Genomic DNA, 57,203 nt, shown 5'->3' on the forward strand with positions numbered 1-57,203 from the left:
CCCGTGCACCTGCCGGATCGCATCCCCCACCGGATCCGCCAGCACCCGCCGCTGCACCGCCCGCGGACCCTCGAACGCCGACCCCACCTCCGCCGCCACCCGCGCCGTGAAGGCCGCCGCATCCTCAGCCGACAGCAGACGGCCGCCGGTCGCCGAGCACGCAGCGCAGTGGACTCGGGGCAGGCCGTCGTCGGAGTCCGCCGATCCGCCGGGAGCGGCGGAGCCGCCCGGGGTGTTCTCGGACGGGACGGTCGGTGCAGTCAGATGCGGTGTCTCCCACGTCCCATGGGCCGGCGCGACGCCGGGCCACTGACGGAGGTCCGGCGCTTCCCACGGCGTCGAACCGCCGGTGATCGAGAGGGGGATCAGCGTGTGGTTCCCGCCGTCGACGTGGACGGTGCTGGGCTGGTACTCGGGACGTCCCGGCACGCCCCGTTCCCGCGAGAAGGTGGCCTCCGTCGGCGGACGGATCGCGATGCTCAACCGAGCGGCAGCGGCTCTCAGCCATCCCTCCCGCTCGAAGCTCGGAGTATCGGCGGCGAGGAACCGGTCCGTCGCGTACCGGTTGGCGCGCAGCATCCACGGGTCGACGGCGATCGAGGGGAACTCCTCCGTCGTGAACTCCGGCGCCGCCCCCGACGGACCCGGTGAGGTCAGCGCTTCCCGCGCCGCCGTCAGCCCGAGCGGGCCTCCCTGCGTGAACAGCTCAGCGAGGGCGACCTCGACGATGGCGGTCGCGTCGGCGGCGCCGGCGACCGGCCACTCCCGCCAGGCCGCGGTCGGAACGTCGACGGAGCGCATCGCCGGAGTCCCCCCGCCGAGATCGGCGATGGCGTGCATCAGCTCGTGCTGCACCGACTCCACGGGCCTCACGATCCTCGCCGCTCCCGTCTCGGGGTCGAACCACGCGTAGTCGCCGGCGTCCGTGTCGGACCAGGTCCCCCTGCCCAGGACGATCATGCTCCCCGAGCCGGCCGGCCCCTCCGCCACGGCCTGCTCACCGTTCGCGCCTGCAGCCGTGTCGGCTCCCTCGGCGAACACGATCTGCACCGCGGACGTGCGCCCCTGGGCTCCGTTCGGACGCGGCACCGTCCAGACGCCCTTCGCCGACGGTCCGAGGAGATTCGGGATCGCCTTCAGCGCCGCGTTCCCCGTGGGGGTCGTACGGATCAGGTCGATGACGTCCGAGACGCGATTCACGAGCAGCTGGAACCGGTCATCGCTCAGGAGCGTCCCGTCGGACGCGAACAGTGTCCCGCTCGTAGGGGACAACCGGTTCGTCACCCCGATGCCGGGGGACACCTCGACGACCGTGTAGGGCTGGGCGGAGTACGGGTGCCGCAGGGTCAGGCCCGCAGCACCGGGGTTCCGGACGTCCACGCGGTGCGGTTGCGCGGCGGCCGCGGGATCCCGCGCCGGTGTCGCCTCCGCCAGGGGTGCGACGAGGGAGGCGAGGAGCGTCAGAGCGACGAGGAGTGCCGAGCACGCTCGCGACGGTCGACGGTCGGATGCGGGTCGCGTCCAGATGCTCATCCGAAGGACGGTAGTGACCTCTCCGGACTCGCAGCACGCGTGCGCGGGAGGCTGGCGCGTGAGCACCCCTCCGCGCCGCATCAGCTCGACATCCCGGCGTCAGCACGCCGATCGGGAGTGTCGGGGCGATCACCGCCGCCAGGCCCGCCCGTGCGCGCCGAAGACCGATCCGGGCCCCGTGTCGTTCTTCGCGACCGTGAGGCCGGTGATCCCCGGCGGGCCGCCGCAGGAGAGCGCGGAGCCGTGGCGGGGGAGCGCGGTGCGGGGCCGCTACCCCCTGACGGGTGTGATCGCAAGCAGTGCCCCGGTCCGCGTTCCAGTGACACTCTGTGCAGATGCATGCAGACAGCGACGACGCGAGCGCGGAGCGGGTCCGCCCTGCCCTGGCCGAGACGGCCGCGCGCCTGCTCCGGGCCGTCGCGACCGGTGACCGTGCCGCGTTCGCCGAGCTGTTCGACCGCTTCGGCGGACTCTTCTCCGCCTCGATCGCCACGGTGCACGCCGATGCCTCCACGCGCGACCGGCTCTGCACCGAGGCCTTCGCCGCGGTCTGGCGCCGTGCCCGGGAGGGCGCCCGCGCCCCGGAGCCGGTGCTCTGGCTGCTCGAGGTGCTCTGCGAGACGCTCGGCTCCTCCCGGGAGGGCTCGCGCCGCCCTCTCGCCGAGGGGCTCCTCGCACTGGCCTGCCCGGATCGCGAGCTGTTGCTGCTCGCCGTGGCCGGCCGCTACTCCCAGCCCGAGATCGCCGCGCTCACGGGCGTCCGCGAGTCGCGGCTGCGCGCGGTCCTCCGCGACGCGCTCGGCTCCCTCCGCGGCGGCCTCGGCGACGGGCGCCTCACCGCCTGACCGCGGCGCCGTCTCCTCGAGAAGTCGCCGCCTCCCCCGCGGCGGCTCCGACGGGCGTAAACTTGAGTCACCCGAACTCAACTTTCGAACCGCAAGGAGGAGATGCAGATGCAGGCCGGTCGGACACCCCAGCAGGACGAGTCGTCCGCGCTCGCGCAGTACGGCGTCGACCTGACCGCGATCGCGGCGAGCGGCAAGCTCGACCCGGTCATCGGACGGGACGCCGAGATCCGCCGCGTCAGCCAGGTGCTCACGCGTCGCACCAAGAACAACCCGGTGCTCATCGGCGAGCCCGGCGTCGGCAAGACGGCGGTCGTCGAGGGGCTCGCGCAGCGGATCGTCGCGGGCGACGTCGCCGACAGCCTCAAGGGCAAGCGGCTCGTCAGCCTCGACCTCTCCGCGCTGATCGCGGGGGCGAAGTACCGCGGAGAGTTCGAGGAGCGGCTGAAGGCCGTCCTCGCCGAGATCAACGACTCCGGTGGCCGCATCATCACCTTCATCGACGAGCTGCACACCCTGATGGGCGCCGGCGGCGGCGAGGGCTCGGTGGCGGCGGCGAACATGCTCAAGCCGATGCTGGCCCGCGGCGAGCTGCGGATGATCGGCGCCACGACGCTCGACGAGTACCGGCAGTACATCGAGAAGGACGCGGCCCTGGAGCGCCGCTTCCAGCAGGTCTTCGTCGGCGAGCCGACGGTCGAGGACACGGTGGCCATCCTCCGCGGGCTGAAGGAGCGCTACGAGGCGCACCACAAGGTCGCGATCGCCGATTCCGCGCTGATCGCCGCCGCCTCGCTGTCCAACCGCTACATCACCGCGCGCCAGCTGCCGGACAAGGCCATCGACCTGATCGACGAGGCCGCGTCGCGCCTGCGGATGGAGATCGACTCCGCGCCGGTCGAGATCGACGAGCTGCGCCGCTCCGTCGACCGGCTGAAGCTCGAGGAGCTCGCGCTGAAGAAGGAGAAGGACGAGGCCTCGAAGGCGCGGCTGGAGACGCTGCGCGAGGACCTCGCCCGCCGCGGCGCGCACCTCGCCGAGCTGCAGCAGCGCTGGGAGCGCGAGCGCGCCTCCCTCAACCGCATCGGCGATCTCAAGAACCGGCTCGACGCGCTCCGGATCGCGGCCGAGCGGGCCCAGCGCGAGGGCAACCTCGAGCGCGCCTCGCGCCTGCTCTACGGCGACATCCCCGCCGCCGAGAGCGAGCTCGCGGCCGCCGAGCAGGAGGAGCAGCCGGCCGAGGGCCGCATGGTCAACGAGCAGGTCACCTCGGACGACATCGCCGCGGTCATCGCCGCCTGGACCGGCATCCCCGTCGGCCGGCTGATGCAGGGCGAGACCGAGAAGCTGCTGCACCTCGAGACCGAGCTGCACCGGCGCCTGATCGGCCAGAACGAGGCGGTCTCGGCCGTCGCCGGCGCCGTCCGCCGCACCCGCGCGGGCGTCTCCGACCCCGACCGGCCCACCGGCTCCTTCCTCTTCCTCGGACCGACCGGCGTCGGCAAGACCGAGCTGGCGAAGGCGCTCGCCGACCACCTCTTCGACGACGAGAAGGCGATGGTGCGCATCGACATGTCGGAGTACGGCGAGAAGTTCGCCGTCTCGCGGCTCGTCGGCGCCCCTCCCGGCTACATCGGCTACGAGCAGGGCGGCCAGCTGACGGAGGCGGTGCGCCGCCGGCCGTACTCGGTCGTGCTGCTCGACGAGATCGAGAAGGCGCACCCCGAGGTCTTCGACGTGCTGCTGCAGGTGCTCGACGACGGCCGGCTCACCGACGGCCAGGGGCGGACGGTCGACTTCCGCAACACGATCCTCATCCTCACCTCGAACCTCGGCTCGCAGTTCCTGGTCGACCAGTCGCTGACCCGCCCGCAGAAGGTGGAGGCGGTGCAGCAGATGGTGCGCCAGGCCTTCAAGCCCGAGTTCGTGAACCGGCTCGACGACATCGTCGTGTTCGAGGCGCTCGACCGCACCGAGCTCGGCGAGATCGTCTCGCTCTACGTCGACCGGCTCTCGCGCCGGCTGGCGGAGCGGCGTCTCGACCTCGCCGTCACGCCCGCCGCCCGCGGCTGGCTGGCCGAGCGCGGCTACGACCCGCAGTACGGCGCCCGCCCGCTGCGCCGCCTGATGCAGCAGGAGATCGACGACCGGCTGGCGACGGCCCTCCTCGACGGCTCCATCCGCGACGGCGACGTGGTGCTCGTCGACGCGGGCCCGGACGGCCTGCTGGTCTCCGCGGGCCTCACGACGCCGTAGGCCGGGCGAGGCTCCTCTCCCATTCCTCAAAAGTTGCGGTAGTCGCGCGCCACTACCGCAACTTTTGAGGACTCGCGGGAGGGATGCGCGAGGGTCGCTCCTCCACAGGGGGCGATCGCGGGCGGTCCGTCCACAGTCGTCGCCCGGGCGCCTCGCCGGGGTCGCGTCGGCGGGTAGCGTCCCGCCCATGGACGCCCCCTCTCCCGCCGCCGGCGCGCGCATGGCCGACCTCGCGCCCGAGGAGCGGCCGCGCGAGCGGCTCCGCGCCCGCGGTCCGGAGGCGCTGACCGACGCGGAGACGCTCGCCGTGCTGATCGGCAGCGGGGTCCGCGGGGCGAACGCCACGGTCGTCGCGCAGCGTCTGCTCGCGCGCTTCGGCGGCATCGACGCGGTGTCGCGCGCGGGCGTCGCCGACCTCGTCCGCCAGCGCGGCGTCGGCGAGGTCGCCGCTTGCCGCATCGTCGCGTCCTTCGAGCTGCGGCGCCGGATGAACCGCGCCGGCCGCGCCGCGCGCGTCGTCGACGCGGCCGGTCTCGCCGAGCTGGTGACGCCGCTGCTCGCCGCACGGCCGACCGAGACCGTGCTCGCCGTCGCGCTGACCGCCGCCGGAGCCGTGCGCGACGTGATCGCCCTCGCCGACGGACCGCCCACCCACGCGGAGGTGCCGGTCGCCGAGATCCTCGCCGAGGTGCTGGCGCGCGGTGCGGCCGGCGTCGGCCTCGCGCACAGCCACGCGGGCGCGGCGGACGTCCTCCCCTCCGATCTCGCCGCGACCCGGGCGCTCGCCGAGGCGTGCGCGGCCTGCGGGCTGCGGTTCGTCGCGCACGTCGTCGTCGGCGCCGACGGCTGGCGGGACGCGCCGCCGTAGCGCGCGCGGACGTTCGTGCAAGCCCCTGGCCCGGCACCTGTCGTTCCGCGCGAGCGGCGTACCGTGGACGAGCCCCCACCCCCTCTCGAGCAGGAGTCCTCATGCGAGCAACGATCATCCACGGCGAGCGCGACGTCCGACTCGAGGAGGTGCCCGACCCCGTGCTCTCGACCGGTCGCGACGCGATCGTCCGCGTCACCGCCGCGTGCGTCTGCGGCTCCGACCTCTGGCCCTACCGCGGCGTCACCCCGACGAAGGAGGCGCACCGCATCGGCCACGAGTTCGTCGGCGTCGTCGAGGAGATCGGCGACGACGTGCACGACATCGCGGTCGGCGACTTCGTGATCGCCCCCTTCTACGTCTGCGACGGCACCTGCGCGAACTGCGCCAACGGCGTCTCGACCTCCTGCCTCACCGGCGGCTGGTGGGGCGCCGAGGTCGGCGAGCAGGGCTTCGCCGACGGTGCGCAGGGCGAGAAGGTCCGCGTCCCGCTCGCCGACGGCACGCTCTTCCCGGTCGGCACCGACGTCGACCCGAAGCTGATCCCGAGCCTGCTCACCCTCGCCGACGTGATGGGCACCGGTCACCACGCCGCCGTTTCGGCCGGCGTCACCGCGGGCTCCACGGTCGCGGTCGTCGGCGACGGCGCGGTCGGCCTCTGCGCCGTGCTCGCGGCCAAGCGCCTCGGCGCGACCACGATCATCGCGATGTCGCGGCACGAGTCCCGCCAGGCGCTCGCCACCCGCTTCGGCGCGACCCACATCGTCGACACCCGCGGTGACGAGGGCGTGGCCCGCGTCCGCGAGCTCACCGACGGCATCGGCGCGGACTGCGTCCTGGAGTGCGTCGGCACCAAGGAGTCGATGCAGCAGGCGCTCGACTCGGCGCGCCCCGGCGGCATGGTCGGCTACGTCGGCGTCCCCAACGGAGGGCCGGAGCTGCCCGTGCGCCAGATGTTCGGCTCGAACGTCGGCGTCAACGGCGGCGTCGCGCCGGTCCGCGGCTACATGGCGGAGCTGCTGCCCGACGTGCTGAGCGGCGCGATCGAGCCGGGTCTCGTCTTCGACCTGGAGCTGCCGCTCGAGGAGATCGCCGAGGCGTACGCCGCGATGGACGAGCGCCGCGCGATCAAGACCCTCGTGCGGCCGTAGCGGGAGCCGGTCGTGCGCATCGAGGTCGAGACGCCCCGCGGCGTCGTCGCCGGAGTCGCGGAGGACGGCGTCGCCCGGTTCCTCGGCGTCCCCTTCGCACAGGCGCCGGTGGGCGACCGCCGGTTCCGCGCGCCCGAGCCGCGGGCGCCGTTCGACGGAGTCTTCGAGGCGGACGCGTACGGCGCGACCCCTCAGCGCGGCCGCCCCTTCGAGTTCACGACCATCCCCGAGCACTCGATCCCGGGCGAGGACACGCTGACGTTGAGCGTGTTCGCCCCGGCCGAGCCGGCCGGCCCGCTCCCGGTGCTCGTCTACCTGCACGGCGGCGGCTACGTCACCGGAGCGGCCTCGAGCGACTGGCACGACGGCTCGGCCTTCGCGCGCGACGGCGTGATCGTCGTGACGGCCGCCTATCGGCTGGGGGTCGACGGCTTCGGCGTCGTCGAGGGCGACGCGAACCGCGGCGTCCGCGACTGGCTCGCCGCCCTCGAGTGGGTCCGCGAGAGCATCCGCACATTCGGCGGCGACCCCGGGCGGGTCACGATCGCCGGCCAGTCCGCGGGCGGCGGCGCCGTGCTGACCCTGCTCGGCTGCGCCGCGGCACAGCAGCTCTTCGCGCGCGCCGTCGCGATCTCGCCGACCGACCGCAGCGTCCCGCTCGAGGAGGCGGAGGAGCAGCTCGCCGCCTTCGCGCACGGCCTCGGCGTCGAGCCCACCCGCGCCGGGCTGGCCTCGCTCGACCAGGACGGGCTCTCCGAGACCGCCGCGCTCACGATGATGCCCGGCTCGGGTCACGCGATCGTCTTCGCGCCGGTCTCGGGCGACGCGCTCCTGCCCCTGCCCGTGTCCGCGGCGACCGCGACGACCGGCCTCGACAAGCCGCTCCTGATCGGGGCGACCGCCGACGAGTTCGACAGCCCGCGCCTCCAGCGCGAGCCCGGGGCGGCGCCCCGCACGACCGACCTGCTCTTCCGCCGCGCGGTGCTGCAGGCGGCACGGAACCGTGCCGCAGGCCCGGCGCCGACCTGGCTCTACGCCTTCGACCGGCTCTCGCCCGCGACCGGCGGCGCGTCGCACTGCCTCGACCTGCCGTTCTTCTTCGACCACCTCGACGCCGAGGCGACCGCCCGCGTGCTGGGCGAGGACCCGCCCGCGGCGCTCGCCACGGTGATGCACGCCGAGCTGGTGGCCTTCGTGCGCGGCGAGGATCTGCCCTGGCCGCCGGCGCACGGCGAGGAGGGCGACGCGGTGCGCGTCTACGACGTCGAGCCGGCGGTCGTGCCCGGCCACTACGACGACGTGCTGCCGCTCGTCTCGGACCCGCGGGCATGAGCGGGTCCGCGCGCGGCGCCGCGCCGCGCTTCCACCCCGACCTCGCGCTCGGCCGCTTCGTCCCGCCGATCGTGCTCGGTCCGCGGCTGCTCCGCCTGGCCACCCGACGCACCGCCGTCGGCGGGGAGGCACCGCCGGACCTGCTCGTCGAGGACCTCGAGATCCCGGGACCGGACGGCCACCCGGTCCCGGTCCGCAGCTACCGTCCGCGCACCCTCCGCGGGGCCGCGCCCGCGCTGGTCTGGGTGCACGGCGGCGGCATGGTGCTCGGCAGCCGCTTCGACGACGAGGCGTCGAACATCGCCTTCGCCCGCACCCTCGGCGTCACCGTCCTCTCGGTCGGCTACCGGCTCGCCCCCGCCCACCCGGCACCCGCCGCCCTCGAGGACGTGCTGGCCGCGTTCCACTGGCTCGCCGCGCACGCCGACGAGCGCGGCGTCGACCCCGAGCGGATCGCGCTGGGCGGCGCGAGCGCGGGCGCCGGCCTGGCCGCGGGGGCGACCCTCCTGGCCCACGACCGCGGGGGAGCGCAGCCCGCCTTCCAGCTGCTGGTCTACCCGATGCTGGACGACCGCACCGTCACCCGTCCTGGGCCGGCGCTCCGCGGTGTCCGCGTCTGGACGCCGGGCAGCAACCGCTTCGGCTGGACGTCCTACCTCGGCGCGGAGCCCGGCGGCCCCGACGTCTCGCCGTACGCCGCGCCCGCCCGCCGGGACGACCTCTCGGGCCTCCCGCCCGCGTGGATCGGCGTCGGAACCCTCGACCTCTTCCACGACGAGGACGTCCGCTACGCGGAGCGGCTCCGCGCCGCGGGAGTGCCCTGCGAGCTCGAGATCGTCGACGGCGCGTTCCACGGCTTCGACGCGCTCTTCTCCCGCACCGGCGTGGCGAAGCGGTTCTGGGCGGCGAAGGCGGCCGCTCTCGGGAGGGCCCTGGGCGTCTGAGGGCCCGCGATCCGGGCCCGACCGGACGGCGGATCGGGCCGTGCGGGGTGCCGCTGCGCCGGATGGGAGCATGGACGCATGGACATCGACCGCCTCGCCACCCGCTACGAGATCGCCCTGCCCGCCTGGATCGAGGACGCCGTGCGCGACGTCCCCGAGTACCTGCCCGAGCGCGAGGACCGCATGGCCCTCGTGCACGCGCTCGCCGATCGCAACTTCCGCGAGGGCAACGGCGGCCCGTTCGCGGCGATCGTCGTCGAGCGCGACTCCGGTCGCGTGGTCTCGGTCGGCGTGAACGTCGTCCTGGGCAGCGGGGTCTCCTCCGGCCACGCGGAGGTCACCGCGCTCGGTCTCGCGCAGACCGCGCTCGGCTCGTGGGACCTGGGCGGCGAGGGCCTGCCGGCGCACGAGCTGGTCGTCAACTGGCGGCCCTGCGTGCAGTGCTACGGAGCGACGCTGTGGTCGGGCGTGCGCCGGCTGGTCGTCGCCGGGTCCGGCCCGGAGCTGGAGGAGATCTCCACCTTCGACGAGGGCCCGATGCGCGAGGACTGGGCCGCGCAGTTCGAGGCGCGCGGCATCGAGGTCGTCGACGGCGTGCTCCGCGACGAGGCGCTCGAGGTCTTCCGCGCCTATCGCGCGCACGTGGACGCGGGGGACGTGCTCGTCTACAACGCGCGCGCCGCGGACTGATCCCTGCGTGAACTTGTAGTCGTCCGGCCCCTGTCGGCTGAGCGCAACCGACTGAAAATCCCTAGGGCTGGCGGAGTAGCGGCTGACGGGAGTTCAAGTCTCATGAGTGCATACGAAACGGACTGCCTATCGTTTCCGATGCGGGAGGTGTTCAAGGCCAGGATGCTCAGGAACGCCGAGCACTCCCCAAGGATGCGCGTTTATAATCCCATCGGGTGCAAGAAACTCTTCTGAATAGATTGTGAAAGGCGTATTTTCTTTCCCGCGGAACACGACTTTTCGTCCAGCGGCCTTCCCTTCGCGCAAAGCCTCTAAAACGTTCTCACTATCGTCTGCTTCCAGAAGTGGGTGGTAGACCCTGACATTACGCAACCGCAATTCCTGGCCGAATAAGCTGATGCTCCAATTAGAAATCTCGAATCCTAGCGCGGCGCTCCCTGCAAGTAGACGCGCAAAGGCATCATCGAAAACTCCAGATAGCTCCACGGTAAGCGACTCGTGGCGATATAGCGACGTTGGTTTACCGTCTAGAAGATTACACATGATTCTGGCCCACACGCGATCAGAATCGTTGAAGCCACCTTCAGGAATTTCTAGATCTAGGTCGAAGTGTCGCTCGAGCTGCACAAGGTCTCCGACAAACTGCCGAAGAGGCGCGATTTCTTCTGGAGGAGCCTCGCCATGCAGAGATACCGCAACCGGGTCTTCGTTGGGCTGCTTCAGCTGAAGGGAGGTGGCGTCGGAGAGAGAATCTAGGAGTCGAATCGTGCGGCGAAGGGCAGATGCGCGCTGGCCGATAGCATCGAATACGAATTTGATCGCGCCTTCTGGCTCTCCGTCTGATCGAAACTTCCAGTGCAGCTTTAGGCCGGGGAGTACGACTGTGGCACTTATGCCACCAGAGCCCGCGTAACTACTTGTTAGGTTGCCACTTGTAGCCGCAAGCTCGATTCCTTCTGCTCCGATCGTCGCTACGCGGAGCTTTAGAGGCTCCTCTAAGCCGTTAACAGAATAAATCCGAAGTTCTGCGGTGTCAGTATATTCGTCGGCGAACCATTCAGGCCCCAACGTTCTGAAGTGTTCGACTATACGTCCAGGTAGTGACACCGCTTCTGATGCACCGAAGGTCATAATATCCGTGAATTTCTCTTTCAGCTGATCGTCCTCTTCCCCGAACCGCAGGCCGAAAGAAATCGAAAGCGGCTCCCTTTCATGAGCTTGTGGGTGCTTGGCGTATGTGGTGAAAGTTCGCGACCCGTCCGGCGCAGTTGTTAAAGCTGTGCCCCAAAAAGCACTTCGACCGTCCAGCTTCTTTTGTAGAAGTTTAACTTCGGAGTCCAGGTCATTTGGCTTTGCCAGGAAAGCGGACTGGCGATTCAGTTCCTTAAGCAGTCGAAGATCGCGATCTCGTGTGAAATAGTCGTGAATCGCGGGGTGCTTTGCTAGAAGAATGTCCAATTGAGCGGGTCCGAAGAAGTCGATCCGAAGCGTCCTTCCGTGTCGCATTGCCAGTACGGCTTTTCGCTCCCCGGCGGTGACATTTGTGGGAGTCACAAGTGTCCAAGCTGGCGGGTTTTCCTTCTCAATCGCCGTGTCGAGTGACTTCTTTATCTGTCGCCGCCGCGCTGTAAATCCGCCTGAAAAACCACCAGGGAAAAACTTGAGTTGAAAAATGCGCCTCAGTTTCCGATCTGATGCATCCCGGACGTCTACATCGATGCCCCCGTCCCCTCCGCGCCCGCTGAGCACCTCGGCAATCTTTTCACCTTGATGGTATTCGGCGATCAGGAGCGCCTCAATTAGGTCGTTAAATGTTTTTTCTTCTATTCGGTTCCAGTCGACGCGGTCCATGCTGTTATTATGACCCACGTCGAACGGTGGCGGCGCGACATGAGATCGCGGTCTGGATGGCTCCGCGACGGCGGTTGTGAGAGCCAGGAACTCGATCCGGAGAATATCGTCGTTCGCGTTCACCAGTGCTGACAGCGGACAAGGGTGCGGCCGAACCCATCCTGCTCAGAGCCTGAAGGATTCGCGGTTAACCGCTCCAGGGACAAGGTCCTACTCGCTCGCAAATCTGATGCTGACGCGACCGCAATCCTCGAGGGGTCCCAAGACGCGTGCTGAGCCGTCAGTGGTTGCCGGGCGTGTACATGGCGGAGGCGCGCCACCAGTCGTCGAACATCGACAGCGGCACCTGCCGCTTGTGCTCGGTCGCCTGGTACCGGGCCTCGATCGCCTCGGCGACCTCGGTCGCGACGTCGCCGCCCTCGAGGTACTCGTCGAGGTCGGCGTAGACCAGGCCGAGGTTCGACTCGTCGGTCTGGCCCGGGTTCTCGTCGAGCAGGTCGGCGGTCGGCGCCTTCTCGTAGAGGCGGGCCGGGGCGTCGAGGTGCACGAGCAGCGAGCGGCCCTGGCGCTTGGTCAGGCCGGTCAGCGGCAGGACGTCGGCGCCGCCGTCGCCGAACTTCGTGAAGAAGCCGGTCACCGCCTCCGCCGCGTGGTCGGTGCCGACGACGAGCATGCCCGCCTGGCCGGCGATCGCGTACTGCGCGACCATCCGGGCGCGCGCCTTGACGTTGCCCTTGACGAAGTCCGAGATCGGCTCGCCGACCGCGTCGCCGAACGCGGAGGCGATGCCGTCGACCCCGGCGTGGATGTCGAAGGTCACCTGGCGGTCGGGCCGGATGAAGGTCAGCGCGAGCTGCGCGTCCTCCTCGTCGGCCTGCACCCGGTAGGGCAGCCGCACCGCGATGAAGGAGGCGTCGCCGCCCTCCGCGCGCACCTGCTCGACCGCGAGCTGGCAGAGCCGGCCGGCCAGGCTCGAGTCCTGCCCGCCGCTGATGCCGAGCACGAGGCCCTTGGCCCCGGTGTGCCGGAGGTAGTCGGCGAGGAAGCCGCTGCGCCGCTCGACCTCGGCGGCCGGGTCGACGGAGGGGGAGACGTGGAGCTCGGAGATGATTCGCTGCTGGACATCGCGCACGCGACAACGCTACTCCCGATGCCCCCGCCCCGCCCCGCCCCGCCCCGCTTCGCAGGCGACCGCAAGCCTCGGGCGGCGCACGCCGTCCTGCGGGTCGAGCAGCCCCGCCTGCACACACGCATGCTGGTCGAGCAGCCCCGCAGGGGCGTATCGAGACCCACCCACCACATGCACGTCGGCCTCTTCCCCGCCCTGCGGTGGCGCCGGAGGCGCCCCCTCCGCTCGATACGCCCGCTGCGCGGAGAACTCGATCAGCATGCAATGGGGCCCATTGCGCGAGCTGCAGGATCCCCCAAGCAGGGAATGTCGCCGTCTCGCGACATTCTTGATATGTCGCAGAACGTAGACATAATTCCCGGTGACAACGATCATGGACACGCGCCCCCGGCGCAGCATCGTGAAGGAAGGAGCGGCACATGTCAGTGGTTCGCACCGCCGAGGACATCGGCGCGGTGATCCGAGCACGGCGTCGACAGCTCGGCTGCACCCAGCAGGACCTGGCCGACCGAGCCGGTCTCTCCCGACAGTCGATCGTCGCGATCGAGCAGGGCAAGGAACGAGCGGCTCTGGCCGCGGTCCTCCGCGTCCTCCTCGAGCTCGGACTCGAGGCGGACGTCTTCGCCCCCGAGGACGCCCACCAGCGGACGGAGGAGCCGGCCGGTCTCGACCTTCAGGCGTACCTCCGCGGATTCACGGACGGAGCATCCACGTGACGCGGCAGCTCCTCGTCTTCGTCGACGGTGTCCGTGCCGGAGTGCTCGGATGCGACGTCCGGTCGTCGACGTTCCGCTACGACCGGCCGTACCTGGCGCGCCGCACGCCCACGCCGCTGTCCCTCTCGCTGCCTGTCGGCCCGCGGGAGTACGGGCCCGAGGCCGTCGAGCCCTTCCTCTGGGGGCTCCTGCCCGACAACGCCGAGACGCTCCGGCGGTGGGCGCTCGACGCCCGGCCGCAGGCCGACGAGCACAATCCGTTCACCCTGCTCCAGCACTACGGGCTCGACTGCGCGGGAGCCGTGCAGTTCGTGCGTCCGGAGAACGAGGCGACCTTCGAGCGTCACGGCGGCCTCTCCCGGCTCAGCGATGCGCAGATCGGAGCGCAGATCCGTGCAATGAACGCGGATCCGAGCAGATGGACGTTCGACGATCGCGACGGTCGGTTCAGTCTCGGCGGCGCCCAGGCCAAGTTCGGCCTGCTGCGAGAAGACGATGCGTGGGCCCTGCCGACGGGCGCGACGCCGACGACGCACATCGTCAAGCCGGGGATCCCGGAGTTCCGGGGAAGCGCTGTGAATGAGCACGTATGCCTCACGCTCGCCGCGCGCCTGGGGCTGGTAGCCGCGCGCTCCCGCATCGATCGGTTCGACGGCGAGACCGCGGTCGTCGTCGAGCGGTACGACCGTCTGCGCCTGGCGGAAGCCCGTCCGCCGGAAGGGAGCGCGCGTGGCCTGCGCCGGATCCACCAGGAGGACTTCTGCCAGGCGCTCTCCGTCATGCCGTCCCAGAAGTACGAGGACGACGGCGGCCCCGGACTGGGACGCATGGCGGCGCTTCTCCGCAGGCAGCTGCCGAGGGACGAGGCGCAGCGCGCGATCGAGCGGCTGCTCCTCGGCGTCGCCTTCAACTGGCTGATCGCGGCGCCCGACGCCCATGCGAAGAACTACTCCGTCCTGCTGTCGGGACGGCAGATCGCCCTCGCACCGCTCTACGACATCGCCACACTGACCCCGTACGACCGGTACCGGCCGGAGCGCATGCGGTTGGCGCAGAAGGTGGCCGGCACGTACCGGCTCGCCGAGATCGGAGGACTCGAGTGGCGGACGGAAGCCGCGGCGCGTGATCTGGACCCCGACCGCTTCGGAGACCGGATCACCGAGCTCGTCGCCGCAGCACCGGACCACATCCGTGCACTCTGCTCGGACCCGGCGCTGCGGGCGATGGACCCGGAGTTCGTCGACGATCTGCGTGCGGCGCTCCTCGATCGTGTCGCTGCAGCGGCAGCCGCGCTGCGCTGAGCCCGGGTCAGCCGCGCGCGGCGACGATGCGGGCGATCCGCTCCGGGACCGTGTCGTCCTGGAGGCTCGTGACGTCGCCGAGGGCGCGGCCGTCGCGGATGTCGCCGAGGAGGCGGCGCATGATCTTGCCCGAGCGGGTCTTGGGCAGGTCGGGGACGACGACCACGTCGCGCGGCTTCGCGATCGGCCCGATCGCTGTCGCGACGTGCTCGCGCAGCACCTGCGAGAGGTCGGCCTCGAGCGCGGTCCAGTAGGCCGGATCCTCCTCCGCGCGGTCGATCGCCTCGTCGGAGGGGATCACGAACGCCGCGATGGCCTGGCCCGTCGTCGCGTCCTCGACGCCCACCACGCCGGCCTCGCCGACCGCCGGGTGCGCGACGAGCGCCGACTCGATCTCGATGGTCGAGAGCCGGTGCCCCGAGACGTTGATGACGTCGTCGACCCGGCCGAGCACCCAGATGTCGCCGTCGGCGTCGTACTTCGCGCCGTCGCCGGAGAAGAAGTAGCCGCGGTCGGCGTAGCGGGCCCAGTAGGAGTCGCGGTACCGCTCCGGGTTCCCCCAGACCGTCCGGGCGAGGGCCGGGCCGGTGCGGTCCACCACGAGGTAGCCGCCGGACCCGTTCGGCACCCGGTCGCCCGCCTCGTCGACGACGAGGGCGCCGAGGCCGGGCAGGGCGCCCAGCGAGGAGCCCGGCTTGAGCGTCGAGACGCCCGGCAGCGGGCACATCACGGCCGCGCCCGTCTCGGACTGCCACCAGGTGTCGACGATCGGGCAGCGCCCGCCGCCGATCCGCTCGTGGAACCACACCCAGGCCTCGGGATTGATCGACTCGCCGACCGTGCCGAGCAGGCGCAGACTCGAGAGGTCGTACTCGGAGGGGACGCCCTCCGGGAACCAGGTCATCAGCGTCCGGATCAGCGTCGGCGCCGTGTAGTAGACGGTGACGCCGTAGCGCTCGATGATCTCGAAGTGCCGCGCGGTGTGCGGGGTGTTCGGGGTGCCCTCGTAGATCACCTGGGTGAGCCCGTTCGAGAGCGGTCCGTAGATCTCGTAGGTGTGCGCCGTGACCCAGGCCAGGTCGGCGGTGCACCAGTGCACGTCGTCCGGCTTGGCGTCGAACACGGCCCAGTGCGTCCAGGAGGCCTGGGTGAGGTACCCGCCGCTGGTGTGCACGAGGCCCTTCGGCTTCCCGGTCGTACCCGAGGTGTAGATGATGAACAGTGGCGTCTCGGCGTCGAAGGCCTCGGCCTCGTGCACGTCGGGCTGCGCGTCGACGACGTCGTGCCACCAGATGTCGCGGCCCTCGGTCCAGGGGAGGTCCGGCGTCTCGTCGCCGGTGCGGCGGACGACGAGCACGTGCTCGATCGACGCGACGCCGGCGACCGCGTGGTCGGCGTTCGCCTTCACCGGCACGGCGACACCGCGCCGGAACTGGCCGTCGGTGGTGACGAGCAGCTTCGCGCCGGTGTCCTCGACGCGGAAGCGCACGGCCTCGGCCGAGAAGCCGCCGAAGACGAGGGAGTGGATCGCGCCGATCCGCGCGATGGCGAGGGTGATCACGACGGTCTCGGGGATCACCGGGAGGTAGACGACGACGCGGTCGCCCTTCCCGACGCCGAGTGCGGTGAGCGCGTGCGCGGCGCGGGCGACGTCGCGCTGCAGCTCGGCGTAGCTGATCGAGCGCCGGTCGCCGCGCTCGCCCTCGAAGTGCAGGGCGGTCTTGTCACCGCGGCCCGCGTCGACGTGCCGGTCGACGCAGTTGACGGCGACGTTGAGCGTGCCGCCCTCGAACCAGGTCGCGCGCGGGACCGACAGCGTGCCGTCCTCCTGCGGGACGGCCGGCTCCCAGCGGTGCGCGGTGTGCCAGGGCTCGACCCAGTCCAGGCGCCGGGCGGCCTCCTCCCAGAACGCCACCGGGTCGGCGGCGGCGCGGGCGTGCTCGCCGGGGCCGACGTTCGCCTGCGCAGCGAAGGCCTCGGGCGCCGGGAAGCGGCGGGACTCCTCGAGCAGGTTCGCGATCGTCTCGCTCATCGGCGGGCCTCCGTGGTCGTCGTGCCGGTGGTCGTGCTGGTCGCGGGACGCGCCGTGCCGGTCATCCTCACGCCCACTTCCGGATCGCGTAGCGCTGGAACACGCCCACGATCGAGTCGGTCAGCTTGCCCAGCACGGCAAGCAGGATGATCGCGAGGAAGACACGGTCGATCCGCCCGTTGCTCTGGCTGTCGGTCAGGCGGAAGCCCAGGCCCATCGACGAGGCGATCAGCTCGGCGGCGACCAGGAACAGCCACGACTGCGCGAGCGCGAGGCGCAGCCCGGCGATCACCGAGGGGATCACGGCCGGCAGCTGCACCGCGGTGAACAGCCGCACGCCGGAGAGCCCGAACGCCCGGCCCGCCTCGACGAGCTGCCGGTCGACGTGGCCGAGGGCTGTCGCGACGGTGGTGAAGACGGGGAAGAACGCGCCGATCGTGATCAGCGTGATCTTCGACTCCTCGCCGATCCCCATCCAGAGCAGCAGCAGCGGCACCCAGGCCAGCGACGGCACCGCGCGGATCGCGCCGAGCGTCGGTGCCAGCACGACCTCCCACACCCGCGAGAGCCCGAAGAGCGCGCCGACCAGCAGCCCCAGCGCGGAGCCGAGGCCGAAGCCGATCAGCACCCGCTGGGTCGAGATCGCGACGTCCTGCCCGAGGTCGCCGCGCTGCGCGAGATCGACCGCCGCCGCCCAGACCATCGCCGGCGACGGGAACATTGAGACCGACACCATCCCGGTGGTGGTGACGATCTGCCAGGCCGCGAGCAGCAGCACCGGGAGGATCGCCCCGCCGACGACCAGGAACCAGCGCCGCGAGGTGAGCGGCCGGGCGTGCGCCGCCTCGTCGTCGCGGATCCGCTTCTGCGAGGCCTCGACGCTCGGACCGACCACGGCGGTGCCGACCGCACCCGGCGCCTGCACGAGCCCGGTGCTCCGGCGCACGAGGTCGGCGTCGGTCACGGTCTCGTCGTCGCGTGTCGCCATCGTCGTCTCCTCGGTCGGTGTCGCGGTCGGTGCTGTCGCGGGTCGGTCTGTCGTGGTTCGGTGCCGTCGTGCGGGGGTGGTGCGGGCGTCAGGAGCGCCGTCAGGCGATCGCGGACGGATCGGCCGCCGTCGCGTAGCTGTCGTCGATCAGGGAGTCGAGGGCCGCGTCGACCTGCTCCTGCGAGGCGACGTCGCCGTTCGCGACGAAGATCGGGCCGATGATGGCGAGCACGTCGGTCTGGGCCGAGCCGGGCACGTTGTCGACGTCGAGGTTGCTGCGCTCGGTGATCACCGTGGTCGCCACGGCGACGTCGAGCCCGGCGACGGACGCGAGGATGCTCGCCGTCTCCTCCTGGTTCTCCAGGGCCCAGGCGCGGGCGTGCTCGTAGGCGTTCACGACGGTCTGCGCGAGGTCGGGCTTGGCCGCGAGGAAGCTCTCGGTGGCGTTGAGCAGCCCGTAGGAGTTGAAGTCGACGTTGCGGTAGAGCAGGGTCGCCCCGGCCGCCTCCGCGCCCGCCATGATCGGGTCGAGTCCGGCCCACGCGTCGACCGAGCCGTTCTGCAGCGCGGCCCAGCCGTCGGCGTGCTGCAGGTTCTGCACGGTGACGTCGTCGATGCTCAGGCCGGCGGCCTCGAGCGCCTGCACCAGGAAGAAGTAGGGGTCGGTGCCGCTGGTGGCCGCGATCTGCTTGCCGGCGAGCTGCTCGACGCTGGTGATCGCCGAGCCGGCGGGCACGACGAGGGCGGACCACTCCGGCTGCGAGAAGATGTCGATCGTCCTGATCGGCGAGCCGTTCGAGCGCGCGAGCAGCGCGGCCGACCCGGCGGTCGAGCCGACGTCGATCGCCCCGGCGCGCAGGGCCTCGTTGGCCTTGTTCGAGCCGGCCGACTGCACCCAGGTGACCGTGACGTCCTGCTCGGCGAGGGCGGCCTCGAGCCAGCCCTTCTCCTTGATGACCAGGCTCAGCGGGTTGTAGGTCGCGAAGTCGAGCGTCAGCGTGCCGCCCTGGGTCTTCGCGGTCGAGCCGTCGGAGGCGGCGGGCGCCGCGGCCGCGCCGCCGCCGCCCTCGCCCTGGACGCAGCCCGCGAGGAGCGGGACCGCGGCGGCGGTGAGCAGGCCCGCGAGCGCGGTGCGGCGGGTGAGCGGGGAGGTGCTGAACGACGGGAAGGACATGGGGGCCTCGACTTCGGTGCGGTGGGGGAGTGGGACGAGTGTGCGGGAGCGGACGGACGGGATGTCCGCGAGCGGTGGGATCCGTGGACGGAGGGCGAGATCGGCGCCTGGGGAGGAGAGGGAGGAGGGGCGGAGTGGCCTAGTGCCGCTCGATCCCGAGCCCCTCGAGCAGCTCGACCCGCCGTTCGGCGAGCTCGGCGGAACCGCGGTCGCGGGGCCGTGCACCGGGGACCGTCATGATCTGCCGGATGCGTGAGACGCCGCCCGGCTCGTCGCGGCCGAGCAGCACGATCCGGTCGGCCAGCTGCAGCGCCTCATCGACGTCGTGGGTGACGAGCAGGATCGTGGCGGGGGCGGCCGCGTGCACCTCGAGCAGCAGGTCCTGCATCCGCAGGCGGGTCAGCGCGTCGAGCGCGCCGAACGGCTCGTCCAGCAGCAGCACGCCCGGGTTGCGGGCGAGCGCGCGGGCGAGCGAGGCGCGCTGCGCCATCCCGCCGGACACCTCGCGCGGCCGGGAGCCGGCGTGCGCGGTCAGGCCGACGAGCGAGAGCAGCTCGTCGACGGCGGTGCGGCCCGCCTCGCGCGAGGTGCCGCGCGGAAGCCCGAGCGCGACGTTCGCCGCGAGGGAGCGCCAGGGCAGCAGGCGCGGCTCCTGGAAAGCGACCGCGCAGCGCGGGTCGATCCCCGAGACCGACGACCCGTCGATCAGCACCGTGCCGGCGCTCGCCGTGTCCAGGCCGGCGGCGATCCGCAGCAGCGTCGACTTGCCGCAGCCGCTCGGGCCGAGGATCGCGATGACCTCGCCGGCGCGCACGTCGAGCGAGACGTCGGCCAGGACGGGAGCGCCCGGGGCGAAGGTGCGGCCGACCCCGTCGAAGCGCACCGGGAACGCCGACTGGCCGAGCGCGGCGTCGAAGGCCAGGCTCGTGCGGGCGGGGGTTCCGGTCATGAGGGCTCCGAGGCGGGGCGTGCGGGCGGACCGTCCGATCGTACGGACGAGCGCCGATCCCTCGGCGGCCGCGACGACACGCGGAGTAACACAGGCGCACCCCTGCACGACGAAGGCCCCGCCGGCACCGCGGAGCGGCGGCCGACGGGGCCTCGGGGAGCGGACTACGCCTGGACGAGCACGAGCTCCTCGAGCGGCAGGCGCGTGCGGGGAGCGGTCTCGCGCTCGCGGAGCACGTCGTTCTCGAGCGCGTCGGGGCCGGCGAGCACGCCCACGGCGGCGATGGTCACCGGGTCGAAGCGCTCGTCGACGCCGAACGCCGTGCGGATCCCGTCCTTGTCGAAGCCGGCCATCTGGTGCACGTGCAGCCCCTCGTGGTGCGCCTGCACGCTGAGGTGGGCGACGGCCTGGCCGAGGTCGTAAACGGCCCACGGGCGCGCCTCGCCCTTCTCGTCGACCGTCTCGGCGAGCGCGACGATCAGCGCGGCGGCCGAGCCGGCCCAGGCGGCGTTGAAGCCGACGAGGGTGCCGACGATGCTGTCGAACTCCGGAGTGCCGCGGCGCGCGACGATGAAGCGCGACGGCTGCGAGTTGCCGGCCGAGGGGGACCAGCGGGCGGCCTCGAGCAGCGCGGTCAGCGTCTCGTCCGCGATCGCCGCGGAGGCGTCGTAGGAGCGGGGGCTCCAGCGCTCGGCGAGGACGTCCAGGATCGGGGCGCTGGTCGAGGCGGTGCGGGTGGCGGTGTCGGTCATGGGGTGCTTCTCTCCGGAGATCGCTGAACAGGGAGGGCCTCGTCGCCCGAGGGACCCAACCGCAGGAGCTCCGCCGGCATTCCCGCTCGTCGCGCCGACCGGCCGTTCGCCCACGGAGGAGCACGGGGTCCTGTCGGTGCGGAACGGTACCCTGGAGAGCGGCGTGCTTCCCCGCGCGCGACAACTCACCACTCTGATGGAGGATCATCCATGGCCCAGCACTTCGACGTCGTCGTCCTGGGGGCAGGCCCCGGTGGATACGTGGCCGCGATCCGTGCCGCCCAGCTCGGCAAGTCCGTCGCCATCGTCGAGAAGAAGTACTGGGGCGGTGTCTGCCTCAACGTGGGCTGCATCCCCTCCAAGGCGCTGCTGCGCAACGCGGAGCTCGCCCACATCTTCCACGCGCAGGCGAAGCAGTTCGGCATCTCGGGCGACGTCTCCTTCGACTTCGGCGTGGCCTTCGACCGCAGCCGCACCGTCGCGGACGGACGCACCAAGGGCGTCCACTTCCTGATGAAGAAGAACAAGATCACCGAGTTCGACGGCACCGGCTCCTTCACCGGCCCCCAGGGCCTCGACGTGCAGCTCACCAAGGGCGGCTCCGAGTCGCTGACCTTCGACGACGCGATCATCGCGACCGGCGCGAGCGTCCGCCTCCTCCCCGGTGTCGAGCTCTCCGAGAACGTCGTCACCTACGAGACCCAGATCATGACCCGCGAGCTGCCCGACACGATGGCCATCGTGGGCGCCGGCGCGATCGGCATGGAGTTCGCCTACGTCCTGAAGAACTACGGCGTCGACGTGACGATCATCGAGTTCATGGACCGCGCCCTCCCCAACGAGGACCCGGACGTCTCCAAGGAGATCCAGAAGCAGTACAAGAAGCTCGGCGTCGAGATCCTCACCTCCACCAAGGTCGAGTCGGTCGTCGACAAGGACGGCTACGTCACCGTCACCTACACCGGCAAGGACGGCACGCAGTCGACCCTCGAGGTCGACAAGGTCCTCATGTCGATCGGCTGGGTCCCCCGCGTCGAGGGCTTCGGCCTCGAGAAGACGGGCGTCGAGGTCACCGAGCGCGGCGCCATCGGCATCGACGAGTACATGCGCACCAACGTCCCGCACATCTACGCGATCGGCGACGTCACCGCCAAGCTGCAGCTCGCGCACGTCGCGGAGGCGCAGGGCGTCGTCGCCGCCGAGACCATCGCCGGAGCCGAGACCCAGACCCTCGGCGACTACCGGATGATGCCGCGCGCCACGTTCTGCCAGCCGCAGATCGCCTCCTTCGGCCTCACCGAGAAGCAGGCGACCGACGAGGGCCACGAGATCACCGTCTCGACCTTCCCGTTCATGGCCAACGGCAAGGCGCACGGCCTCGGCGAGCCGACCGGCTTCGTCAAGCTCATCGCGAGCAAGCAGTACGGCGAGCTCCTCGGCGCCCACATGATCGGCCCGGACGTGTCCGAGCTGCTCCCGGAGCTCACGCTCGCGCAGAAGTGGGACCTCACGGCGACCGAGCTGGCCCGCAACGTGCACACCCACCCGACGCTGTCGGAGGCGCTCCAGGAGGGCTTCCACGGCCTCAAGGGCCACATGATCAACATGTAGCTCCCCGCTCCCCCTGCACCGCGCGCTCCGGCTCGCGGCCGCACCTGCTCCGGCTCGCAGGATCCGCCTCGGCTCGCCCGATCGCGCGGATCCGGCGAGCCGGAGCTGTTTCCGCGAGCCGGAGCTGGCTTCGCGAGCCGGAGGTCCCGCCCCGAGCCGGATCGCGACCCGACGGGCCCGGCTCCGGGCCGCCGCTAGCGTGGACGGATGGAACCGCGCCTCCTCGACCGACTCGCCGCCGACGCCTGGCCGCCCCTCGAGCGCCGCGCGCTCGGTGGCTGGCAGTTGCGCGCGGCCGGCGGTGTCACGAAGCGCGCCAACTCCGTGCTCACCTCCGGTCCGGTCGAGGACGTGGACCAGGCGATCACCGCAGCGGAGGAGTTCGCGCGCGAGAGGGGGATCCCGCCGCTCTTCCAGCTCGGCCCCGCGACGCTCCCCGCCGACCTGCCCGAGCGGCTCGCCCGCCGCGGTTACGCCGGGCACGAGCGCACCCTCGTCCTCACCGGCTCCGTGACGGAGGCGCTCGCCGCGCTCGGTCCCGCCGCCCCTGAGGCCGCGGAGCCGGTCGAGACGACGGACGCGCCCGGTGAGGAGTGGCTGTCGCTCTGGTGGTCGGTCGACGGCCGCGGCGGCGACGCCGAGCGCGGGATCGCCGAGCGGATCCTCGCGGGCTGCGACTCGGCCTACGCCCTGCTGCGGGACGGGAGCGGCCCCGCCGCCTGCGGCCGGCTCGCCTGGGCGACCGCCGAGGACGGCGAGCCCTGGTGCGGCCTCTTCGCGCTGGCCACTCGCCCCGACGCCCGCCGCCGCGGCCACGCCGCCACGCTCCTCCGCGCCCTGCTCGAGCAGGCCGCCGCCCGCGGCACCGACCGCCTCTGGATCCAGGTGCTCGCCGACAACCCCGCCGCCCGCCGCCTCTACGCGTCCCTCGGCTGCCGCGAGTCCTCGCACTACGACTACTGGCGCCCCTGACCGCCCCTCTCTTCCGCGAGATGCCACTTGTGCACGCGACACGCCGTGAAACGTGTGCACAAGTGGCATCTCGCGGAAGGGATCAGCCGGCGATGACCGCGCGCGCCACGGACTCGGCGCGCGCCGCGTCGCCCGTCACGAGCACCCGCCACCACGTGTCGTCGGCCAGCACGTCGACCTCGCACGAGCCGCCGCCGCAGCCCGAGAGCGCGCGGTCGCCGAGACCGTCGAGCGGAGTCAGCGTGACGGCGAGCCCGGTCGTCAGGGAGAGGTTGCGCCAGCCGTCCTCGCCGTTCGGGAGCACGTCGACGCTCAGACCCGCGTAGCTGCTGCTGGTCGCGTCGGTCCAGGTGCACGAGGCGTAGCCGGCGCGGGCGGCGGCCGCGGCGGAGGCGGTCGACGGAGCGACGCCCTCGGTCCCGCTCCCCGGGGTCGCGTCCACGAGCCCGGCCGTCGCGGCCAGCTGCTCGCCGGTCAGCACCTCGGCGCAGACGGGTGCGGTGGCGGTCACCGGCTCGTCGAGCCGACCGCCGGCCGCCGCGGCGGTCGCCGTGGCGAGGGCCGCGAGGTCGGCGTCGGCCGGCGAGCCGGTCAGCGCGAGCGTCACCCAGGTCGAGCCCGTGAGCAGATCGACGGAGCAGATCTCGACCGAGCACGCGCTGTAAGCCTCGACGTCGGTCGCGAGTCGCGTTCCGCCGGAGAGACCGGCCGCGGCGAACGCGTCCGCGGCGTCCTCGGCGGCCGAGGCGGTGATCGACGCCGTGCCGTCCTCCTCGTACCAGGCGCAGGTCAGCAGCCCGCCGTTCTCCTGCGCCGACTCGCGGATCAGCTCGGCCGAGGAGCGCACCGTCTCGTCCCGCGTGCCCTCGAGCGAGCCGGCCGCGATCCCGAGGGCGCTCGACGCCCGCGCGACCGGCAGCAGGGCGTCGCAGTCGAGCCGGGCCGCCGAGGAGCGGCTCGGGGTCGGCGACGCGGAGGCAGGAGGAGTCGCAGAGGCGGTCGCGGACGCCGTCCCGCTCGCCTCCGGCTCGGCCGCCGTGCAGCCCGCGAGCAGGCCGGCCGCGACGAGCAGCGCCGCCCCCGCCCCGACGGCGCGCGCCCTCACGCGGCCAGCTCGCGCTCGATCGCCGCCGTGAACGCGTCGATGTCGTCCTCGCTCGTGTCGAACGAGCAGACCCAGCGCACCTCGCCGGTCGCCGGGTTCCAGTCGTAGAAGCGGTAGGCGGCGCGCAGCCGGTCCGCGACCCCCGCCGGCAGGGTCGCGAACACCGCGTTCGCCTGCGTCGGCTGGGTGAAGGCGAGCCCGGCGATCCGCCCGGCGGCCACGGCCTCGTCCAGCTGCGAGCGCAGCCGTGCCGCCATCGCGTTCGCGTGCCGGGCCGAGCGCAGCCAGAGCGGCTCCGCCTCGCCGTCCTCGCCGAGCATCGCGAGCAGCTGCGCCGAGAGGAAGCGCATCTTCGAGGATAGCTGCATGTTGGTCTTGCGGAGGAACGTCAGCCCGCTGGACGCCTCGGGGTCGAGCACGACGATCGCCTCGCCGAGCAGCATGCCGTTCTTGGTGCCGCCGAAGGACAGCACGTCGACTCCGGCGTCGCTGGTGAAGGCCCGCAGGGGCAGCCCGAGAGCCGCGCCGGCGTTCGCGATCCGCGCTCCGTCCATGTGGAGCCGCATCCCCCGTTCGTGGGCCTGGTCGGCCAGCGCGCGGACCTCCTCCGGTGTGTAGACCGTGCCGAGCTCGGTCGACTGCGTGATCGAGACGACCAGCGGCTGGGCGCGGTGCTCGTCGCCGAAGCCCCAGGCCTGCTCGTCCACGAGCGCCGGCGTGAGCTTGCCGTCGGGGCTCTCGACGGTGAGGATCTTGATCCCGCCGACCTTCTCGGGGGCCCCGCCCTCGTCCGAGTTGATGTGCGCGGTTCCGGCCGAGACGACCGCCCCCCAGCGGGGCAGCATCGACTGCAGACCGGTCACGTTCGCCCCGGTTCCGTTGAAGACGGGGAAGGCCTCGGCCTGCTCGCCGAACTCGCGGCGGAAGACGCGCTGCAGCTCCGCGGTGTAGACGTCCTCGCCGTAGGCGACCTGGTGGGCGCCGTTCGCCGCGGCGATCGCCGCGAGCACCTCCTCGTGCACGCCGGAGTAGTTGTCGGAGGCGAAGCCGCGGAGGTCGGGATCGTGCAGAGCGCTCATCCCCCCATCCTCGCAGCCCGCCGCGGATCGATCCTAGTGGCGGGCGCCGTCGCTCCCTGTGTTTCCGGCATGTGAACGGACCGTCCTCTGAAAGCCGATTGCCGTCAAGAAGTTGGTATCGCGTGGGAGGCAGGCCACTCTTGTCCTATGCGCATGGACACTTCGGGGGCGGTCCGCGACATGCCCGCCCCTCCCGGGGTGGACGAGATCGCGGCTCGCTTCGGCGATCCCGTCCTCGCGTTCGCCCCGCAGCCCCGCCTCGAGGAGTTCGCGGCGGCGCAGACCATGGCGCTCGGACGCTTCGTCGAGATCTCCCTCTCTTACTCGTTCTTCAAGAATCCGCGCAACCGGGCCGACCCGGTCAACCACGTCCCGCTCACCCCCGAGCAGAAGCGCGCGATCGAGCGCGCCGAGAACGACCACCTCCCGCCGTGGATGGTCGATCAGGTCACGCGGATGCGCTATCCCGTGCTGTGGGAGGCGGTGCGCACCTCCGTGCCGATCCCCGCCGAGCGCAGCCGCCCGCTCGAGTCGCGTCTCGCCGCGCACATGGGCGACGTGCTGAGGAACACCTTCCCGGGTCGCGTCCGCACCCGCCGCGGCGGCATGCCGGTCGTCGCCGCCGCCCTGCGCGACGAGGACGTCGTGCGCGGAGTCCCGGTCGTCGTCGACGGTGAGGCGCTGCGCGGCTACCGCGTCGACACCGACCCCGACGTGGTCGCGATCGGCGCCCGGGTCGACGGCCGCTACATGACGGTCGTGCTCGATCGGAAGATCGCCCCCGACATCCGCATGGAGTTCGTCCGTCGAATCCCGCCACGTCCGGCACCGGCCCAGCCTCGGCGCTGACGCCCGAACGGACGCGATCGGGCTCGGCAGCGGGCACGATCGGATCTCTGCGGCGCGGTTCACCCCTGCCCGGCGAGGCTGTCCCGCCAAGCGCGCGCCGAGACCTTGACGCCGTCGAGGAGGCGCAGTGCGGCGCTCATCGAACGACTCATGGGACGCAGATGCCGCGACAGGTTGCCCAGCAGCGCGAGCTGCTGATCGAGCCCGCTCGCGCCGGGGACGTCGAGAGCTCGGACCAGGCCGTCCAGAATCTCGAACAGCATGCGCTTGGACGCTTCGTCGGGCGTGCCGCTGAGGAGGAAGACCAAGCGCGATACATCGCTGTCCACGCCCTGCCACACCGCACCGAGTTCCTCCGCCGCGTGGTCGAGTCGTGCCACGGGCTGCTCCAGCTCCGCCCCGATCTCCGACAGGGCTCGCGCAGTCGCGTACGTCGGTCCGGTCCGGAGCGGAGGCCGACCGGAGAACACGGCACTGATCGAGGCGATCGCATCCTTCAGGCCGGAGGCCGCGCGCTCGATGTCTGTCCGACTCGCCTCCAGGGATTCCAGGGTCTCGAGAAGGTCGCGGTCCTCGTCGGGGTCCTCTCCACGCTGAGTGAACGTCTCCGTCCTGTCCTTGGCCACGGTCGCAACAGCGATGCGGAGCCGCTGCGTCAGCTGGTCGAGCACGGTGTCGTACTCGACACTTTCCGGTTCGAGCAGCCGGAAATCTGTGGCCGCAACCCACTGCGTCTCTTTGATCACTGACCAGACCGGGTCCTTGTCGGACATCACGCCGCTCGCCGAGGGATCCACCCAGATGAGCGGGAGGAGGACTTTCTGCCCGGGATCCGCGGTCGCTGCCCGCCGGAAGTCCAGGAACTCCTCCCGGCAGGCGGCGCTGCTGAGGTAGCGAGGGGTCACGAAACTCAACAGGAAGGTCGTCGTGCTCGCCTCTGCTCTGAGGCGCTGTCGCCAGTTCTCCCCCCAGGAGATGTCGTCGCGGTCGATGAAGAGACGGAGGGAGCCGCCCGTCAGGAACTCGTAGCGGTCGGCGAGATCTTTGGCGAAGGAGATCATTCGCCCGCGCGAGCTGGCGTCGTCTGCGTGGACGTGACTGATGAAGATCGAGGCGTCACTTCCGACGATCGGATCCGGCACAGTGACGACCTCTCTCTCTGAGATGCGAGCATCGCCGGCCCTGCCGAGCGGATGGGATCCGTCGAGGACGGCCAGGGGGAGCCCCCAGATGTTCTCTCGCAACCGGATGACCTCGGGGCCGTTGTGGAACACGAAGCCTCTGTGCAGTCCTCGTCCCTCACCGAGAGCGATGAGTCCGGCGATGTCCCGCTCGTGGACCGAGCGTGACGCCTTGATCTCGACACCGACGGTGCGATCGAGTTCGTCGATCATCACGAGATCGACCGCTCGCCCTCGTTTCTCCGCTGGACGCCAGTAGAAGGCGCGGATCTCGTGGTCGGACCAGCCGGCCGCGGTCGTCAGCTGGTTGACGACATGACTTTCGAGAAGCGCTCCGAGTGCTTCACGGTCTTGACGGAGATCGACTCCGGCTCGGGTCATCGATTCCACGGCGAAGGACGTATCGACCGGGTGGATCTTCGCGCGCGAATGGGATTGGCGTGGCGGCGCGGTGGCGAGGTTGGGGAGGTGATGAGTGAGGAAGACCCGCTCGAAGACTCCGAGATAGCGATCGATCGTTCGGCGGTCGAGATCGAGCTGCTGAGCGAGGCGACTGGCGTTGAAGATACCGCCCGGTGTGCGCATGAGACCGTCCAAGGCGGCGCGGGCGGCAAGAGTGTCCACTCCACGGCCGGCGAGTGCCTGATCTGAGAGCAGGCCTTCGATGTCCGACCGCAGGTCCAGCGAGAGGTCGCGCCGTGTCCTGATGACATCGGGGACGACGTAGGTGGGGAAGCCTCCCCTGGTGAGCCGATCGAGGAGCGTCGACTCGTCGAGATCGGTGCGCCCTCCTGCAGCGATCTCTGCATCGAAGAGGAGGTCGACGATCGAACCCTCCTGGCCTCCGATCTCCCACTCCGTCAGCGGACCCATGCTGAACCGGCGGGAGCGTCGCGTGAGGGCGTCGGCGCCGCCGAGTCCGGTCCGAGCGATGGACGCTGAGCCGGTCAGGACGACTCTCGTGCCCGCGCCGGGAATCTCGTCGACGAGCTCCTTGACCAGGAGCGGAAGCGCTTCGAGCAGTTGCGCCTCGTCGATGATCGCGGGGAAGGTGAGGCCTCGCAGCCAGCCGCCCGGGTCGGAAGTCGCTCGGCGGAGCACTGAGGGGTCGGCGAGCGAAGTGTAGGAGAAGCCCCGCTTCTGGAGAACGCTGCGCACGAGAGTGGTTTTGCCGACGGCCCTCGCTCCCTCGAGAACGACGACCTTCGCATCGGAGGAGAGAAGGGCATCTCCAAGCAGCCGGGGAATGAGAGACATGGCAAAAATGTACATTGTGTGTATACATTTTTGTACATGAGACGCCAAGCGGCGGTCCGGCTTCGCCGGTAGCGTCAGGACCGCCCCGGCACCGCGATCCCGTGCTCGTAGGCGAAGACGACGGCCTGGATGCGGTCGCGGACGCGCAGCTTCATCAGGATCTTGGACACGTGGGTCTTCACGGTGGCCTCGCCGACGTAGAGCTCGGCGGCGATCTCGGCGTTGGACGAGCCGCGGGCCAGGTGCACGAGCACCTCGCGCTCGCGGTCGGTGAGCTCCTCGATGCCGGGGTGGACCTCGGCGCGGGCCGGCGCCGTCGCGAAGCGCTCGAGCACGCGGCGCGTCACGTCGGGTGCGAGCATCGCGTCGCCGCGGGCCACGACCTGCACGGCCTCGACCAGCTCCTCCGGCGACGCGTTCTTCAGCAGGAAGCCGCTCGCTCCGGAGGACAGCGCCTCGAAGAGGTAGTCGTCGCGGTCGAAGGTGGTCAGGATGAGGACGCTGGAGCACAGGCGCGGATCCTTGACGATCTCGCGGGTCGCGGCCAGGCCGTCCATGCCGGGCATCTGCACGTCCATGCAGATGACGTCCGGGCACAGGTCGGAGGCCCGCTCGATCGCCTCGATCCCGGTGCGGGCCTCGCCGACGACGACGATCCCGGGCTCGGACTCGAGGATGGTGCGGAAGCCGGCGCGGACGAGCTCCTGGTCGTCGACCAGCAGCACCCGGACATCGGCCGTCATGCGCGCCCCCCGCTCGCTCGCTCCCGGCGCCCCCACGACACCTCGGACGACGCTACCTGCTCCCCGGACCCCGCGCGGACGCTCGTCAGAGGGACGCGCGCGCGCACCAGGTAGCCGGATCCGCTCGGGCCGGTCTCGACCGTGCCGCCGACGGCCGCGGCGCGCTCGCTCATGCCGGTGTGCCCGAGCCCGCAGGACGTCGCGGCGACGGGATGCGCGCCCTCGCCGCCGTCGTCGGCGACCTCGAGCTCGACCGCGTCGTCCAGGTAGCGCAGCCGCACCTCGGCGGTGGCCCCGCGGCCGGCGTGCTTGCGCACGTTGGTGAGCGACTCCTGCGCGATCCGGTAGAGGCTGAGGCCCACGGTCGCCGGGATGTCCCGGGGCTCGCCGACGGTGAGGAACACGGCGGGCAGACCGGAGCCGGCCGCCGCGAGGACGAGCTCCTCGAGCTGCGCGACCCCGCGGGTCGAGGCGGCGTCGGTCAGCGGGTCGAGGGCGGTGTCCTCGGCGCGGAGGGCGATCAGGATGCGGTGCAGCTCCTCGATCGCCGATCGCGCGTCGCTCTCGATGGCGCTGAGCGCCGTGGCCGCCCGCTCCGGATCGCGCGCGAGCACCCGCCGAGCAGCCCCCGCCTGCACGCCCATCACGCTGACATGGTGGGCGACGACGTCGTGCAGCTCGCGGGCGATGCGCAGCCGCTCGGACGACACCGCCTGGCGGGAGGAGCGCTCCCGCTCGTCGTCGAGCTCGGCGGTGCGCGCCTCGAGCGCCTCGAGCCGTCGCGCCGACTGCCAGGACGCGTCGCCGAAGACGTACGCGCTGCCGAAGTAGAGGAGGTTCGCGACGACGGCCAGCGCCGACTCCGCGACGTAGGGCGGGAGCAGCCCGGCCGACTCCTCCGCCGGGAGCGGGCTGCTCACGGGTGCGCCGGTGGCGAGGGTGACGATCAGCCAGCCGAGCATGCCGACGGCGATGACCGTGCGGACGACGAGCGCCAGGCGCCGGTCGCGGCTCCAGGCACCGACCGTGTAGAGGGCGAGGTAGAGGCAGATCTGGTTGAACAGCGACTCCGGCACCTGGAGGATCAGCCCGAGCGCGTAGACCGCGGTGAGAGCGACCGCCACGGTCGACGGGAAGCGCCGGCGCAGGGCGAGCGGGAGGGTCATCGCGAGCGCCCAGAGCGTGCTCACGGCGGGGTGCGCGGCGTCGGTGAAGCCCGCCGAGGCGTAGAGCGCGACGGAGACGAGGGTCGCCACCAGCAGGACGCCGGCGGCGACGGCGTCGCGGACGTAGGCGGAACGGGTCGGCGCTCGCCGAGTCCAGCCCGCATCGAAGGGGTCGGCAGCGACGGCGCCAGGAGGCATGCGCCCCACGCTAACCGACGACGGTCGGGCGGGCCGTCGCGCGAGTCGCCGCATGACGCTCCTTCCGTTCCGGTCGTGCACGTCCCCATGCTGGTCGAGTAGCCGCCGGAGGCGGCGTATCGAGACCCGGCGTGCTGGGGACGGTGGATCTCGATACGCCCGCTGCGCGGGCTACTCGATCAGCAGGGGCGGGGCCGCTGCGCGGGCTGCTCGATCGGCACGGGCGGGGCCCTCTGCGCGAATCACGCGATCTGTCAGTCGCGCCCGGTGATGCCCGCGGTCGACGCGATCACGTCGCCCATCTTCCTGCCGAGGGCCTCGTAGAACATCGACAGCGGGAACTCGTCGTCCAGCACCGCGTCGGTCAGCCCGCGCGGAGCGCCGAGGAGCACCTCGTCCGGCAGCCCGCGCGCCCAGGCGGAGGCGGGGTGCGGCGTCACCGTCGCCGCGACCAGCGCGTAGGCGGCGAGCCAGTGCGCGGTCTTCGGCCGGTCGATCGAGCGCCAGTAGAGCTCGTCGATGGCGTCCGAGAGGGCGACGACGACGTCCGCGACGCTGTCCCACTCGAAGGCGAGCCGGGTGTCGGTCCAGTGCAGGACGCCGTGCTGGTGCAGCCAGGCGAAGAGCAGCTGGCCGCCGAGCCCGTCGTAGTTGCGCACCCGAGAGCCGGTCAGCGGGAAGCGGAAGAGCCGGTCGAAGAGGATCGCGTACTGGACCGTGCGCGCCCGCGCCGCGAGCGCCTCCTCCTCTCCGTCGCGGTGCTCCTGGCCGGCCAGGCGCCGCTCGATCGCGACGGACTCGCGGAACGCGGTCAGATCGCAGCGCAGCTCCTCGAGGGAGTAGAGGAAGAACGGCATCCGCTGCTTGATCATGAACGGGTCGAACGGCAGGTCGCCGCGCATGTGGGTGCGGTCGTGGATGAGGTCCCACATCACGAAGGCCTCCTCCGCGGTGTGCTGGTCCTCGAGCATCCGGCGGGCGTCCTCCGGCAGCTCGAGCCGCGTGATCTCCGCGGCGGCGGAGACGACACGGCGGAAGCGCGCGGCCTCGCGGTCGGCGAAGATCGCGCCCCAGGTGAAGGCGGGGACCGCGCGCATCGCGACGGTCTCGGGGAAGAGCACGGCGCTGTCGGTGTCGTAGCCGGCGGTGAAGTCGACGAAGCGGACCGGCACGAACAGCGCGTTCGAGTAGTCGCCCGCCTCGAGCTCGGCGACGAAGCGCGGCCAGACGACCTCGACGAGCACGGCCTCGACGTGGCGGTCGCGGCTGCCGTTCTGCGTCAGCATCGGGAAGACGACGAGGTGGCGCAGTCCGTCGATCCGGTCGAGCTGCGGCTGGAACGCCTGCAGCGAGTCGAGGAAGTCCGGGACACCGAGGCCGTCGGCGCTCCAGCGCTCGAAGTCGACGACGAGCGCCTCGAGGTAGGCGGCGTCGTGCGGGAAGGCGGGCGCGAGGGCGCGGATCGCGTCGACGAGGCGCTCGATCTCGGCGCGGGCGTCCTCGAGGCGGTCCGGGTCGGCCAGCGAGCCGTCCTGCGCCTGGAGCGGCTGCAGCGCGGTGGCCGCGGCCTTGAGGTGGAGCCAGGCGCGGGAGGTCTCGACGCGGTCCTCGACGACCTCGGGTTCTCCGACGACGGTGCTCTGCACGAATTGCGACATGGTGATCCTCCTCACGCTCGTATAACCGGGTGGCTCGGGCCGGATCCGGCCCATCCCCGAGCGTATGGGCCTCGGCGCGCGCTTTTCTTGCGTGGGCCCGGAGCGAATCGGCGAGGTCGGCGATCCCGGCGCACGACTCCGCCGAAACGGCCCTCTCTGCGCGGATCGACGGCCGAATCGGCGTGCGGTATCAGCCCGCGACCAGCCTTTTCGCAGGTAGCACCCCCCGTCCGGGGCTAGATTCGCAAGGTTCACGCCAAGGCTCCTCCAAGGGGTCGAAGATAGTGCGGACATCACGGCCGCGATCACCCGGCGGCCATCCGATCGACCTGCGACTCCGAATCCCTGGCGGAGCGGCAGGGCGTCGGTCCACCTTCAAGAGGAAGGATCGGATCGCGTGACGGGACCCGAACCCGGAAGCGACCACAGAACAGTCAGCATCGATCAGCAGTCCGAGACCCTCCGCCTCCTGCCCTGGCCGCAGGCGGACGTCACCGCACTCCGCAGCGACCTCGCGGAGTCCGGGGAGCGTCTCGAGACGGAAGACGAGTTCCTCGACCGGCACGACCGCTACCTGCGCGGTTGGGCCGAGGGGAGCCGATTCTTCTACGCGATCGAGCTCGACGGGCACTGCGTCGGCTCCATCGGCTATTGGTACGGCCACTCGCGTGGCGCACTCGCCTACGAGACGGGCTGGAGCATCGCTCCCGCTGCCCGTGATCGCGGCATCGTGGCGCGCTCGGTGCGCCTGCTCCTCGAGGAGGCGGCGGCGTTCCCGCTGCCGCGCTTCGTGCACGCGTACGTCCCCGCGGACGACGCCGAGGACAGCGCGATCTGCGTCGAGGCCGGCTTCGACCGCGTCGACGTCGTGGAGGCCGGCGACCCGCCCGTCCTCTACGCCGACTGGGCGTTCGACCTCGCCGACGTCGCGTAGGAGCGGCGCGCTCGCGCCCGCGATGGGCCGATCATGCTGATCGAGTAGCCCGCGCAGCGGGCGTATCGAGATCCACCGTTCTGCAGAGTGCGGGGTCTCGATACGCGCTGCGCGCTACTCGACCAGCATGACGGCGCGCTGTCGCGCCCGTTCTTCACGCGTTCCGCGATCGAAGCGCGCGCTGTCGCGCCCGTTCCTTGCGAGCTTCGCGACCAGCAGGGTTGCCGGGATGTTCACGCGTCTCGGCCGCGCTGGGCCCGTCCATGCTGATCGAGTAGCCCGCGCAGCGGGCGTATCGAGTTCGGCTCTCCTGCAGAACGCCGGCGCGACACGCGCTGCGCATTCCTCGAGCAGCAGGAGCGCCGGTCGTGACGCGCCACGGTCGACATCGCGACCCCGCGTTCCTATCATCCATGTATGGGTGCGACGCGGACGGCGAAATCGACGGGGCTGGCTGAGCTGTGAGCGCCCAGGACGGGGATCTCCGACCGATCTCCTCGCTCGTCGTCTCAGCCGGCGATGGCGTCGTCGCCACCGGTCGGCTGAAGCAAGTGGCCGGGGGACTCCGCCTTGCCGCAGTGGGCGCCGGCCTCTACGACATCGTCGTCGAGCAGGCGGCGCCGAGCGTTCCGCTGACTCTCGAGTCCACTCCCGCCGACGTCGACGTCGTCACGGTCGAGGGCGTCTGGCGGGGTGGAGGAATCACCGAGGCCCGCATCGTCCCGTTCCGAGAGCCGGTGCGATTCCCGGACGCTCTCGGCGACCGTGCCGAGCCTCCTCTCGTCACCGGCGGCCGCACGACAAGAGCGGAAGTCCTCGCGGTGGACGTGATGGCTGTCGTCGACGGTCTCCGCGAGTCCGGGCTCGTGTCCTACGTCGCCCACTGCGACGAACGCGGGTGGTTCGGAGTCGCGAGTGCCACCGATCCGGAGCCGGTCCGCCGCGGTCTCCGCCGTGTCCTGGGCGACTCCTTCCTGGTGGTTCATTCCCCCTGGGGACTCCAGACGCTCGACGCCATCGACCGCATCTTCGAGAGCGACGGCGTCGGCCGGGAGACCCTCCACATCGGACGCTTCATCGATCCACGCGGCCGCCTCCGCTCCAGCGCACTGGTCCGCTTCGTCTCTCCCGCGCTGGCCCGCGCCCTCGGGGACACAGGCGCCAGCGCTGTAGACCTCGCCGCCTGGATCGCTCCGACCCCGTCCGGCCTCTGACGGCCGCCGCGTCGGAGGCCGTCAGGCGCCGGCCACGGGCGCAGCACGGCGAGGAACTCCTCGGGCCGCAGGCGGGCGGCTCGATCGCGGTCCGCCGGAGCTTCTCGTGCTCTCCGCCGACTGGGCGTTCGACCTGGCCGTCATGGCGTCGGAGCGGCGCGCCGCATCGCCGAGCATCTCGGGGTGCGATGCGACAGTCCGCGCCATCGCGCTCCGTCGGTTGCTGCGGAGCTACCATCCCGGGATGGTCAGAAGCATCTCCTCGGGCAGCCGCGCGCGAGCTGCTGCTGCGCTCGTTCTGGCTGTGTCGGGGCTCCTCGCCGGGTGCGCGGACACGCGAGTCGAGGAGGCGAGGCCGGTCGACGGACCGGCGTTCTCCGGCCCCTGGGCGGCGGAGTTCCGCTCGCACTTCGACGACGCCGCGTCGGACTTCGAGCGTGGCGTTCTCGCTGACGGCGAGATCACCGACCAGGAGTACTCGGAGATGACCGGCCGCTTCTCGGGCTGCCTCGAGGCCGCGGGGTTCGACTTCTCCGGTTTCGGACGCGACGGCTCCTACTCCGCCACGCCACTCTCGCCCGTCGATCCCGACACGTCTCGGCAGGTCACCGACGACTGCGGAGTCGAGTCGGGCGAGCGGACCATCGGCGCCCTGTACACGTGGATCACCCGGAATCCGGAGAACGTGGACGAGGCGTCGATCATGGTCGACTGCCTGCACCGGAAGGGCCTCGTCGACGCCGGCTACACCGCTGAGGACTGGACCCGCGAGAACGCGGTGTCCTCGCTGCCCGTCTCGATCCCGGCCGATCGCAAGGGCGAGTACGAGGAGTGCGCCGGCGATCCGCTGGGGCTCGTCGATGGCTGAACCGGTCCGGACGTGAGGCCGTCGCGGGCCGCCCGCGTCTCGCTCGGCGTCGTCGTCGCGGTGCTCCTCGCCTCGGGTGGCGCGGGGGCGGCGCTGCTCCTGGTGACGCCGACGGTTCCCGCGAGCCTGGCGGACTCGTCCGGTCCGGAGACGGTGCCCGTCCCGTTCGAGGAGTTCGCCGATCCGCGCCAGGTCGAGGCCGGGTTCGAGCGGGCACCGGACGTGTCCCTCGTGTCCGCGACGGAGGGGCTGCTGACCGCTTCGGCCTGCCGCGCCGGCGAATCGTTCTCCTCGGGCACGTCGTCCCTCGCGGTCGACGGCGCGCCCGTGCTGTCCCTCGCGACGGCGACGCCGCTCTGGCGCGACCTCGTGAAGGGCGACGCGGGCCCCGACGTGCGCGCTCTGCAGGAGGAGCTCGTCCGCCTCGGCTCGCCGCTGGTCGCCGACGGGATCCTCGGAGACGGTTCGATCCGCGCGATCGAGCGCCTCCTCGAGGAGGCGTCGGGGGAGGACGAGCAGCTCGCGGCGATCCCGCGGTCACGGCTGCTCTGGATCCCGGGACCGGCGGTCACCACGGCCTCCTGCGGGCTCTCCGTCGGCGGACCGGTCGAGCGGGGAAGCACCGTCGCGGTCGTCGCCGGTGGGATCGCGGCGCTGCGTCTCCCCTCCGTCCCGGCGGACGTCCTGCCGGGCGAGCGGCGGCTGCTCGTGGACGACGCGGTGCTGACGCTCTCTCCGGAGGGCGCGGTCACCGCTGAGGCCGACCTGCGATCGTTCGCGGCCACGGTGTCCGCCCGGTCGGCGCTCGCGACCGAGGGGACGACGACCGTCCGCGCCGAGTACGTGCTCGCGAACCCCGTCCGAGTCGGCGTGGTGCCACCGTCCGCCCTCTTCGCGCTCGAGGGCGAGCACGGTTGCGTCCTGGCGGACGGCTCCCCGGCCCGCGTCGAGGTCGTCTCCTCGGAGCTGGGCCGCTCGGCGGTCGTCTTCCCCGACGGGGAGGAGCCGGCCTCGGTCGCGGTCCTGCCCGAGGCGCGGAGCTGCGGGTGAGGGTGCACGGGCTCGGGCACCGCTTCGAGCGCGGCCCCTGGCTCTTCCGCGGGCTCAGCGCGGACTTCCGGGTCGGCGAGACCTGCGCGGTCGTCGGTCCGTCGGGGTCCGGCAAGAGCACGCTGCTCGCGCTGCTCGCCGGCTGGGTCGAGCCGACCGAGGGCAGCGTCGATCGAGCAGCCCACGAGCGGATCGGCTGGGTGTTCCAGAACCCGCACGGCGTCGCCCGTCGATCGGCGCTCGATCACGTCGCCCTGCCGTTCCTCGCCGGGGGCCTCTCCAGCGCCGAGGCCGATCGATCGGCGGCCGCGCTGCTCGACCGCTTCGATCTCGGGCAGGTGGCCGACCGCGCCTTCCGCGAGCTCTCGGGCGGTGAGGCTCAGCGGCTGATGCTCGCCAGGGCCCTCGCGGCGCGCCCCACTCTCCTCCTCATCGACGAGCCGACCGCCCAGCTCGACCAGCGGACGGCGCAGACCGTGAACCGGGCTATCGCCGCGGCCGCGACACCCGACTGCGCCCTCGTCGTCGCGACGCACGATCACGGCACGCGCGACTCCTGCACGGCGGCGCTGGACCTCGCCGCACACTCCGGAGGCGGGGAGTGAGGGTCTCGAGCCTGGTCCGCGAGGCCTGGCGCAACGTCTCGACCGGCACCTCGCGTGCGCTGCTGCTCTGCGCGTGCGTCCTCCTCGTCGCTCTGCCGATCCAGATCGCGGACCTCGCGGTGACGCGGCAGCACGTGCGGGCGGCGGAGGCGTACCAGCGGGCCGGCGCTTCCGTGCAGACGCTCGCCGCGCCGGGTCGGATCGACGGGGAGGCGTGCGCGGCGCTCGCCGGCTCGGCGACGGTGCGGGCGGCCGGAGCGGTCCGCGCCGCCACGTCCGATCTCGTCACGGCCGTGCTGCCCCGCTCGCCGATCCCGCTCTTCGAGGTCACCGCGGGCGTCCCTGACATCCTCCGAGCCGCGGCGGTGCCCGGGACCGGCGTGGTCCTCGGACCCGAGGCCGCGGACGCCGTCGGGCGCGGCGGCGACCTCGCGCTCGCCGGCGGCGGCTCGGTCGCCATCCGCGGAGGCTACGACTATCCGGACGACGGGCGGCGCCGCGGTTTCGGCTACGCGGCCCTGGCGGGTGCTCCGGCTGGCGAGCGGCCCTTCGACGAGTGCTGGATCGACGCCTGGCCGCAGAGCGAGACCGTCCGGGCCCTCCTCCTGACGACCGTGCTGCTCGGCGAGAGCGCTCCCGACGATCCGGCGCCCGTGCTCGCACCGCTGAACTCGCGCCTCGGTGCGGCCTTCGACGGCGGGGCTCGCAACGCGGACCGGGTGACGCTCGCCGCCGGGCCGCTCGCGGGACTGCTCGTGCTCGCGGCGTGCTGGGCGGTGACGGCCCTGCGCCGGGTCGAGCTCGCCTCGGCCCTGCACTCGCGGGTCCACCGGGTCGAGCTGCTGGCGGTCCTGCTGCTGGAGTCGCTCGCGTGGCTGATCCCGGTCGGCTCGGCGGGCCTCGCCGTCGCCCTGTTCTTCTCGAGCACCGGTCCGCCCGTCGACGCGGCGGCGACCCTGATCCAGGGCCTCCGGACGCCGGCCGTCGCCGTGCTGTCCGCGGCGACGGGCGTCGTCCTCGGCGTGCTGACGACCCGCGAGAGGCACCTGTTCCGCTACTTCAAGAACCGCTGACGGCGTCGCGGGTGCGCCACCCTCTGCAGGGGGTGGGGTCTCGATACGCGCTGCGCGCTACTCGACCAGCATGTTGGCGCGCTGTCCCGCCAGTTCCTTGCGGGCTCCTCGACCAGCAAGGGTGCGGAAACGTTCACGCATGCTTGCCGCGCTGAGCCGATCATGCTGATCGAGTAGCCCGCGCAGCGGGCGTATCGAGATCCACCAGCGTCAGACGTCGAGTCTGCCGAGCCGGCCTGCTGAAGTCGGTGGGTCTCGATATGCCCCTGCGGGGCTACTCGACCAGCATGAGTGTGCGCCGTCGTGGGTGCGTCCGCCGAGGCGGATCGCTGGCGGCCTCGTGTCAGAGGCCGTGGGACGCCAGCCACGGGCGCAGCACGGCGAGGAACTCTTCGGGTCGCTCGACGCTGGGGAGGTGGGCCGCGTCGTCGAAGACGTGGGCGTCGGCGCCGGGCACGGTCGCCGAGAGGAAGGCGTGCACGGGGAGCGACTCGGAGACGTCGTGGGCGCCGACCATCGCCAGCGTGGGCACGGCGATGTCGACGACGCGGTCGTAGGCGGGCGGCTCGATCGCGGTCGGCCGCGGCTTCTCGCCCTCGTGGCCGCTCCGGCCGCGGGCGAGCTCGCGCACGGTCTCGACGAACGCGGGGTCCAGCGAGGCGGGGTCGCGGTCGGGGCCGAACGCCCACAGCTCCGCCTCCATCCGCGCGACGCGCTCGTGGTAGCCGGCGGTCAGCACCGCGTCGATCTCGTCGAAGCGGCGGTCCTCCTCCTCGGTGAGGTCGGGGTACGGGAAGCCGCCGACGCCGGGGGCGATCAGCACCAGGCCGGTGACGCGGTCGGGGTGCTCGAGCGTCAGGTCGAGGACGAGCGAGCCGCCGCGCGAGCAGCCGATCACCGTCGCGCGCTCGACGCCGAGGTGCTCGAGCACGTCGAGGGCGTCCTGCCGCGGGTCGAACTCGACGTCGTCCGTCCGGGTCTCGCCGAAGCCGCGGGTGTCGTAGCGGATGACGAGGTGGTCCTCCGCGAGCGCGGGGACGACCGGGTCCCACATCCGCAGGTCGGTGATGCCCGCGTGCACGAGCAGGAGGGCGGGGGCGGAGGCATGGCCGTCCGACTCCCAGTGCAGGGTCGCTCCGGGGACCTCGAGATGCGGCATGCGCCCACCGTAGGCCCGGCCCCGCGACGGGGCAACGGGCGGCGCCTCCTAGGCTGGACGCGGTGCGCCGACCCGCGCCGACGATCCCAGCCCGCGAGCCGCCCGGCTCCGCCGACGAGACGGAGGACGCCGTGGAGGGAGTGCTCACCGGGTTCGCGATCATCGGGACGGTCATCGCGGTCGGCTACCTGATCGCCCGGTTCGGCCTGGTGCCGCCCGAGGGCCGCGCCGTCCTCACCCGCATCGCCTTCTTCGTCACCACGCCGGCGCTGCTGTTCACGGTGCTCGCCCGCGCCGACGTCTCGGTGCTGTTCTCCTCATTCCTCCTGGTGTCGCTGATCACGGTCGCGATCGTGGCGGTCCTCTATCTGGTCGCGTCGCGGCTGTTCTTCCGCCGGCCGGTGCCGGAGACGGTGATCGGCACCGCCGCCTCCTCCTACGTGAACGCCAACAACATCGGCCTGCCGGTCGCGATCTACGTGCTCGGCGACCCGCAGTGGGTCGCGCCGACGCTGCTCCTCCAGCTGCTGCTGCTCGCGCCGACGATCCTCACGGTGCTCGACGTGTCGACGAGCGGGCGCGCCTCAGTCACCGGCATCCTCACCCAGCCGCTGCGGAACCCGATGATCATCGCCTCGGCGCTCGGCCTGGTCGTCTCGGTCACCGGTGTGCAGCTGCCGGCGCCGCTGCTCGAGCCGTTCTCGATCATCGGCAACGCCTCGATCCCGCTGGTGCTGATGGCGTTCGGGATGTCGCTGCGCGGGCAGCGGCCGCTCGAGCCGGGGCCCGGGCGGATCGAGGTCGCCGTCGCCTCGCTGCTCAAGACGCTGGTGATGCCCGCGACCGCCTATCTGCTCGGCCGCTTCGCCTTCGCGCTCGACGCCGAGCACCTCTTCGCGGTCACCGTGACGGCCGCTCTGCCGACCGCGCAGAACATCTTCAACTTCGCCTCCCGCTACAACCGCGGCGTCGCCGTGGCGCGCGACACGGCCCTGGTGACCACCGTCACGGCGGTGCCCGTGCTCATCGCCGTGTCCCTCCTCCTGGGTTGACGACGGCGCGGATCGACCGCCGCCCGGGGGGCGGGCGTCGCTTAGGCTCTCTCGAATGAGCACCACGACGACCTCCTCTCGCCGCGCCTCCGGCACCCCTCGCCGCAGCCGACGGGGCCTCTGGATCACCCTGACCGTCCTGCTGGTCCTCGTGATCGGCGCGGTCGTCGCCGCGTTCCTCGCGGTGCAGACCTACGAGAAGGCGATGACGGTGCGCGCCAAGCTCACCTCCGCCATCCCGCTGGTCTCCCAGGTCGCCGACCAGCTCACCGGCTTCGACACGGCGGGCGCGGAGTCGACCGCCGGCCAGATCGCCACGCTCACCGGCGAGGCGCGCGACGAGACCGACGACCCGGTGTGGCGGGTGATGGAGATCGTGCCCTTCCTCGGCCCGAACCTCTCCGCCGTGCGCGCCGCGACCGAGATCGCGGACGACGTCTCGGGCAAGATCGTCACCCCGCTCTCCTCCACCTCGCTCGACGTCCTCAAGCCGGTCGACGGCAAGGTCGACATCGCCGCTATCACCGCGCTCTCCGACAAGATCACCGTCGCGAAGGGCGTCGTCGACGAGGCGCAGGCCCGCGTCGAGGGGATCGACCGGGGCGCGCTCGTGCCGCAGGTCGCGTCCGCGCTCGACGCGTTCGCCCCGCAGCTCGAGACGGCGACCAGCGCGATGGACCAGGTCCAGCCGATCACCGCGATCCTCCCCGACGCCCTCGGTGCCAGCGGACCGCGCAGCTATCTCGTGCTCTTCCAGAACCTCGCGGAGGCGCAGGCCCTGGGCGGCGGCGCCTCCTCGGTGATGCAGCTGAACGTCGACGGCGGAGCGATCACGGTCGGCACGCAGCAGTCGAGCCAGGACTTCCGCGGGCTGCAGTCGGTCACGGTCGACCAGAGTGCGCTCGACACCTTCGGCGGCAACCTCGCGACCACGTTCAACGTGTCGACCAGCCGCCCCGACTTCCCGACCGCGTCCTCGATCGCGACGCAGTTCTGGGCGCAGAAGTTCCCGGAGCAGAAGATCGACGGCGTGCTCGCGATCGATCCCATGGCGCTGCAGTACCTGCTCGCCTCGACCGGGCCGGTGACGCTCTCCGACGGCACCGAGCTGACCAGCGAGAACACCGTCTCGACGCTGCTCAACAAGGTCTACTTCCGCTACTCGGACGCGACCGTCGCCGACGCGACCGACGCGTTCTTCTCCGAGGCCAGCGCCACCGTCCTCGGCAAGATCCTCGGCGGCGACATGGAGCCGTCGAAGATGCTCCCCGCCGTGGTGAAGGCCGTCGGCGAGAGCCGGATCCTCGCCTACAGCACCGACCCGGACGAGCAGGCGCTGCTCGCGCCGACCCCGATCGCGGGCGTCCTGCCGACGGACAACGACGACACCTCGACCACCGGCGTGTTCTTCCAGGACGCGTCGATCGGCTCGAAGATGGACTACTACCTCGACACCGCGGTGACCCAGTCGAGCACGAACCGCTGCGCCGCCGATGGCACGAGTTTCTCCACCCAGGTCACGCTGACGAACACCATCACCGAGAAGGTCGCGCGCACGCTGCCCAAGTACGTGGCGGCGAACGGCGGGAACCGCTTCCCGCTCGGCGACTTCGTCACCAACGTCTACGTCTACGGCCCTCCCGGCACGACGACCTCGCAGGCGCAGGCGTCCTGGTCCGACCCGCTCGGCGGCGCGGCCAGTGTCCTCGAGCCGTCCGAGGACCTCGGGCGTCCGGTCGCGCGCGTGGCGGTCCAGCTCGCTCCCGGCGAGTCGACGACGGTGACGGTCGGCTTCACCGCCGCGGACGCCGCCGCGACCTTCGGCGAGCAGGCCGTCCGGGTCACGCCGATGATCAACAAGACCGAGGTCACTCTCGCGGACGACCCGACCTGCGCCGGCTGAGAGCGGGGCGGCCGGTGGACGGCCGCCCCGCTCAGGCCAGCGCGGAGCCGGGGATCGAGCTGGTGACGAGCCAGGACGCGAGGAACGCGGTGCCGACGCAGAGCACGAAGGCGACGATCGGGATCCAGAACACCCGGCGGCCGACGAGGTAGCGGATGATCGTCACGCCCACGGCGATCAGCGTCAGGATCGGCGGGCCGATCAGGGCGAGCGAGACGCCCCAGTCGATCCGGTCGTAGTCGCAGGCGATGTTCTGCCCCTCGCACTGGCCGGGGAAGACGGCGAGGATCGCGGCGAGGTAGCCGAGCACCACGCAGAGCAGCCCGAGCGCGAGGCAGCCGAGGATCGAGAGCACCAGGTCCCAGCGGCGGCGCAGCGGCTTCCCGGCGGCGAAGGTCTCGCGGACGGAGCGGTACGCCTCGGTGCGGAACTCGTCGTGGGCCCGCGCCGCGGCCGGCCGGCTCGCGGCGGCGCGCTGGGCGGTGGAGGGGCGCTGGGCAGCGGACGGTTGCTGGCCGGCCCGGGCGCGCTTCTTCTTCGAGGAGGCCACGGTCAGAAGATCATCGGGCGGTCGTCGTCGAGCGAGGTGTCGAGATCGAGGTCGACCACCACGGGGACGTGGTCGCTCGGGGCGTCGCCCTTGCGCTCGTTGCGGTGGATCGAGGCGCCGGTCACCAGGTCGCCGAAGGCGCGCGAGCCGAGCACGAAGTCGATCCGCAGCCCCTCGTTGCGCGGGAAGCGCAGCTGCTTGTAGTCCCAGTAGGTGTAGCCCTCGGGCACGAGCGGGCGCACGACGTCGTGCAGGCCGGCGGCGGTGAAGGCCTCGAAGGCGGCGCGCTCCTCGGGGGAGACGTGGGTGGATCCGGGGCCGAGCGTCGGGTCGCCGACGTCGCTGTCGAGCGGGGCGACGTTCCAGTCGCCGACCAGCGCGAGCGGCAGGTCGGGCTCGGCCGCGAGCCAGGCGCGGGTGCTCGCCTCGAGGGCCGCGAACCACTCGAGCTTGTAGTGCCAGTGCGGGTCGCCGACCGCGCGGCCGTTGGGGACGTAGAGGCTCCAGACCCGCACGCCGTCGACCGTCGCGCCGATCGCGCGCGCTTCGAGCGGGAAGGAGCCGTCCGCCGCGGGCTCCTTGGCGAAGCCGGGCATCCCGGGGAAGCCGACCTGGACGTCCTCCATCGGCAGGCGGGAGGCGATGCCGACGCCGTTCCACTGGCTGAGGCCGACCATCTCGACGTGGTAGCCCGCCTGGGCGAAGGCCTCGTGCGGGAACTGCTCGGGCTTGCACTTGAGCTCCTGCATGGCGAGCACGTCGACGTCCTCGCGCACGAGCCAGTCGACGACGCGGCCGGTGCGGGCCCGGATGGAGTTCACGTTCCAGGTGGCGATGCGCATTCCGGAAGTCTAGGAGCCGTCGCCGACAGCTTCCCCGCACGGGGGCCGGGCGCGCGGTCTCCTCCTGCCGACCGATTGCGGAACCGGTGTCGGTGGTCGATGGTTGTCTTGCGCCGTCCCTGAAGCGGCCGCTCCTCCGCGCCGCTCGGCCCGAGCCCCGAAGCTCCGGCCGTCCCCGTGCTCGGCCGATCCGCCTCTCGCGGACCCGGCCGCCCTCTCCCGCCCCGCCCCGACCGGAGGACCCATGATCCTGCTCCGTCTCGCGTCCTCGTACGCGAAGCCCTACTCCCGGTCGATCACGGCGGTCGTGGTGCTCCAGCTGATCGCGACCCTCGCGGCGCTCTACCTGCCGAGCCTCAACGCCGAGATCATCGACCAGGGCATCGGCCAGGGGGACACCGACTTCATCTGGGCCACCGGCATGACGATGCTCATGGTCTGCCTGGTCCAGGTCGCCGCGGCGATCGGCGGCGTCTACTTCGGTGCGCGCACCGCGATGGCCGTCGGCCGCGACCTGCGCCGCGACGTCTACCGCCGGGTCGACTCGCTGAGCGGGCTCGAGGTCGGCCGCTTCGGCACCGCCACCCTGATCACCCGCGGCACGAACGACGTGCAGCAGGTGCAGATGCTCGTGCTGATGACGCTCAACTTCATGGTCTCGACGCCGATCATGTGCATCGGCGGGATCGTCTTCGCCCTGCGCGAGGACGCCGGGCTCTCCTGGCTGGTCTGGGTCTCGGTGCCCGTGCTCTTCGTCGTCGTCGGCGTGCTGGTCTTCCTGCTGCTGCCGCTGTTCCGCCTGATGCAGGACCGCATCGACGGGATCAACGGGGTGCTGCGCGAGCAGATCACCGGCATCCGCGTGGTCCGCGCCTTCGTCCGCGAGCCGTTCGAGTCCGAGCGCTACCGCCGCTCGAACGAGGCGATCACCGAGGTGTCGATCAAGGTCGGCAACATCTTCGTGCTGATGTTCCCGGCGATCATGATGATCCTGCACCTCGCCACGGCCGCCGTGCTCTGGTTCGGCGGGCACCGGGTCGACGCGGGTCAGATGCAGATCGGCTCGCTGACCGCGTTCCTCCAGTACCTGCTGCAGATCCTCACCGCCGTGATGATGGGCGTCTTCATGGTGATGATGATCCCGCGCGCCGTGGTCTGCTCCGAGCGCATCCAGGAGGTCCTCGACACCCGGACCAGCCTCACCACGCCGACCGGCGGCGTCGAGGCGCCGACCGTCGGCCGCGTCGAGTTCTCCGGCGTGGTCTTCGGCTACCCCGGCGCCGAGCGCCCCGTGCTCTCGCAGCTCGACCTCGTCGCCGAGCCCGGCCGGACGACCGCGATCGTCGGCTCGACCGGCGCGGGCAAGACGACCCTGCTCGGCCTCGTGCCGCGGCTGTTCGACCCGCAGGAGGGCTCGGTCGCCATCGACGGCGTGCCCGTCTCCTCACTCGACCGCGCGCAGCTCGCGAAGGTCGTCGGGCTCGTCCCGCAGCGGCCGTACCTGTTCTCGGGCACCATCGCCTCCAACCTCCGCTTCGGCCGGCCCGATGCGACGGACGCCGAGCTCTGGGAGGCGCTGCGCATCGCCCAGGGCGAGGACTTCGTCCGCGCGAAGGAGCGCGGGCTCGACGAGCCGGTCTCGCAGGGTGGCACCAACGTCTCCGGCGGGCAGCGGCAGCGGCTCTGCATCGCTCGGGCGCTCGTCGCGAAGCCGCGCGTCTACCTCTTCGACGACTCGTTCTCGGCGCTCGACGTCGCGACCGATGCGCGCCTGCGGGAGTCCCTCGCCGAGGCGACCACCGACGCGACCGTGATCATCGTCGCCCAGCGCGTGTCGACCATCCGGAACGCCGACCAGATCGTCGTGCTCGACGCGGGCCGCATCGTCGGCCGCGGCACGCACGACGAGCTCCTCGAGACGAACGCGACCTACCGCGAGATCGTCGAATCCCAGCTGAGCGTGGAAGGGGTGGCCTGAGATGGCACGCGCACGCGACACCGAGACCCAGGCGGCGCCGGTCGCCGAGACCTCCGAGCTCGAGCCCGAGTTCGAGCCCGGCGAGGGCGACGGCGGCATGTTCGGCGACGGCCCGCCCGCCCGGAAGGCGCAGAACTTCTGGCCCTCCGCCAAGCGGTTGTTCAGCCTGCTCGGGCCCGAGCGCGCCCGGATGATCCTCGTCGTCGCGCTCGTGTCCGCGTCGGTCGTGCTCACCGTCATCGCGCCGAAGATCCTCGGCCAGGCGATGGACACCATCTTCAACGGCGTGATCGGCTCGCAGCTGCCGGCCGGCGTCCCGCTCGAGCAGATCATCGCGCAGCAGCGGGCCGAGGGCAACGGCACCTTCGCCGACATGCTCTCCAAGACCGCGATCGTGCCCGGCGAGGGCATCGACTTCACCGTGCTCGGGCGACTGATCATCATCGTGCTGCTGATGTACGTCGTCGCGTCGGTGCTGATGTGGGCCCAGGGCTACATCCTCAACGGCCTCGTGATGCGGGTCGTCTTCGGCCTGCGCCAGGACATCGAGGCGAAGATCAACCGCCTCCCGCTGCGCTACTTCGACACCCGGCAGCGCGGCGACGTGATGTCGCGGGTGACCAACGACGTGGACAACATCCAGACCGCGCTGCAGCAGGCGTTCTCGCAGCTCGTCCAGTCGGTGCTCACCATCATCGGCATCGCCGTGATGATGTTCATCGTCTCCTGGCAGCTCGCGCTGATCGCCCTGGTCTCGATCCCGCTGTCCGCCGTGATCGCCGGCGTCATCGGCGCCCGCTCGCAGAAGCTCTTCGCCGCGCAGTGGAAGAACACCGGCGCGCTGAACGGCCACATCGAGGAGACCTTCTCCGGCCTCGAGATCGTGCGCACCTTCGGCCGCGACCGCGAGATGCTCGAGGAGTTCGACCGCCGGAACGACGCGCTCTACTCGGCCTCGTTCGGCGCCCAGTTCGTCTCGGGCATGATCATGCCGGCGATGACCTTCGTGTCCTACCTCTCCTACGTGCTGATCGCCGTGGTCGGCGGGCTGCGGGTCGCCTCGGGCCAGCTGACCCTCGGCGACGCGACCGCGTTCATCCAGTACTCGCGCGAGTTCACCCAGCCGGTGACCCAGCTCGCGAGCATGGCGAACATGCTGCAGTCGGGCGTCGCCTCGGCCGAGCGCACCTTCGAGCTGCTCGACGCGGACGAGCAGGAGCCGGAGACCGCGGTCGACTCGCTGCCCGAGCGCACCGACGGCCACGTCGAGTTCCAGGACGTCTCCTTCTCCTACGACCCGGAGCAGCCGCTGATCGAGGGGCTGACCTTCTCGGCCCAGCCGGGCCAGACGGTCGCGATCGTCGGTCCGACCGGCGCCGGCAAGACCACGCTGGTCAACCTGGTGATGCGCTTCTACGAGCTCACCGGCGGGCGGATCCTGCTCGACGGCGTCGACATCACCCGGATCGGTCGCGGCGACCTGCGCTCGCGGGTCGGCATGGTGCTCCAGGACGCCTGGCTGTTCCAGGGCACGATCCGCGAGAACATCCGCTACGGCCGCCTCGACGCGACGGACGAGGAGATCGTCGACGCCGCGCGGGCGACGATGGTCGACCGCTTCGTGCAGCAGCTCCCCGACGGCTACGACACGGTGCTCGACGCCGAGGGCGGAAGCGTCTCGGCCGGTGAGCGCCAGCTGATCACGATCGCCCGCGCGTTCCTCGCCAACCCGTCGCTGCTGATCCTCGACGAGGCGACCTCCTCGGTCGACACCCGCACCGAGCTGCTCGTCCAGCACGCGATGGCGGCGCTGCGCACCGACCGCACCTCGTTCGTCATCGCGCACCGCCTCTCCACGATCCGGGACGCCGACACGATCCTGGTGATGGAGGCCGGCCGCATCGTCGAGCAGGGTGCTCACGAGGCGCTGCTCCAGCGCCGCGGCGCGTACTACGACCTGTACATGACCCAGTTCCGCGGGGGTGCCGAGGAGGGACAGGGCGAGAAAGCCGGTGCGACGCGCGCGGGCGGGGCCGAGTCCGCGCCGTAGGCGTGCCCCGTAGAGTAGGCGCGTGACCGACGCACGCCAGCAGCTCATCGAGTACATCGGCTCCGACGCCGTCTTCCACGGGGACTTCACCCTGACGAGCGGCAAGAAGGCGAGCTACTACGTCGACCTGCGCCGCGTCAGCCTCGACCACCGGGTCGCGCCGCTCATCGGCGACGTGATGCTCGACCTGATCGCCCCGATCGAGCGCGTCGACGCCGTCGGCGGTCTGACGATGGGCGCCGACCCGATCGCATCCGCGATCCTGCACCGCGGCGTCCTCCGCGGACTCGAGTACGACGCCTTCGTCGTGCGCAAGGCGCCCAAGGACCACGGCCGCGGCCGCCAGGTCGAGGGCCCGGACCTCGCAGGCAAGCGCGTCGTCGTCGTCGAGGACACCTCCACCACCGGCGGCTCCCCGCTCGCCGCGATCGAGGCCCTGCTGAAGGTCGGCGCCGAGATCGCCGGAGTCGCCGTCGTCGTCGACCGTGCGACCGGGGCCCGCGAGATCATCGAGGGCGCCGGCTACCCCTACTTCGCCGCGATCGGGCTGGCCGACCTCGGGCTGAGCTGATGGTGGACGACGACGGCCGCGAGCGCGGCGACCAGCCCGACGGCGGGCGTGACGAGCAGCCCGAGCGCCGCGCCGGCGGCAGCGAGTGGCTCCTCGAGCAGCTGAGCGGCGGCCGCCTGAAGAGCATCTTCGACGCCCCGCGCACCCCCGCGCCCGAGGCCGCGCCCGCGCCTGAGGCCGCGCCCGCGACCGAGGCAGTGCCCGCCGAGGAGGAGCAGCCGGCGGAGACGCAGGACTCGACCGAGGCCGAGCAGTCCGCTGAGGCGGAGCGCCCCCTCTACGCCGAGCGCACCATCGAAGCCGAGCGGTCCGTCGCGGCCGAGCAGTCCGTCGTCGAGCAGTCCGTCTTCGAGCAGTCGGTGGACGAGCAGTCGGTGGACGTCGAGCAGGCCGGCCCGATCGAGCAGGCCGGTGAGACCGAGCAGGGCGGTGAGACCGAGCAGGTCGCAGCTGCCGAGCGCCCCGTCGACGACGAGCAGGCCGAGCCGTCCGCCGAGGTCGAGCGTCCCGCCGAGGTCGAGCGTCCCGTCGAGGTCGAGCGTCCCGTCGATTCCGAGCAGCGCGTCGATGCCGAGCAGCAGGCCGATGTCGAGCAGCCGGTCGATGCCGTGCGACCCGTGGAGCCCGAGCCCGGCTCCGCTCGCGAGACCGTCGTCGAGCCCGACCCCGCTCCCGCACCGCCGACCACGGACGCGGCGCCCGCGGAGGACGACGCTCGGACGCCCGTGGAGCCCACGTCCGATCCCGAGGCCGACGCCGCCTCCGCGCGCCGCGACATCTGGGCCGCCTTCACCGCTCCCCGGTCGCGGCCCGCAGCGGACGACTCGACCAGCTCGGAGTCCGCTTCCGAGCGACCGGTCACGCCCTCGCCGCGCTTCCCGCTCGGCCCGGTGCTCCCGCAGTCGCCGGCCGCCCCGGGCCCCGTCGCGGCTCCCGCGCCGGAGTCGCCCGTCGCGCCGGTCGAGCCCCCGCCCGTCCTGCCCGCGACACCCCCGATCGACGATCTGCCGACCGCGCCTCCGGCGCTCCGCGAGCGAGGGCGCCGCTCCGAGGCTCGCCGCGACCGGCCCGAGGGTGCGACCGAGCCCGAGCCGCGCGAGCCCGCGGCGCCCAACGTGTACCAGTGGCCCGACCCCCGCGGCGGCTGGGACGCACCGCCGGTGTGGGAGGACGTCGTCGCCCCGCGCGACGAGCCCGAGGACGACGGCGGCGACGAGGAGCTCTGGCGCGAGACCGCCGGCGCCTACGCCTGGAACCTGGAGCCGGACGACGACGGCACCGCCTCCGGAGAGCCGACCGCCGAGCCGACCACCGGTGCCGAGGGGGCGTCCGGCGAGGACGAGCCCGCCGCCCCGGCCGTCGCGCCGTTCAGCACTCCTGCCCGCGCGCACGTCAACGCCGCCAAGCGCTCGACCCGCAAGCCCCGCAGCGAGAGGCCCCGCGCCGAGAAGCCCCGCGCCGAGAGGCCCCGTGCCGAGAAGCCCGCGACGTCACCGGCCCCCGCTCCCGTCCCCTCCGTCACGAGCGTCGGCGCACCCGGTCCCGACCGCGCCCGCAGCCGTCGGCGCCTGCTGATCGGCCTGATCGCCGTCGGCGTCGTGCTCCTGCTCGGCGCGATCCTCGCCATCGGGATCGCCGTCGGCTCGAACGGCGATCAGGAGGCGGCGCCGGCCCCGGCCGCGACGACCGCCGCTCCGTCCGAGCCGAGTGCGACGCCCACCAGCCCGCCCACCGCAGCCCTGCCCACCGTCGGCCCGCTGCCGGCCGGCAGCTACGCCTGGACCGTGCTGCTGGGCGGCGAATGCCTGCAACCCTTCGACACCGTCTGGGCCGAGACCTTCACGGTCGTCGACTGCGCGACCGCCCACACCGGCGAGATGGTCGCGACCGGTGAGCTGACCGACGCGACCTTCCCGGGTCAGGACGCGCTGGCCGTCTCGGTCTCCTCGCTCTGCCAGGCGCAGGGCGTCGTCGACATCGCGGGTGCCGAGGCGTACGGCGACGTGCAGGTGTCCGCCTCCTTCCCGGTGACCCAGGAGCAGTGGGACGCCGGCGAGCGCAGCTACTACTGCTTCGTCGACCGCGCCGGCGGCGGCGACATGCTCGGCTCGGTCGACGGCACCCCGTCGGCCTAGGCCGGGCGGCGCGCGACGTGGACGAGGCCGGGCCCTCCGCCTCCCCCGAGGCGACGACGAACGGCGTGGGGCCGTGGGTCGGTCCGCGGCCCGACGACGACCGCCTCGACCCCGAGCTGCTCGAGCGCGGCGACTCCCGCAACGTGATCGACCGCTTCCGCTACTGGCGGATGGACGCGATCGTCGCCGAGCTCGACGCGACGCGGCACCCCTTCCACGTCGCCATCGAGAACTGGCAGCACGACATGAACATCGGCTCGATCGTGCGCAGCGCCAATGCGTTCGGCGCCGAGAGCGTGCACATCGTCGGGCGCCGGCGCTGGAACAAGCGCGGCGCGATGGTCACCGACCGCTACCAGCACGTGCAGCACCACGAGACCGTCGCCGACCTCGCCCGCTGGGCCGAGGCGGAGGACGTGCCCCTGCTCGCGATCGACAACGTGCCCGGCTGCGTGCCGATCGAGACGTTCGCGCTGCCGGAGCGCTGCGTGCTGCTGTTCGGGCAGGAGGGGCCGGGCCTCTCGGAGGAGGCGATCGCCGCCTCCGTCGCCGTGCTCGAGATCTCGCAGTTCGGCTCGACCCGCTCGATCAACGCCTCGGCCGCCGCCGCCGTCGCGATGCACGCCTGGATCCTCCAGCACGTCCGCTTCTGACCAGCCGGGCGCCCCCCTCCCCCTCCCACACTCCAAAAGTTGCGGTACTCGCGCTCGACTACCGCAACTTCGGAGGAGTGGCAGCGGGGCCCGCCGACTGCTGCGCCGCGAGTACGCAGAAGTTGCGGTATTCGCGCGTCGCTCCCGCAACTTTTGAGGAGTGGGAGTGCCGTCTCCCGGGTGGTCCGCGGCGGGTCCGCAGAAGTTGCGGTACTCGCGTGCGACTACCGCAGCTTCTGGAGTGTGGGCAGTTCGGGTGGGAGGAGCGACGGGGCCGGGGCGGCGGTCAGAGGATCTGGTCGTCGGGCGGGAACTCGGTCTCGTACGGGTCGGTGGAGAGCAGCTCGTGCACGCCGGTCAGCACCTCGTCGGGGCGGAACGGGTAGCGGTCCATCTCGGCGCGGTCGCTGATGCCGGTGAGGACGAGGACGGTGTGCAGGCCGGCCTCGATGCCGGCGACGATGTCGGTGTCCATCCGGTCGCCGATCATGCCGGTGTTCTCGCTGTGCGCGCCGATCTTGTTCATCGCCGAGCGGAACATCATCGGGTTCGGCTTGCCGACCACGTACGGGTCCTTGCCGGTGGCCTTCGTGATCAGGGCGGCGATCGCGCCCGTCGCGGGCATGACGCCCTCGGCGCTCGGGCCGGTCGCGTCGGGGTTGGTCACGATGAAGCGGGCGCCGCCGACGATCAGGCGGATCGCCTTCGTGATCGCCTCGAAGCTGTAGTTGCGGGTCTCGCCGACGACGACGTAGTCGGGCGCTGTCTCGGTCATGATGAAGCCGGCCTCGTGCAGGGCCGTGGTGATGCCGGCCTCGCCGATCACGAAGGCGCTGCCGCCCGGCATCTGCGAGGCGCAGAAGTCGGCGGTCGCGAGGGCGCTCGTCCAGATCCGCTCCTCCGGGACGTGCAGCCCCGACGCCCGCAGCCTGGCCGCGAGATCGCGCGGGGTGAAGATCGAGTTGTTGGTGAGCACCAGGAACGGGGTGCCCGCGTCCGTCCACTCCTGGATGAGCTCGGGCGCGCCGGGGAGCGCCTGGTTCTCGTGCACCAGCACGCCGTCCATGTCCGTGAGCCAGGCCTCGACCTCGCTGCGCTTCGTCGCCATGGGGTCGATGCTATCGGCGCAGCCCGGACGGGGGAGTCGACGGGCTGCCCCGGAGCGGCACAGCGGGAGCGGGTTACCCTGAGGACATGAATGGCGAGAACCTGCTGGGCCCCGAACCGACCCTCCTCCCGGACGAGCCCGCGATCACCGCGGCCCTCGCCAAGCACGCGAACCCGGGAGCCGTCGAGTTCGCCGCGCTCGCGGCCGCCCACCCGCGCTCGCCGCTGGCCTGGGCCCTCCTCGCGGACAGCGTCTGGGGGATCGACGCCGCGCTGCCGTCCTACGCCTACGCGCGCGTCGGCTACCACCGTGGCCTCGACCTGCTCCGCACCGCCGGCTGGCGCGGCCAGGGCCCGATCCCGTGGCGCCACGGCCCCAACCGCGGCTTCCTCCTCGCGCTCTACGCGCTCCGCCGCGCCGCCGAGTCGATCGGTGAGACCGACGAGGTCGCCCGTCTCACCGGCTTCCTCGAGCAGGCCGACCCCGCCGCGATCCCCGAGATCGAGCGCTACCACGAGGACGCGCTGCCCCCTACGGCAGCGATCGTCATCCTCGGCGCCGACTGATCGCCGTCCGGCCGTGGCGCTCGCGGCGTTGTCGTCGGTCGCCGTAGCTCCGCTACGCCTCCCTCCTCCGCCTTGCGATCACCGCGACCGGACGACGATCAGGCCGAGGCGGTGCAGGGTTGCCACCCCCGCCGCATGCTGGTCGAGTAGGCCCGGAGGGGCGTATCGAGACCCGCCGTCGTTCGGTGGGTGGATCTCGATACGCCCTCTGCGAGGGCTACTCGATCAGCATGCAAGGGATCCGCTTCGCGGGCCGCTCGATCCGCATGAAAGGGACCCGCTGCGCGGGCCAATTGATCAGCAGGAAAGGGACCCGCTGCGCGGGCGGATCGATCAGCAGGTGGGCGCCCGCTCTGCGGGCTCCTCGGGCGGGACGCTCGGTCAGCGAGACGAGCCGGCGTCCGTAGGCGCGGCGCGGCGGCGGAGGAGCAGGACCGTCGCGAGGGTCAGCAGGGCGCCGAGGGCGGCCGAGGCAGCGGTGACCAGGAAGCCGGACTGCGGGCCGAGGGCCTCGACGGCCAGGCCGCTCAGGGTGGAGCCGGCGGTGGCGCCGAGGGCGATGCCGGTCGGCGGCCAGGCGAGGGCCTCGGTGAGGCGGCTGCGCGGGGCGATCGACTCGACGAGGCTCGAGCCGGTGATCAGCAGAGGCGACGTCGCGAGGCCGGCGACGAACGCCAGCGCGATCAGCGCGGGCAGCGAGCCGGCCAGCACGACCACCGGCACGACCACTCCGAAGACGGCGCCCGCCACCAGGAACCTCGAGCGCGGACCGCCGGGCAGGCGCGCGGCACCCACGACCACCCCGGTCAGCACGCTGCCGATGCTGTACGCGGAGAGCAGCAGCCCCGAGGCGGCTCCCGCTCCGGACGCCTCCGCGGTCGCGATCGCCGCGACGTTGAACGAGCCGAAGACCCCGCCGATGGTCGCGAAGACCGCGACGATGCCGACGAGCCCGAGCGGCAGCCGCTCCCGCGCGGGCGACGCGGCCGAGCGCACTGGAGCGAGCGCCGGCTGCGTCCCCGTCTGCACGAGCAGCGCGACGCCGCCCGCCACGCCGATCCCGAGGCCGACCAGGACGCCGGCCGCCGGGTGCACGAGCGAGGCCAGCAGGGTGACGATCGGCGGCGCGACCACGAAGGCCGCCTCGTCCGCCACCGACTCGACCGAGTACGCGGTGTGCCGGAGCCCCGGGTCCGACGTCGCGGCGCTCCAGCGCGAGCGGACGGCCGAGCCGACGTCGAGGACGGCCGCACCGGCGAGGATGCCGAGCGCGAACCAGGTCCAGACGGGAGCGCCCAGCAGCACGGCGGCGACGAGCCCGAGCGAGGCGGCGACGAGGACCGGGAGCGACAGGGCGAGCGCCCGGCGCTGCCCCCAGCGGTCCATCACCCGCGACCAGAGCGGCCCGGTCAAGGCGAGGGCGAGGGTCAGCGCGCCGGAGACCGCGCCGCCGAGCGCGTAGCTGCCGGACTGCGCCGACACGAGGACGAGCACCCCGATCGCGAGGCTGCCCTTGGGGAAGCGGCCGAGCCAGCCGGCCGAGGAGAAGGCGAGCGACCCCGGGAGGGCGAACGCCCGCGCGTACCTCCCGGTCGCACGGCTCAGAGCGGAGGTCGAGGTGATCGTGGGGTCTGGCATGGTCGGATCCGATTCCGGTCGTTCCGACGGCGGAGACTGCTCCACTGGCTGGACGGACGACAGGACGAGCCTACGCGGGCGGCACCTCCGCGGGCATGATGGACGCGTGGATGCCGCTGCGCTCGAGTCCTTCCTCGCCGACCTGCCGGGAGCAGGCGCGAGCTTCCCCTTCGGCCCGGACATCCGGGTGTGGAAGGTCGAGGGCAAGGTCTTCGCGCTCGAGAGCGAGCGGTTCGGCCGGCCTGTCGTCAGCGTCAAGGCGCTGCCCGAGAACGTCGTGCACCTCGTCGCGGGCGTCGACGGCATCGAGCCGGGCTACCACCTCAACAAGAAGCACTGGGTGACCGTCGACGCCGGCGGCCGGGTCGAGGAGGGCCTCGTGCAGGAGTTGCTGGCGGAGTCGCACGCGATCATCGTCGCGAAGCTGCCGCGCCGCCTCCGCCTCGCCCTCGACGGCACCGCCACCGGCTCCCTCAGCGAGGACGCCTGACCCGAGCCCGGCCCTCCCCGCGAGATGCCACTTGTGACCGATTCTCGCGGCGTGTCGTGCTCACAAGTGGCATCTCGCGGGGGAGGACCGGGCTCGCAGGTCAGAGGCCGTAGGAGCGGAGGTAGGCGGCGGTGTCGTGCCAGCCCTCGACGGCGAAGCACTCGACGCCCATCGCCTTGACGGGGTAGTCGTTGCCGTCGGGGTCGAGGCGGTCGCCGACGAAGATCATCTCGTCGAGGGGGATGCCGGTGAGCTCGGTGAGCTTGTTCATCCCGTAGGCCTTGTCGATGCCCTTGCGGGTGATGTCGACCGAGGTGGAGCCGCCGGAGCGGACCTCGAGGTCGAGCAGCACGGCCTGGACGGCCTCGCGGAGGGTGTTCTTCTTCTCGCCGGTCGGGTCCCAGGCCTGCTTGACCGGCACGGGGGCGGCCTGGCCGAGGGCGGAGAAGGTGATCTGCGAGTCGCGGTCCTCGAGGATCGGGCCCCAGGTCTCGGACTCCCAGTAGCCGAGCTCCTTGGCCTTCTCCTCGACGGCGGCCAGTGCGCGGGACTTCTCGTCCTCGGTGAGGTTCTCGGCGTAGATCTGCGCCCAGTCGCCGTTCTCGTAGCGGTAGTACTGCGTGCCGCAGGTGGGCATCAGGTGCAGCTTCGCCAGCACTGCGGGGTCGGCGCCCTCGAGGCGGTCGAGCACCTGCATCCGGAACTGGCCGATCTGGCCGCCGGAGATGATGCACACCTCGGTGGCCTGCAGCAGCTTGACGAAGAGGTCGGCCATCACCGGGTCCACGGGGGACTTCGAGGCGGCGAGGGTGTCGTCGAGGTCGAAGGCCATCAGGCGGGGCAGGGTGCTCATGGAACTCGTTTCACGGTCTGCGGACAGGGCGGTACGGACGGGGTGGCGCGGCGCGCGCGGTATCGAGGATACGGGGCGGCACACCGGGAGCGCGGGAACCGCGGGCGCAGACTGGAGCGATGAGCCTCCCGCGCACGATCGCCCGCGTCCTCCTGGGCCTCGTGCTCGTGTTCGCGGGGACGGGGCACCTGACCTTCGCGCGGCAGTCCTTCCAGGCGCAGGTTCCGCCGTGGCTGCCGTTCGATGCGGACTTCGTCGTCCTGGCATCCGGTGTCGTCGAGATCGCGCTCGGGCTCGCGCTGCTGCTGGTCCGGCGCCGGCGGGTGCTGGTGGGGATCGTGGTCGCCGCGTTCTTCGTCGCGGTGTTCCCGGGCAACGTCTCGCAGCTCGTCACCCGGACCCCGGCCTTCGGTCTCGAGACCGACGCGGCCCGGGCGATCCGGCTGGTCTTCCAGCCGCTGCTCGTGCTCTGGGCGCTGTGGTCGACGGGCGTGCTCGCCGCCTGGAACGCGAGACGGCGCCGCCCTCGGGAGTGAGGGCGGCGCCGTCCGGTCGTACGGGTGGTGCTGGCGGCTACTCCGAGTGCGAGGCGGAGCGGCGGCGGCGGAGCACCGTCAGCGCGATGCCGGCGAGCAGCAGCAGGGCCGCGCCTCCTGCGTAGGAGGCCGCGTCGACGCCGGTGTTCGCGAGCGGTCCGGAGTGCGAGCCTCCGGCGACGGGGACGGGCGTGGCGGAGGGCAGCGGCACCGGGGTGGCCGTCGGCTGCTCGGTCGGCTCGGGCTGGCCGGGCGCGGGCGTGCCGGGCGTGCCGGGCGTGCCGGGCTCGGCCGGGACCTCGGCCGCGACCGACGTCAGCGACCAGTTCTCGTCGAAGAAGTCGGCCTGGTCGATCACGCCGCGCGCGCTCGCCCAGTCGATCAGCAGCTGCCGGATCTCGAGCCGCTCGTCGTAGACGAGGGGAGCCGCGGCGACGGCCGGGTAGGCCCCGCCACCGCTCTGCCGGTAGTTGTTGACGGCCAGCACGAAGCGGTCGTCGTCCGCGACGGGGGTGCCGTCGAGCTGCGTCAGGTCGCGGATCCGCGAGCCGGCCGGCTGCGAGATGTCGATGACGTAGTCGAGCCCGGAGAGCGCGTCGTAGTTGTAGTCCGGGATGCCCGTGGGGCGGTCCGCGGTGATCGCGTTCGTGCCCGTGGCCGGGTCGAACGGAGCGCCCGGGGCGACCTGGTTGCAGTAGCGGGCCGAGTACTCGAGGTAGTCGCGCACCTCCGCGCCCGTCATCTCGACGCCCCGGAGGGTGTTCTCGTAGATGTAGAGACCGGCGATGTCGCGGATCGTGACCTGCCCCTTCGGGAAGACCGCGGTGCGCGAGAACGGCGACGCCTGCGAGATGACCGGGACGTCGGCCCACTCCGTGCCCTCGAGCGCGGCGTCGACCGTCTCGGCCTGGACGTTGTTGATGAAGTCGATGATCGGGGTGTCCTCGTAGCGCGAGGTCTCGGCCGAGAGCTCCTCGAGCGACTCCGCCACGGGGGTGTTCACGTACTCGATCGTGGTCGCGTGCTGCTCGGCGAGGGCGTCGAC

49 protein-coding genes (1 of these 49 running past the window's edge) are annotated in these 57,203 nt (G+C 72.0%); 28 read left to right on the top strand and 21 right to left on the bottom strand.

Annotation, left to right across the window (positions count from 1 at the left end; genetic code table 11):
- Nucleotides 1-1,533, bottom strand: a 1,533-nt coding sequence (locus EDF35_RS19655; protein ID WP_133963558.1) for a hypothetical protein, incomplete at its 3' end; no start/stop codon positions are given.
- A 335-nt stretch (nt 1,534-1,868) separates the two neighbouring features.
- Between EDF35_RS19655 and EDF35_RS19660 the strand changes: the two genes are divergently transcribed.
- The 7 genes from EDF35_RS19660 to EDF35_RS19690 all read left to right on the top strand — a co-directional run bounded on the left by EDF35_RS19660 (nt 1,869) and on the right by EDF35_RS19690 (nt 9,619).
- Nucleotides 1,869-2,378 (top strand): hypothetical protein, encoded by a 510-nt coding sequence (locus tag EDF35_RS19660; RefSeq protein WP_133963559.1) that lies wholly within the window; start codon nt 1,869-1,871, stop codon nt 2,376-2,378.
- Between the two features lie 108 nt (nt 2,379-2,486).
- Nucleotides 2,487-4,634: an AAA family ATPase gene (locus EDF35_RS19665; RefSeq protein WP_123734306.1), complete on the top strand. Its 2,148-nt coding sequence runs from the start codon at nt 2,487-2,489 to the stop codon at nt 4,632-4,634.
- Nucleotides 4,635-4,821: 187 nt separating this feature from the next.
- Nucleotides 4,822-5,502, top strand: a complete 681-nt coding sequence (locus EDF35_RS19670) for a UPF0758 domain-containing protein (protein ID WP_123706045.1) — start codon at nt 4,822-4,824, stop codon at nt 5,500-5,502.
- A gap of 101 nt (nt 5,503-5,603) precedes the next feature.
- Nucleotides 5,604-6,653 carry a zinc-dependent alcohol dehydrogenase family protein gene (locus tag EDF35_RS19675; protein WP_133963560.1) on the top strand — a complete coding sequence of 350 codons (1,050 nt, stop codon included), beginning with the start codon at nt 5,604-5,606 and terminating at the stop codon, nt 6,651-6,653.
- Between the two features lie 12 nt (nt 6,654-6,665).
- Complete coding sequence (locus EDF35_RS19680; RefSeq protein ID WP_133963561.1) at nt 6,666-7,985, top strand: carboxylesterase family protein; 1,320 nt, start codon at nt 6,666-6,668, stop codon at nt 7,983-7,985.
- Nucleotides 7,982-8,929 (top strand): alpha/beta hydrolase fold domain-containing protein, encoded by a 948-nt coding sequence (locus tag EDF35_RS19685; RefSeq protein WP_133963562.1) that lies wholly within the window; start codon nt 7,982-7,984, stop codon nt 8,927-8,929. Before EDF35_RS19680 ends, EDF35_RS19685 begins: the two co-directional genes overlap by 4 nt.
- Nucleotides 8,930-9,007: 78 nt before the next feature.
- Entirely contained in the window at nt 9,008-9,619 is a 612-nt protein-coding gene (locus EDF35_RS19690) for a nucleoside deaminase (protein ID WP_185020568.1), read from the top strand.
- 126 nt (nt 9,620-9,745) lie between these two features.
- Here EDF35_RS19690 and EDF35_RS19695 read toward each other — a convergent pair whose 3' ends face one another.
- Both EDF35_RS19695 and nadE read right to left on the bottom strand, forming a co-directional pair.
- On the bottom strand, nt 9,746-11,470 hold the full coding sequence (locus EDF35_RS19695; protein ID WP_133963563.1) for a hypothetical protein: 1,725 nt from the start codon (nt 11,468-11,470) through the stop codon (nt 9,746-9,748).
- A gap of 280 nt (nt 11,471-11,750) precedes the next feature.
- Nucleotides 11,751-12,602, bottom strand: coding sequence for an ammonia-dependent NAD(+) synthetase (nadE, locus tag EDF35_RS19700; RefSeq protein ID WP_133963564.1), 852 nt, complete (start codon nt 12,600-12,602; stop codon nt 11,751-11,753).
- A gap of 416 nt (nt 12,603-13,018) precedes the next feature.
- Between nadE and EDF35_RS20975 the strand changes: the two genes are divergently transcribed.
- A complete protein-coding gene (locus EDF35_RS20975) occupies nt 13,019-13,315 on the top strand; it encodes a helix-turn-helix domain-containing protein (protein WP_123706040.1) in 297 nt (98 codons plus the stop codon).
- Between the two features lie 302 nt (nt 13,316-13,617).
- Nucleotides 13,618-14,616 (top strand): HipA domain-containing protein, encoded by a 999-nt coding sequence (locus tag EDF35_RS19705; protein ID WP_243840071.1) that lies wholly within the window; start codon nt 13,618-13,620, stop codon nt 14,614-14,616.
- A 7-nt stretch (nt 14,617-14,623) separates the two neighbouring features.
- Here the strand turns inward: EDF35_RS19705 and acs are convergent, their stop codons facing one another.
- The 5 genes from acs to EDF35_RS19730 all read right to left on the bottom strand — a co-directional run bounded on the left by acs (nt 14,624) and on the right by EDF35_RS19730 (nt 20,511).
- Nucleotides 14,624-16,648: an acetate--CoA ligase gene (gene acs / locus EDF35_RS19710; protein WP_133963566.1), complete on the bottom strand. Its 2,025-nt coding sequence runs from the start codon at nt 16,646-16,648 to the stop codon at nt 14,624-14,626.
- A 67-nt stretch (nt 16,649-16,715) separates the two neighbouring features.
- Nucleotides 16,716-17,636, bottom strand: a complete 921-nt coding sequence (locus tag EDF35_RS19715) for an ABC transporter permease (protein ID WP_133963567.1) — start codon at nt 17,634-17,636, stop codon at nt 16,716-16,718.
- A gap of 100 nt (nt 17,637-17,736) precedes the next feature.
- Nucleotides 17,737-18,810, bottom strand: a complete 1,074-nt coding sequence (locus EDF35_RS19720) for an aliphatic sulfonate ABC transporter substrate-binding protein (protein ID WP_133963568.1) — start codon at nt 18,808-18,810, stop codon at nt 17,737-17,739.
- 139 nt (nt 18,811-18,949) lie between these two features.
- Nucleotides 18,950-19,759 (bottom strand): ABC transporter ATP-binding protein, encoded by an 810-nt coding sequence (locus tag EDF35_RS19725; protein ID WP_123447155.1) that lies wholly within the window; start codon nt 19,757-19,759, stop codon nt 18,950-18,952.
- A 164-nt stretch (nt 19,760-19,923) separates the two neighbouring features.
- A complete protein-coding gene (locus EDF35_RS19730; protein WP_133963569.1) occupies nt 19,924-20,511 on the bottom strand; it encodes a nitroreductase family protein in 588 nt (195 codons plus the stop codon).
- 210 nt (nt 20,512-20,721) lie between these two features.
- On the opposite strand from EDF35_RS19730, the gene lpdA reads away from it, so the two are divergent.
- Nucleotides 20,722-22,122 (top strand): dihydrolipoyl dehydrogenase, encoded by a 1,401-nt coding sequence (gene lpdA, locus EDF35_RS19735; RefSeq protein WP_123706034.1) that lies wholly within the window; start codon nt 20,722-20,724, stop codon nt 22,120-22,122.
- A gap of 207 nt (nt 22,123-22,329) precedes the next feature.
- Nucleotides 22,330-23,094, top strand: coding sequence for a GNAT family N-acetyltransferase (locus tag EDF35_RS19740; RefSeq protein WP_133963570.1), 765 nt, complete (start codon nt 22,330-22,332; stop codon nt 23,092-23,094).
- Nucleotides 23,095-23,176: 82 nt separating this feature from the next.
- Here the strand turns inward: EDF35_RS19740 and EDF35_RS19745 are convergent, their stop codons facing one another.
- On the bottom strand, nt 23,177-24,199 hold the full coding sequence (locus EDF35_RS19745) for a hypothetical protein (RefSeq protein WP_133963571.1): 1,023 nt from the start codon (nt 24,197-24,199) through the stop codon (nt 23,177-23,179).
- Complete coding sequence (locus tag EDF35_RS19750) at nt 24,196-25,278, bottom strand: beta-eliminating lyase-related protein (protein WP_123734249.1); 1,083 nt, start codon at nt 25,276-25,278, stop codon at nt 24,196-24,198. The genes EDF35_RS19745 and EDF35_RS19750 overlap by 4 nt, the downstream gene beginning before the upstream one ends.
- A 153-nt stretch (nt 25,279-25,431) precedes the next feature.
- Between EDF35_RS19750 and EDF35_RS19755 the strand changes: the two genes are divergently transcribed.
- On the top strand, nt 25,432-26,127 hold the full coding sequence (locus EDF35_RS19755; protein WP_133963572.1) for a hypothetical protein: 696 nt from the start codon (nt 25,432-25,434) through the stop codon (nt 26,125-26,127).
- 59 nt (nt 26,128-26,186) lie between these two features.
- Here the strand turns inward: EDF35_RS19755 and EDF35_RS19760 are convergent, their stop codons facing one another.
- The 4 genes from EDF35_RS19760 to EDF35_RS19775 all read right to left on the bottom strand — a co-directional run bounded on the left by EDF35_RS19760 (nt 26,187) and on the right by EDF35_RS19775 (nt 32,330).
- The gene (locus tag EDF35_RS19760) at nt 26,187-28,565 is read right to left on the bottom strand and encodes an AAA family ATPase (RefSeq protein WP_166674184.1); all 2,379 of its coding nucleotides are present in this window, start codon (nt 28,563-28,565) and stop codon (nt 26,187-26,189) included.
- 74 nt (nt 28,566-28,639) lie between these two features.
- Nucleotides 28,640-29,308 (bottom strand): response regulator transcription factor, encoded by a 669-nt coding sequence (locus tag EDF35_RS19765; protein WP_123706238.1) that lies wholly within the window; start codon nt 29,306-29,308, stop codon nt 28,640-28,642.
- Nucleotides 29,305-30,672 carry a histidine kinase gene (locus EDF35_RS19770; RefSeq protein ID WP_133963574.1) on the bottom strand — a complete coding sequence of 456 codons (1,368 nt, stop codon included), beginning with the start codon at nt 30,670-30,672 and terminating at the stop codon, nt 29,305-29,307. Before EDF35_RS19770 ends, EDF35_RS19765 begins: the two co-directional genes overlap by 4 nt.
- A 254-nt stretch (nt 30,673-30,926) precedes the next feature.
- Nucleotides 30,927-32,330 (bottom strand): DUF6421 family protein, encoded by a 1,404-nt coding sequence (locus EDF35_RS19775; protein ID WP_133963575.1) that lies wholly within the window; start codon nt 32,328-32,330, stop codon nt 30,927-30,929.
- Between the two features lie 397 nt (nt 32,331-32,727).
- Between EDF35_RS19775 and EDF35_RS19780 the strand changes: the two genes are divergently transcribed.
- The 6 genes from EDF35_RS19780 to EDF35_RS19805 all read left to right on the top strand — a co-directional run bounded on the left by EDF35_RS19780 (nt 32,728) and on the right by EDF35_RS19805 (nt 38,074).
- Nucleotides 32,728-33,264, top strand: coding sequence for a GNAT family N-acetyltransferase (locus EDF35_RS19780; protein ID WP_166674185.1), 537 nt, complete (start codon nt 32,728-32,730; stop codon nt 33,262-33,264).
- Nucleotides 33,265-33,815: 551 nt separating this feature from the next.
- Nucleotides 33,816-34,478, top strand: a complete 663-nt coding sequence (locus EDF35_RS19785) for a hypothetical protein (RefSeq protein WP_133963577.1) — start codon at nt 33,816-33,818, stop codon at nt 34,476-34,478.
- A gap of 244 nt (nt 34,479-34,722) precedes the next feature.
- Nucleotides 34,723-35,346, top strand: coding sequence for a hypothetical protein (locus tag EDF35_RS19790; RefSeq protein ID WP_133963578.1), 624 nt, complete (start codon nt 34,723-34,725; stop codon nt 35,344-35,346).
- A gap of 12 nt (nt 35,347-35,358) precedes the next feature.
- Nucleotides 35,359-36,396: a hypothetical protein gene (locus EDF35_RS19795; RefSeq protein WP_133963579.1), complete on the top strand. Its 1,038-nt coding sequence runs from the start codon at nt 35,359-35,361 to the stop codon at nt 36,394-36,396.
- Nucleotides 36,393-37,001 (top strand): ATP-binding cassette domain-containing protein, encoded by a 609-nt coding sequence (locus tag EDF35_RS19800; RefSeq protein ID WP_243840072.1) that lies wholly within the window; start codon nt 36,393-36,395, stop codon nt 36,999-37,001. The genes EDF35_RS19795 and EDF35_RS19800 overlap by 4 nt, the downstream gene beginning before the upstream one ends.
- Nucleotides 36,998-38,074, top strand: coding sequence for a hypothetical protein (locus EDF35_RS19805; RefSeq protein WP_133963580.1), 1,077 nt, complete (start codon nt 36,998-37,000; stop codon nt 38,072-38,074). Before EDF35_RS19800 ends, EDF35_RS19805 begins: the two co-directional genes overlap by 4 nt.
- Before the next feature lie 343 nt (nt 38,075-38,417).
- On the opposite strand, the gene EDF35_RS19810 is transcribed toward EDF35_RS19805, so the two are convergent.
- Nucleotides 38,418-39,233, bottom strand: a complete 816-nt coding sequence (locus tag EDF35_RS19810; protein WP_123706020.1) for an alpha/beta fold hydrolase — start codon at nt 39,231-39,233, stop codon at nt 38,418-38,420.
- Between the two features lie 131 nt (nt 39,234-39,364).
- Here EDF35_RS19810 and EDF35_RS19815 point away from each other — a divergent pair, with 131 nt between their 5' ends.
- The gene (locus EDF35_RS19815; protein ID WP_133963624.1) at nt 39,365-40,285 is read left to right on the top strand and encodes an AEC family transporter; all 921 of its coding nucleotides are present in this window, start codon (nt 39,365-39,367) and stop codon (nt 40,283-40,285) included.
- Nucleotides 40,286-40,340: 55 nt separating this feature from the next.
- Nucleotides 40,341-42,188, top strand: a complete 1,848-nt coding sequence (locus tag EDF35_RS19820; protein ID WP_133963581.1) for a DUF4012 domain-containing protein — start codon at nt 40,341-40,343, stop codon at nt 42,186-42,188.
- A 31-nt stretch (nt 42,189-42,219) separates the two neighbouring features.
- Here EDF35_RS19820 and EDF35_RS19825 read toward each other — a convergent pair whose 3' ends face one another.
- Together EDF35_RS19825 and EDF35_RS19830 are read right to left on the bottom strand one after the other, a co-directional pair.
- Entirely contained in the window at nt 42,220-42,738 is a 519-nt protein-coding gene (locus EDF35_RS19825) for a DUF6264 family protein (protein ID WP_133963582.1), read from the bottom strand.
- 2 nt (nt 42,739-42,740) lie between these two features.
- Nucleotides 42,741-43,580 (bottom strand): exodeoxyribonuclease III, encoded by an 840-nt coding sequence (locus EDF35_RS19830; protein ID WP_123706017.1) that lies wholly within the window; start codon nt 43,578-43,580, stop codon nt 42,741-42,743.
- A 244-nt stretch (nt 43,581-43,824) separates the two neighbouring features.
- Here EDF35_RS19830 and EDF35_RS19835 point away from each other — a divergent pair, with 244 nt between their 5' ends.
- From EDF35_RS19835 to EDF35_RS19855, 5 genes are read left to right on the top strand one after another with little or no spacing between them, the layout of a single operon-like run.
- Nucleotides 43,825-45,558 carry an ABC transporter ATP-binding protein gene (locus EDF35_RS19835; protein ID WP_133963583.1) on the top strand — a complete coding sequence of 578 codons (1,734 nt, stop codon included), beginning with the start codon at nt 43,825-43,827 and terminating at the stop codon, nt 45,556-45,558.
- Between the two features lies 1 nt (nt 45,559).
- On the top strand, nt 45,560-47,608 hold the full coding sequence (locus EDF35_RS19840; RefSeq protein WP_133963584.1) for an ABC transporter ATP-binding protein: 2,049 nt from the start codon (nt 45,560-45,562) through the stop codon (nt 47,606-47,608).
- A gap of 22 nt (nt 47,609-47,630) precedes the next feature.
- Nucleotides 47,631-48,179 carry an orotate phosphoribosyltransferase gene (gene pyrE, locus EDF35_RS19845; RefSeq protein ID WP_123447133.1) on the top strand — a complete coding sequence of 183 codons (549 nt, stop codon included), beginning with the start codon at nt 47,631-47,633 and terminating at the stop codon, nt 48,177-48,179.
- Nucleotides 48,179-50,314 (top strand): septum formation family protein, encoded by a 2,136-nt coding sequence (locus tag EDF35_RS19850; RefSeq protein ID WP_133963585.1) that lies wholly within the window; start codon nt 48,179-48,181, stop codon nt 50,312-50,314. The genes pyrE and EDF35_RS19850 overlap by 1 nt, the downstream gene beginning before the upstream one ends.
- A 17-nt stretch (nt 50,315-50,331) precedes the next feature.
- Complete coding sequence (locus EDF35_RS19855; protein ID WP_133963586.1) at nt 50,332-50,967, top strand: TrmH family RNA methyltransferase; 636 nt, start codon at nt 50,332-50,334, stop codon at nt 50,965-50,967.
- 286 nt (nt 50,968-51,253) lie between these two features.
- On the opposite strand, the gene EDF35_RS19860 is transcribed toward EDF35_RS19855, so the two are convergent.
- Complete coding sequence (locus EDF35_RS19860; protein ID WP_123447131.1) at nt 51,254-52,075, bottom strand: HAD-IIA family hydrolase; 822 nt, start codon at nt 52,073-52,075, stop codon at nt 51,254-51,256.
- An 86-nt stretch (nt 52,076-52,161) separates the two neighbouring features.
- Between EDF35_RS19860 and EDF35_RS19865 the strand changes: the two genes are divergently transcribed.
- A complete protein-coding gene (locus EDF35_RS19865) occupies nt 52,162-52,641 on the top strand; it encodes a DUF3151 domain-containing protein (protein WP_123706013.1) in 480 nt (159 codons plus the stop codon).
- A 381-nt stretch (nt 52,642-53,022) separates the two neighbouring features.
- Here the strand turns inward: EDF35_RS19865 and EDF35_RS19870 are convergent, their stop codons facing one another.
- Nucleotides 53,023-54,279, bottom strand: coding sequence for an MFS transporter (locus EDF35_RS19870; protein ID WP_166674186.1), 1,257 nt, complete (start codon nt 54,277-54,279; stop codon nt 53,023-53,025).
- A 106-nt stretch (nt 54,280-54,385) separates the two neighbouring features.
- Between EDF35_RS19870 and EDF35_RS19875 the strand changes: the two genes are divergently transcribed.
- Nucleotides 54,386-54,769 carry an MmcQ/YjbR family DNA-binding protein gene (locus tag EDF35_RS19875; RefSeq protein WP_243840073.1) on the top strand — a complete coding sequence of 128 codons (384 nt, stop codon included), beginning with the start codon at nt 54,386-54,388 and terminating at the stop codon, nt 54,767-54,769.
- Between the two features lie 100 nt (nt 54,770-54,869).
- Here EDF35_RS19875 and EDF35_RS19880 read toward each other — a convergent pair whose 3' ends face one another.
- Nucleotides 54,870-55,622: an HAD-IIB family hydrolase gene (locus EDF35_RS19880; RefSeq protein WP_133963589.1), complete on the bottom strand. Its 753-nt coding sequence runs from the start codon at nt 55,620-55,622 to the stop codon at nt 54,870-54,872.
- A gap of 119 nt (nt 55,623-55,741) precedes the next feature.
- On the opposite strand from EDF35_RS19880, the gene EDF35_RS19885 reads away from it, so the two are divergent.
- Nucleotides 55,742-56,158 carry a DoxX family membrane protein gene (locus tag EDF35_RS19885; RefSeq protein WP_133963590.1) on the top strand — a complete coding sequence of 139 codons (417 nt, stop codon included), beginning with the start codon at nt 55,742-55,744 and terminating at the stop codon, nt 56,156-56,158.
- A gap of 37 nt (nt 56,159-56,195) precedes the next feature.
- Here EDF35_RS19885 and EDF35_RS19890 read toward each other — a convergent pair whose 3' ends face one another.
- Nucleotides 56,196-57,203 carry the end of a 5'-nucleotidase C-terminal domain-containing protein gene (locus tag EDF35_RS19890; protein ID WP_133963591.1) on the bottom strand. It continues 1,050 nt past the right edge of the window, so only the last 1,008 of its 2,058 coding nucleotides appear in the window; the start codon falls outside the window, past its right edge — the gene reads right to left on this strand; it ends in the stop codon at nt 56,196-56,198.

It is taken from the genome of Rathayibacter sp. PhB151 (genome assembly GCF_004366415.1).
Classification (GTDB): domain Bacteria; phylum Actinomycetota; class Actinomycetes; order Actinomycetales; family Microbacteriaceae; genus Rathayibacter; species Rathayibacter festucae.

Bases quoted from the DNA above. Each gene is read 5' to 3' on its own strand.
- EDF35_RS19660 (WP_133963559.1), top strand. From the start codon at position 1,869: ATGCATGCAGACAGCGACGACGCGAGCGCGGAGCGGGTCCGCCCTGCC.
- EDF35_RS19665 (WP_123734306.1), top strand. From the start codon at position 2,487: ATGCAGGCCGGTCGGACACCCCAGCAGGACGAGTCGTCCGCGCTCGCG.
- EDF35_RS19670 (WP_123706045.1), top strand. From the start codon at position 4,822: ATGGACGCCCCCTCTCCCGCCGCCGGCGCGCGCATGGCCGACCTCGCG.
- EDF35_RS19675 (WP_133963560.1), top strand. From the start codon at position 5,604: ATGCGAGCAACGATCATCCACGGCGAGCGCGACGTCCGACTCGAGGAG.
- EDF35_RS19685 (WP_133963562.1), top strand. From the start codon at position 7,982: ATGAGCGGGTCCGCGCGCGGCGCCGCGCCGCGCTTCCACCCCGACCTC.
- EDF35_RS19690 (WP_185020568.1), top strand. From the start codon at position 9,008: ATGGACATCGACCGCCTCGCCACCCGCTACGAGATCGCCCTGCCCGCC.
- EDF35_RS19695 (WP_133963563.1), bottom strand. From the start codon at position 11,470: ATGGACCGCGTCGACTGGAACCGAATAGAAGAAAAAACATTTAACGAC.
- EDF35_RS20975 (WP_123706040.1), top strand. From the start codon at position 13,019: ATGTCAGTGGTTCGCACCGCCGAGGACATCGGCGCGGTGATCCGAGCA.
- acs (WP_133963566.1), bottom strand. From the start codon at position 16,648: ATGAGCGAGACGATCGCGAACCTGCTCGAGGAGTCCCGCCGCTTCCCG.
- EDF35_RS19715 (WP_133963567.1), bottom strand. From the start codon at position 17,636: ATGGCGACACGCGACGACGAGACCGTGACCGACGCCGACCTCGTGCGC.
- EDF35_RS19720 (WP_133963568.1), bottom strand. From the start codon at position 18,810: ATGTCCTTCCCGTCGTTCAGCACCTCCCCGCTCACCCGCCGCACCGCG.
- EDF35_RS19725 (WP_123447155.1), bottom strand. From the start codon at position 19,759: ATGACCGGAACCCCCGCCCGCACGAGCCTGGCCTTCGACGCCGCGCTC.
- EDF35_RS19730 (WP_133963569.1), bottom strand. From the start codon at position 20,511: ATGACCGACACCGCCACCCGCACCGCCTCGACCAGCGCCCCGATCCTG.
- lpdA (WP_123706034.1), top strand. From the start codon at position 20,722: ATGGCCCAGCACTTCGACGTCGTCGTCCTGGGGGCAGGCCCCGGTGGA.
- EDF35_RS19740 (WP_133963570.1), top strand. From the start codon at position 22,330: ATGGAACCGCGCCTCCTCGACCGACTCGCCGCCGACGCCTGGCCGCCC.
- EDF35_RS19750 (WP_123734249.1), bottom strand. From the start codon at position 25,278: ATGAGCGCTCTGCACGATCCCGACCTCCGCGGCTTCGCCTCCGACAAC.
- EDF35_RS19755 (WP_133963572.1), top strand. From the start codon at position 25,432: ATGGACACTTCGGGGGCGGTCCGCGACATGCCCGCCCCTCCCGGGGTG.
- EDF35_RS19760 (WP_166674184.1), bottom strand. From the start codon at position 28,565: ATGTCTCTCATTCCCCGGCTGCTTGGAGATGCCCTTCTCTCCTCCGAT.
- EDF35_RS19765 (WP_123706238.1), bottom strand. From the start codon at position 29,308: ATGACGGCCGATGTCCGGGTGCTGCTGGTCGACGACCAGGAGCTCGTC.
- EDF35_RS19770 (WP_133963574.1), bottom strand. From the start codon at position 30,672: ATGCCTCCTGGCGCCGTCGCTGCCGACCCCTTCGATGCGGGCTGGACT.
- EDF35_RS19775 (WP_133963575.1), bottom strand. From the start codon at position 32,330: ATGTCGCAATTCGTGCAGAGCACCGTCGTCGGAGAACCCGAGGTCGTC.
- EDF35_RS19790 (WP_133963578.1), top strand. From the start codon at position 34,723: ATGGTCAGAAGCATCTCCTCGGGCAGCCGCGCGCGAGCTGCTGCTGCG.
- EDF35_RS19810 (WP_123706020.1), bottom strand. From the start codon at position 39,233: ATGCCGCATCTCGAGGTCCCCGGAGCGACCCTGCACTGGGAGTCGGAC.
- EDF35_RS19820 (WP_133963581.1), top strand. From the start codon at position 40,341: ATGAGCACCACGACGACCTCCTCTCGCCGCGCCTCCGGCACCCCTCGC.
- EDF35_RS19830 (WP_123706017.1), bottom strand. From the start codon at position 43,580: ATGCGCATCGCCACCTGGAACGTGAACTCCATCCGGGCCCGCACCGGC.
- EDF35_RS19835 (WP_133963583.1), top strand. From the start codon at position 43,825: ATGATCCTGCTCCGTCTCGCGTCCTCGTACGCGAAGCCCTACTCCCGG.
- EDF35_RS19840 (WP_133963584.1), top strand. From the start codon at position 45,560: ATGGCACGCGCACGCGACACCGAGACCCAGGCGGCGCCGGTCGCCGAG.
- EDF35_RS19850 (WP_133963585.1), top strand. From the start codon at position 48,179: ATGGTGGACGACGACGGCCGCGAGCGCGGCGACCAGCCCGACGGCGGG.
- EDF35_RS19860 (WP_123447131.1), bottom strand. From the start codon at position 52,075: ATGGCGACGAAGCGCAGCGAGGTCGAGGCCTGGCTCACGGACATGGAC.
- EDF35_RS19865 (WP_123706013.1), top strand. From the start codon at position 52,162: ATGAATGGCGAGAACCTGCTGGGCCCCGAACCGACCCTCCTCCCGGAC.
- EDF35_RS19870 (WP_166674186.1), bottom strand. From the start codon at position 54,279: ATGCCAGACCCCACGATCACCTCGACCTCCGCTCTGAGCCGTGCGACC.
- EDF35_RS19880 (WP_133963589.1), bottom strand. From the start codon at position 55,622: ATGAGCACCCTGCCCCGCCTGATGGCCTTCGACCTCGACGACACCCTC.
- EDF35_RS19885 (WP_133963590.1), top strand. From the start codon at position 55,742: ATGAGCCTCCCGCGCACGATCGCCCGCGTCCTCCTGGGCCTCGTGCTC.